At 41.7% G+C, this 56977-nt stretch carries 51 protein-coding genes, 17 tRNA genes and 1 rRNA gene (1 of these 69 only partly in view); 12 read left to right on the top strand and 57 right to left on the bottom strand.

Features of this window, described 5'->3' with window-relative positions; translation table 11 throughout:
• The 14 genes from ACP7A0_RS16135 to ACP7A0_RS16200 all read right to left on the bottom strand — a co-directional run.
• Positions 1–537, bottom strand: the 5' portion of a protein-coding gene (locus ACP7A0_RS16135; protein WP_106031618.1) for a response regulator. Its footprint begins 114 nt before the window's first position; the window shows 537 of its 651 coding nt (coding positions 1–537); the start codon lies at positions 535–537; the stop codon falls past the left edge of the window.
• The gene (locus ACP7A0_RS16140; protein ID WP_066031107.1) at positions 534–1679 is read right to left on the bottom strand and encodes a GAF domain-containing sensor histidine kinase; all 1146 of its coding nucleotides are present in this window, start codon (positions 1677–1679) and stop codon (positions 534–536) included. The genes ACP7A0_RS16135 and ACP7A0_RS16140 overlap by 4 nt, the downstream gene beginning before the upstream one ends.
• Before the next feature lie 151 nt (positions 1680–1830).
• On the bottom strand, positions 1831–3576 hold the full coding sequence (locus tag ACP7A0_RS16145; RefSeq protein WP_066031108.1) for a phospho-sugar mutase: 1746 nt from the start codon (positions 3574–3576) through the stop codon (positions 1831–1833).
• A 142-nt stretch (positions 3577–3718) separates the two neighbouring features.
• Complete coding sequence (glpD, locus tag ACP7A0_RS16150) at positions 3719–5380, bottom strand: glycerol-3-phosphate dehydrogenase (protein ID WP_375567156.1); 1662 nt, start codon at positions 5378–5380, stop codon at positions 3719–3721.
• 139 nt (positions 5381–5519) lie between these two features.
• Positions 5520–7016, bottom strand: coding sequence for a glycerol kinase GlpK (gene glpK, locus ACP7A0_RS16155; RefSeq protein WP_106036599.1), 1497 nt, complete (start codon positions 7014–7016; stop codon positions 5520–5522).
• A 15-nt stretch (positions 7017–7031) separates the two neighbouring features.
• Positions 7032–7847 (bottom strand): MIP/aquaporin family protein, encoded by an 816-nt coding sequence (locus ACP7A0_RS16160; protein ID WP_060595849.1) that lies wholly within the window; start codon positions 7845–7847, stop codon positions 7032–7034.
• A gap of 214 nt (positions 7848–8061) precedes the next feature.
• Positions 8062–8619, bottom strand: a complete 558-nt coding sequence (locus ACP7A0_RS16165) for a glycerol-3-phosphate responsive antiterminator (protein WP_034663739.1) — start codon at positions 8617–8619, stop codon at positions 8062–8064.
• 165 nt (positions 8620–8784) lie between these two features.
• Positions 8785–10125 carry an aspartate aminotransferase family protein gene (locus tag ACP7A0_RS16170; protein WP_066031110.1) on the bottom strand — a complete coding sequence of 447 codons (1341 nt, stop codon included), beginning with the start codon at positions 10123–10125 and terminating at the stop codon, positions 8785–8787.
• A 234-nt stretch (positions 10126–10359) separates the two neighbouring features.
• Positions 10360–11952: a PucR family transcriptional regulator gene (locus tag ACP7A0_RS16175; RefSeq protein WP_106041402.1), complete on the bottom strand. Its 1593-nt coding sequence runs from the start codon at positions 11950–11952 to the stop codon at positions 10360–10362.
• Positions 11953–11984: 32 nt separating this feature from the next.
• Positions 11985–12902, bottom strand: a complete 918-nt coding sequence (locus ACP7A0_RS16180) for an AEC family transporter (RefSeq protein WP_034663910.1) — start codon at positions 12900–12902, stop codon at positions 11985–11987.
• Between the two features lie 88 nt (positions 12903–12990).
• On the bottom strand, positions 12991–13407 hold the full coding sequence (locus ACP7A0_RS16185) for a VOC family protein (protein WP_066031112.1): 417 nt from the start codon (positions 13405–13407) through the stop codon (positions 12991–12993).
• Between the two features lie 197 nt (positions 13408–13604).
• A complete protein-coding gene (locus ACP7A0_RS16190; RefSeq protein ID WP_066031113.1) occupies positions 13605–15143 on the bottom strand; it encodes a bifunctional GNAT family N-acetyltransferase/carbon-nitrogen hydrolase family protein in 1539 nt (512 codons plus the stop codon).
• A 15-nt stretch (positions 15144–15158) separates the two neighbouring features.
• Positions 15159–15824, bottom strand: a complete 666-nt coding sequence (locus ACP7A0_RS16195) for an HAD family hydrolase (protein WP_003211898.1) — start codon at positions 15822–15824, stop codon at positions 15159–15161.
• Positions 15825–16134: 310 nt separating this feature from the next.
• Positions 16135–16485, bottom strand: coding sequence for a DUF5365 family protein (locus ACP7A0_RS16200; RefSeq protein ID WP_060595847.1), 351 nt, complete (start codon positions 16483–16485; stop codon positions 16135–16137).
• A gap of 109 nt (positions 16486–16594) precedes the next feature.
• On the opposite strand from ACP7A0_RS16200, the gene ACP7A0_RS16205 reads away from it, so the two are divergent.
• A complete protein-coding gene (locus ACP7A0_RS16205) occupies positions 16595–17503 on the top strand; it encodes an RluA family pseudouridine synthase (protein ID WP_060595846.1) in 909 nt (302 codons plus the stop codon).
• Between the two features lie 206 nt (positions 17504–17709).
• Here ACP7A0_RS16205 and ACP7A0_RS16210 read toward each other — a convergent pair whose 3' ends face one another.
• The 3 genes from ACP7A0_RS16210 to ACP7A0_RS16220 all read right to left on the bottom strand — a co-directional run bounded on the left by ACP7A0_RS16210 (position 17710) and on the right by ACP7A0_RS16220 (position 24693).
• The gene (locus ACP7A0_RS16210) at positions 17710–18276 is read right to left on the bottom strand and encodes a class D sortase (protein WP_106048757.1); all 567 of its coding nucleotides are present in this window, start codon (positions 18274–18276) and stop codon (positions 17710–17712) included.
• Positions 18277–18322: 46 nt separating this feature from the next.
• Positions 18323–21226, bottom strand: coding sequence for a 5'-nucleotidase C-terminal domain-containing protein (locus tag ACP7A0_RS16215; protein ID WP_426005763.1), 2904 nt, complete (start codon positions 21224–21226; stop codon positions 18323–18325).
• A gap of 86 nt (positions 21227–21312) precedes the next feature.
• A complete protein-coding gene (locus ACP7A0_RS16220; protein WP_426005765.1) occupies positions 21313–24693 on the bottom strand; it encodes a CheR family methyltransferase in 3381 nt (1126 codons plus the stop codon).
• Positions 24694–24836: 143 nt separating this feature from the next.
• On the opposite strand from ACP7A0_RS16220, the gene ACP7A0_RS16225 reads away from it, so the two are divergent.
• A complete protein-coding gene (locus ACP7A0_RS16225; protein ID WP_012009386.1) occupies positions 24837–25481 on the top strand; it encodes a spore coat protein in 645 nt (214 codons plus the stop codon).
• Positions 25482–25507: 26 nt separating this feature from the next.
• Here the strand turns inward: ACP7A0_RS16225 and ACP7A0_RS16230 are convergent, their stop codons facing one another.
• Positions 25508–26383, bottom strand: coding sequence for a hypothetical protein (locus ACP7A0_RS16230; protein WP_106031645.1), 876 nt, complete (start codon positions 26381–26383; stop codon positions 25508–25510).
• Between the two features lie 156 nt (positions 26384–26539).
• Entirely contained in the window at positions 26540–27046 is a 507-nt protein-coding gene (locus ACP7A0_RS16235) for a YhcN/YlaJ family sporulation lipoprotein (RefSeq protein ID WP_034663773.1), read from the bottom strand.
• A 152-nt stretch (positions 27047–27198) separates the two neighbouring features.
• Here ACP7A0_RS16235 and ACP7A0_RS16240 point away from each other — a divergent pair, with 152 nt between their 5' ends.
• Complete coding sequence (locus ACP7A0_RS16240) at positions 27199–27597, top strand: hypothetical protein (protein ID WP_034663775.1); 399 nt, start codon at positions 27199–27201, stop codon at positions 27595–27597.
• Positions 27598–27631: 34 nt separating this feature from the next.
• On the opposite strand, the gene ACP7A0_RS16245 is transcribed toward ACP7A0_RS16240, so the two are convergent.
• On the bottom strand, positions 27632–28012 hold the full coding sequence (locus tag ACP7A0_RS16245) for a hypothetical protein (protein WP_060595841.1): 381 nt from the start codon (positions 28010–28012) through the stop codon (positions 27632–27634).
• Between the two features lie 98 nt (positions 28013–28110).
• Here ACP7A0_RS16245 and ACP7A0_RS16250 point away from each other — a divergent pair, with 98 nt between their 5' ends.
• Complete coding sequence (locus ACP7A0_RS16250) at positions 28111–29202, top strand: diguanylate cyclase (RefSeq protein WP_034663781.1); 1092 nt, start codon at positions 28111–28113, stop codon at positions 29200–29202.
• Positions 29203–29413: 211 nt separating this feature from the next.
• Entirely contained in the window at positions 29414–29614 is a 201-nt protein-coding gene (gene cspB, locus ACP7A0_RS16255) for a cold shock-like protein CspB (RefSeq protein WP_003212277.1), read from the top strand.
• A gap of 111 nt (positions 29615–29725) precedes the next feature.
• Here the strand turns inward: cspB and ACP7A0_RS16260 are convergent, their stop codons facing one another.
• The 10 genes from ACP7A0_RS16260 to queG form a co-directional block, all read right to left on the bottom strand.
• Entirely contained in the window at positions 29726–30085 is a 360-nt protein-coding gene (locus ACP7A0_RS16260; RefSeq protein ID WP_426005769.1) for a hypothetical protein, read from the bottom strand.
• A 13-nt stretch (positions 30086–30098) separates the two neighbouring features.
• Positions 30099–30623, bottom strand: a complete 525-nt coding sequence (locus ACP7A0_RS16265; RefSeq protein ID WP_034663787.1) for a flavodoxin family protein — start codon at positions 30621–30623, stop codon at positions 30099–30101.
• Positions 30624–30640: 17 nt separating this feature from the next.
• Positions 30641–32260, bottom strand: a complete 1620-nt coding sequence (locus ACP7A0_RS16270) for a DHA2 family efflux MFS transporter permease subunit (RefSeq protein WP_034663790.1) — start codon at positions 32258–32260, stop codon at positions 30641–30643.
• Between the two features lie 39 nt (positions 32261–32299).
• Positions 32300–32932 (bottom strand): HlyD family efflux transporter periplasmic adaptor subunit, encoded by a 633-nt coding sequence (locus ACP7A0_RS16275; protein WP_034663794.1) that lies wholly within the window; start codon positions 32930–32932, stop codon positions 32300–32302.
• A gap of 363 nt (positions 32933–33295) precedes the next feature.
• The gene (yhbH, locus tag ACP7A0_RS16280; protein ID WP_060595839.1) at positions 33296–34459 is read right to left on the bottom strand and encodes a sporulation protein YhbH; all 1164 of its coding nucleotides are present in this window, start codon (positions 34457–34459) and stop codon (positions 33296–33298) included.
• Positions 34460–34598: 139 nt separating this feature from the next.
• Complete coding sequence (locus ACP7A0_RS16285) at positions 34599–36494, bottom strand: PrkA family serine protein kinase (protein WP_034663803.1); 1896 nt, start codon at positions 36492–36494, stop codon at positions 34599–34601.
• 377 nt (positions 36495–36871) lie between these two features.
• Positions 36872–37579, bottom strand: coding sequence for a YrpD family protein (locus tag ACP7A0_RS16290; protein WP_106031644.1), 708 nt, complete (start codon positions 37577–37579; stop codon positions 36872–36874).
• Between the two features lie 165 nt (positions 37580–37744).
• Positions 37745–38218 (bottom strand): tRNA (uridine(34)/cytosine(34)/5-carboxymethylaminomethyluridine(34)-2'-O)-methyltransferase TrmL, encoded by a 474-nt coding sequence (gene trmL, locus ACP7A0_RS16295; protein ID WP_034282301.1) that lies wholly within the window; start codon positions 38216–38218, stop codon positions 37745–37747.
• 43 nt (positions 38219–38261) lie between these two features.
• Positions 38262–39164: an amidase domain-containing protein gene (locus tag ACP7A0_RS16300; RefSeq protein ID WP_106031608.1), complete on the bottom strand. Its 903-nt coding sequence runs from the start codon at positions 39162–39164 to the stop codon at positions 38262–38264.
• 61 nt (positions 39165–39225) lie between these two features.
• Positions 39226–40374, bottom strand: coding sequence for a tRNA epoxyqueuosine(34) reductase QueG (gene queG / locus ACP7A0_RS16305; RefSeq protein WP_060596035.1), 1149 nt, complete (start codon positions 40372–40374; stop codon positions 39226–39228).
• An 83-nt stretch (positions 40375–40457) separates the two neighbouring features.
• Here queG and ACP7A0_RS16310 point away from each other — a divergent pair, with 83 nt between their 5' ends.
• Positions 40458–41054 (top strand): hypothetical protein, encoded by a 597-nt coding sequence (locus tag ACP7A0_RS16310; RefSeq protein ID WP_426005773.1) that lies wholly within the window; start codon positions 40458–40460, stop codon positions 41052–41054.
• A 98-nt stretch (positions 41055–41152) separates the two neighbouring features.
• Here ACP7A0_RS16310 and ACP7A0_RS16315 read toward each other — a convergent pair.
• From ACP7A0_RS16315 to ACP7A0_RS16345, 7 genes are all read right to left on the bottom strand, one after another.
• A tRNA-Gly gene (locus tag ACP7A0_RS16315) sits at positions 41153–41226 on the bottom strand.
• 127 nt (positions 41227–41353) lie between these two features.
• Positions 41354–42010 (bottom strand): hypothetical protein, encoded by a 657-nt coding sequence (locus ACP7A0_RS16320; RefSeq protein ID WP_375567135.1) that lies wholly within the window; start codon positions 42008–42010, stop codon positions 41354–41356.
• Positions 42011–42093: 83 nt separating this feature from the next.
• Positions 42094–42375, bottom strand: coding sequence for a hypothetical protein (locus ACP7A0_RS16325; protein ID WP_060595836.1), 282 nt, complete (start codon positions 42373–42375; stop codon positions 42094–42096).
• On the bottom strand, positions 42372–43277 hold the full coding sequence (locus ACP7A0_RS16330) for a PqqD family protein (RefSeq protein ID WP_060595835.1): 906 nt from the start codon (positions 43275–43277) through the stop codon (positions 42372–42374). Before ACP7A0_RS16330 ends, ACP7A0_RS16325 begins: the two co-directional genes overlap by 4 nt.
• A complete protein-coding gene (locus tag ACP7A0_RS16335; RefSeq protein WP_060595834.1) occupies positions 43261–44727 on the bottom strand; it encodes a hypothetical protein in 1467 nt (488 codons plus the stop codon). The genes ACP7A0_RS16330 and ACP7A0_RS16335 overlap by 17 nt, the downstream gene beginning before the upstream one ends.
• Entirely contained in the window at positions 44705–45451 is a 747-nt protein-coding gene (locus ACP7A0_RS16340; protein WP_034663820.1) for an ABC transporter ATP-binding protein, read from the bottom strand. Before ACP7A0_RS16340 ends, ACP7A0_RS16335 begins: the two co-directional genes overlap by 23 nt.
• A gap of 115 nt (positions 45452–45566) precedes the next feature.
• Positions 45567–45779: a hypothetical protein gene (locus ACP7A0_RS16345; RefSeq protein ID WP_003211695.1), complete on the bottom strand. Its 213-nt coding sequence runs from the start codon at positions 45777–45779 to the stop codon at positions 45567–45569.
• 858 nt (positions 45780–46637) lie between these two features.
• On the opposite strand from ACP7A0_RS16345, the gene ACP7A0_RS16350 reads away from it, so the two are divergent.
• Positions 46638–47933, top strand: coding sequence for a homocysteine synthase (locus ACP7A0_RS16350; protein WP_060595833.1), 1296 nt, complete (start codon positions 46638–46640; stop codon positions 47931–47933).
• A gap of 41 nt (positions 47934–47974) precedes the next feature.
• Here the strand turns inward: ACP7A0_RS16350 and lepB are convergent, their stop codons facing one another.
• Both lepB and ACP7A0_RS16360 read right to left on the bottom strand, forming a co-directional pair.
• On the bottom strand, positions 47975–48541 hold the full coding sequence (gene lepB / locus ACP7A0_RS16355) for a signal peptidase I (protein ID WP_060595832.1): 567 nt from the start codon (positions 48539–48541) through the stop codon (positions 47975–47977).
• A gap of 155 nt (positions 48542–48696) precedes the next feature.
• Positions 48697–50637, bottom strand: coding sequence for an LTA synthase family protein (locus ACP7A0_RS16360; protein ID WP_034663829.1), 1941 nt, complete (start codon positions 50635–50637; stop codon positions 48697–48699).
• A 535-nt stretch (positions 50638–51172) separates the two neighbouring features.
• On the opposite strand from ACP7A0_RS16360, the gene ACP7A0_RS16365 reads away from it, so the two are divergent.
• The 5 genes from ACP7A0_RS16365 to ACP7A0_RS16385 all read left to right on the top strand — a co-directional run bounded on the left by ACP7A0_RS16365 (position 51173) and on the right by ACP7A0_RS16385 (position 53952).
• Positions 51173–51976, top strand: coding sequence for a DUF2262 domain-containing protein (locus ACP7A0_RS16365; RefSeq protein ID WP_106031605.1), 804 nt, complete (start codon positions 51173–51175; stop codon positions 51974–51976).
• Positions 51977–51993: 17 nt separating this feature from the next.
• Positions 51994–52683 (top strand): DUF1963 domain-containing protein, encoded by a 690-nt coding sequence (locus ACP7A0_RS16370; RefSeq protein ID WP_106031604.1) that lies wholly within the window; start codon positions 51994–51996, stop codon positions 52681–52683.
• A gap of 65 nt (positions 52684–52748) precedes the next feature.
• On the top strand, positions 52749–53018 hold the full coding sequence (locus ACP7A0_RS16375) for a hypothetical protein (protein ID WP_034663836.1): 270 nt from the start codon (positions 52749–52751) through the stop codon (positions 53016–53018).
• Between the two features lie 128 nt (positions 53019–53146).
• Entirely contained in the window at positions 53147–53338 is a 192-nt protein-coding gene (locus tag ACP7A0_RS16380; RefSeq protein ID WP_106031603.1) for a hypothetical protein, read from the top strand.
• Between the two features lie 68 nt (positions 53339–53406).
• Positions 53407–53952 (top strand): histidine phosphatase family protein, encoded by a 546-nt coding sequence (locus ACP7A0_RS16385; RefSeq protein WP_106031602.1) that lies wholly within the window; start codon positions 53407–53409, stop codon positions 53950–53952.
• 34 nt (positions 53953–53986) lie between these two features.
• On the opposite strand, the gene ACP7A0_RS16390 is transcribed toward ACP7A0_RS16385, so the two are convergent.
• The 18 genes from ACP7A0_RS16390 to rrf all read right to left on the bottom strand — a co-directional run bounded on the left by ACP7A0_RS16390 (position 53987) and on the right by rrf (position 56798).
• A complete protein-coding gene (locus tag ACP7A0_RS16390; protein ID WP_106031601.1) occupies positions 53987–54691 on the bottom strand; it encodes a hypothetical protein in 705 nt (234 codons plus the stop codon).
• Positions 54692–55204: 513 nt separating this feature from the next.
• Positions 55205–55286, bottom strand: a tRNA-Leu gene (locus ACP7A0_RS16395).
• A 37-nt stretch (positions 55287–55323) separates the two neighbouring features.
• Positions 55324–55412 (bottom strand) — tRNA-Leu (locus tag ACP7A0_RS16400).
• Between the two features lie 14 nt (positions 55413–55426).
• Positions 55427–55497 (bottom strand) — tRNA-Cys (locus ACP7A0_RS16405).
• A 5-nt stretch (positions 55498–55502) separates the two neighbouring features.
• Positions 55503–55577 (bottom strand) — tRNA-Gly (locus ACP7A0_RS16410).
• Positions 55578–55584: 7 nt separating this feature from the next.
• Positions 55585–55656: transfer RNA gene (locus ACP7A0_RS16415), tRNA-Gln, on the bottom strand.
• Positions 55657–55665: 9 nt separating this feature from the next.
• Positions 55666–55741 (bottom strand) — tRNA-His (locus ACP7A0_RS16420).
• A gap of 30 nt (positions 55742–55771) precedes the next feature.
• Positions 55772–55845 (bottom strand) — tRNA-Trp (locus tag ACP7A0_RS16425).
• Positions 55846–55858: 13 nt separating this feature from the next.
• Positions 55859–55943, bottom strand: a tRNA-Tyr gene (locus tag ACP7A0_RS16430).
• Positions 55944–55958: 15 nt separating this feature from the next.
• A tRNA-Thr gene (locus ACP7A0_RS16435) sits at positions 55959–56031 on the bottom strand.
• A 6-nt stretch (positions 56032–56037) separates the two neighbouring features.
• A tRNA-Phe gene (locus ACP7A0_RS16440) sits at positions 56038–56113 on the bottom strand.
• Positions 56114–56131: 18 nt separating this feature from the next.
• Positions 56132–56208: transfer RNA gene (locus ACP7A0_RS16445), tRNA-Asp, on the bottom strand.
• A gap of 4 nt (positions 56209–56212) precedes the next feature.
• Positions 56213–56289, bottom strand: a tRNA-Met gene (locus ACP7A0_RS16450).
• A 15-nt stretch (positions 56290–56304) separates the two neighbouring features.
• A tRNA-Val gene (locus ACP7A0_RS16455) sits at positions 56305–56380 on the bottom strand.
• 31 nt (positions 56381–56411) lie between these two features.
• Positions 56412–56486, bottom strand: a tRNA-Glu gene (locus ACP7A0_RS16460).
• Positions 56487–56503: 17 nt separating this feature from the next.
• Positions 56504–56594: transfer RNA gene (locus ACP7A0_RS16465), tRNA-Ser, on the bottom strand.
• 4 nt (positions 56595–56598) lie between these two features.
• A tRNA-Asn gene (locus ACP7A0_RS16470) sits at positions 56599–56673 on the bottom strand.
• A gap of 9 nt (positions 56674–56682) precedes the next feature.
• Positions 56683–56798: ribosomal RNA gene (gene rrf / locus ACP7A0_RS16475) — 5S ribosomal RNA — on the bottom strand.
• Positions 56799–56977: the final 179 nt, after the last annotated feature.

Raw genomic sequence — 56977 nt, forward strand, 5'->3', positions numbered from 1 at the left:
CTTTTCAGAAATAAACAGTGATGAGGCAATTTCTTTATTGCTTTTCCCCTTTGCAATTTCGAATAAGACATCTCGCTCTCTATTGGTCAGCTCTTTCATTAACTTCCATTTTTGCTCTTTTGGCTCAGTCAAATGCTGCACAAGAAAGTTGGTGATATGAGCATCTAATTGATAGGTGCCCTTTTGTACGTCAATCATTGTCGTAAGGAGCTTTTCTGGCGCTACATCCTTGAGCTGATAGGCTTTTGCCCCTGCTTGAATAGCGGGAATAACATAATCTTTATCCGCATAGCTTGTCAGAATCACAATGCGGGTATCGGGCATTTCCAGCATCATTTGTTTCGTGGCTTCAATACCATTCATCACAGGCATCGATAGATCCATTAGAACGATGTCAGGCCGCGTTTGTCTGACAACTTCTAATGCTTCTTCTCCATTAGAAGCCTCACCAACGATTTCGACGTCAGGCTGTGTCTGCAAGAAAAACACAAGCCCTTTTCTCACAATATGATGATCATCTGCAATCACGACTCTCATGACGACCCCTTCCTTTCTTGAGAAAATGGCACCTTCACTTGAATGGTGGTTCCTTTACCGAGCTCAGACTCTATACAAAATGTTCCACCAGCTCTTTTGATACGGTCAGACATGCCTTTCAGACCAAGTGAAGGGAGGCTCATTTGCTCGTCATACTGAAACCCTTTTCCGCGGTCGATAATTTTCATCTCAAACGTGTCTTTTGATTGTTCAAGCTGGACCTTGACTTCCTCTACTCCCGCATGTTTTTGACAATTATTCAGCGCTTCTTGGCATACCCGAAACAACGTTTCATGCTGCGAATGATCCATCTCCATACAGCCTAATAACGATAATGTACAGCGTAATCCTAAAAGCTTTGCATACTCTTGAATTCCTGTAGTGAATCCTTTTTCAAGTCCTCTTGGCCTTAGCTGCCAAATGAGTGACCGCATTTCAACCAGTGCATCTTGTGACAAATGCTGAATAAAATCAATCATTTCCCCTAGATTCTGATCATTAGTCATTTGACGGGCAGCTTTAGCAGTCAGACTGACTGAAAATAGCATCTGGTTGACGGAATCATGTAAGTCCTGTGCAAGCCGGTTTCTTTCTTCCAAAAGAGCATGTTGATGTTCGTTTTGCACAAGCTTCATCCGTTGAATGGCGGTACCAATTTGAAGCGCAATGCTTTCAAGCAAGTTCAATTCTTCTTGCGTAAATGTGACTTTTCCTTTTGCCGCCACATTCAATAATCCGAACGTACGCTTACATGCTTTGAGGGGAACCGTCGCATGATGCGTAATTCCTTCAGTATCCCCAAGCTGCTTTTTCATCGCCGTTTCGATGCGTTTACAATTCATAATGTTTGTGGCAGATTGAAGTGAACCTTTTGTGTATCGATTGATGCAATAGCAATCGTTTTGGCACATGAGCTGTTTTTGATGCTTTGCCAGCGCTTCGGGTAAGGAGACCTCTGCCATCAATTCGTACGAACCGTCTTTTTCTATAAAATAAATCCATGCTGAATGAAAGCCTGTGACATCCATCAGCATATGGAGCACTTCATGAAGCGTATCTTTCATTTCCGTGCCTTCATTTAGCTTTTCAGCAATTTCTTTTAACGTTTTTAATGTTTCAACCTTCTCTTGATATTCTCCCATACTGTTTACCCCCGGCATTTGCTGCCTTCTCTTTTCATTACGCTCATTATATCATGAGCATTCTGCCGGTTCTTTCGCTAAAAGGATGATTTTTTCTCATCCTTTTGACTGAGAAAAAGCCATCATGCATTCACACGATGGCCTTGTTTGTTTATTTAGCTGTTTCTTCCACAATCTCATAAACGACTTTCATCACTTCTTCTGACAGATGCTTCAGCTTTTCTTCGCTATCTGTTAAAGATGTACCTTTGACTGCAATATAAAATTTCACTTTAGGCTCAGTGCCGGAAGGTCTTAAGCAGAACCACGAGCCATCCTCAAGGAAATATTTCAGCACGTTTGAAGCTGGCAGGTGAATGGTTTCTTCTTTCTTTTCGGCAACGAGGTGTCTTTGACTTGATTGGTAATCCTCGATGACAGTGATGCGCTGACCCGCGATAGCAGCTGGTGGATTTGTTCTAAAGGTATGAAGGATCGCTGAAATTTGCTCTGCTCCTTCTTTTCCTTTTAAGGTTAACGACTTTAACCCTTCCCGGTAAAATCCAAACTCCTTGAACATATCGACAAGCGCGTCGTACAAGGACTTGCCTTGTTTTTTATAGAAAGCAGCGACTTCGACAGCTAACAGCGCCGCTTGCACCGCATCTTTATCTCGGGCAAAGTCACCGATCAAATAGCCATAGCTTTCTTCGTACCCGAATTGAAACGTGTATTCTCCGCTCTCTTCGAATTGCTTGATTTTTTCTCCAATAAATTTAAAACCAGTAAGCGTGTCAATCGTATGGGCACCAAATGCTGAAGCAACAGCACGCCCAAGCTCACTTGTGACAATCGTTTTCATCACAACGGGACGAGGCGGCAGCTGACCAAGCTTTTGTTTTTCAGACAATAAATAATGGAGCAGCAGGGCTCCTGTTTGGTTGCCTGTTAAGACGGTAAACTCTCCATCATGATCTCTGACCGCAATGCCTAACCTATCCGCATCTGGGTCTGTTGCAATGAGGATATCAGCATTCTGCTTTTCGCCAAGCTTGATGGCATACTCAAATGCTGCATGCTCCTCTGGATTTGGCGATGTCACTGTTGAAAATTGCGGATCTGGTTTTTCCTGTTCAGGCACAACGGTCACATGCTGATAGCCTAAAGCCTGAAGCCCTTTTCGGACAGGCTGGTTGGCCGTACCATGAAGCGGGGTAAAAACGACTTTGACATCGACCTCACCTGCCAGCTCAGGGTGGACACTGATGGTTTTTAATTTTTCAATATACGCATGATCGATTTCTTCTCCGATCATCTTGATCAGCCCTTGTTGTTTTAACGTTTCTTCTGAATCAACTGAAATCGACAGTTCATTTTCTATTGCATCTACTTCTTGAATGACTTGATCTGCTTGAAGTGGAGGCAGCTGTCCGCCGTCTTCTCCATATACTTTATAGCCATTATATTCTGGTGGATTATGACTTGCTGTTACGACAATCCCAGCAAATGCATTCAGCTCTCGAACAGCAAAGGAGAGCTCCGGTGTTGGACGCAGTTCGTCAAATACGTATGTTTGAATGCCCTGTGAAGCAAGAGTTTTGGCTGCTTCCATCGCAAATTCAGGCGATTTATGGCGTGAATCATATGCAATGGCGACGCCTCTTCTTTTTGCATCCTCTCCATGTTTCGCAATATACGCAGCAAGGCCTGCAGATGCTTTACGAACCGTGTACACATTCATTCGGTTCGTGCCGGCACCAATCTCTCCGCGCATTCCTCCAGTGCCGAACTCAAGGTTTTTGTAGAAACAGTCTTCAAGTGCTAATTGATCATCTTGATGTGCCTCCAGCCATTCCCTTAGCTCAGTATCCAGGTGCTTCTCATTGATCCATCGCTCATAATTCGTCTTCCAACTCATGGTCGTCCTCCCAGCTCTTATCATCAATAAAATACATCTACTGTTATTTTATATGGAATCATCCTTTATGTCATGCTATATCATTGGCAGATGAAGAAAATGCTGAACAAATAAAAAAGCCGATACATGATCGGCTTTTCTTTTATTCAGCATCAAGTGGTACAACTGCTTCATGGAATAGTTGATCTAATTCTGTTTGATGTTTCTGTTTTGCTGCTTCATCCCAGCCAAAACGCTCTGCCATATAGTCAACGACAGGCTGTGCATATTTTTTCGCCCAGTTGATATTAAATAATAGGCTTCCTGTTCTTCTTAAGAAGAAATCAACAGGGGTAACAGCTAATTCTTCTTCGATTGCATAGACAAGCTCTGCCAGTACATACGCTGGAATGTTTCGTTTGTCTGCTTCACCTTGAAGCTGCTCTACACGCTTGAAGAGACTGCTGACGTTTGAGCCATATTTTTCAGCGAGTTTTTGAGCAATCGGTTCTGTTAAACCAACAGATACTCCTTCTGCTGTTTTCGCTTGGACAAAGGATGCCATATTTTTAGACCCGCCTACATGACCGCCTGAAATTGGCATATGCTTTGTTTTACATGGCCCGAAGTCTTTGCCCGTTTCTTCTTTCAGTCCATCACGTACGAGATTCACAATGTGCTCAGCCATTTTGCGGTAGCCTGTTAATTTACCGCCAGCAATGGTAATTAAGCCTGAAGATGATGTCCATACTTCATCCTTACGAGAAATTTCTGAAGGGTCTTTGCCCTCTTCATGAATGAGTGGACGAAGACCAGCCCAGTTAGATTCAACATCTTTTTCTGTAATATTGAGATCAGGGAACATGTATTGAATCGCTTTGATGACATAATCACGATCTGCTTTTGTCATACGCGGATGTTCCAGCTGCTTTTTGTACACTGTATCTGTTGTTCCAACGTACGTTTTGCCTTCTCTTGGAATCGCAAAGACCATACGTTTATCAGGTGTGTCAAAGTAGATCGCTTGTTTTAATGGGAAGACTGATTGGTCGAATACTAAGTGAATACCTTTTGTATGCTGTAAGTGCTTCCCTTCTTTTGAGTGATCCTTGTCTCTTAGCTGATCGACCCATGGACCTGTCGCATTGACGATTTTCTTCGCATACACATCGTAGGTTTTCTGCGTCATGACATCTTCAATGACAACACCGACAACTTTGCCTGTATCATAAATAAATTCTTTTACTTTCGCATAGTTGACCGCTTCTGCCCCGAATTTCACAGCTTCTTTCATGACTTCGATTGTCAGGCGTGCATCATCTGTACGGTATTCAACATAGTAGCCGCCGCCTTTTAAGCCGTCCTTTTTCACAAGCGGTTCTTTTGCAAGTGTTTCCTTCGCACTTAGCATGCTTCTGCGTTCGCTATGCTTTACACCAGCTAAAAAGTCATACACTCTAAGCCCAATGGATGTTGAAAACTTACCGAATGTCCCGCCTTTATGCATCGGAAGAAGCATCCATTCTGGTCTTGTCACATGAGGACCGTTTTCGTATACAATGGCACGCTCTTTACCGACCTCTGCGACCATCTTCACTTCGAATTGTTTTAAATAACGAAGTCCACCGTGCACTAGTTTCGTTGAGCGGCTAGACGTACCTGCTGCGAAATCCTGCATTTCTGCAAGGCCAACGCGCATCCCGCGTGAAGCCGCATCAAGTGCTGTACCAGCGCCTGTAATACCCCCGCCAATGATAAACACATCATATGGTTTTTTTGTCATTTCCTGCAGCATTTGTTCCCTTTCTAAGCTAGAAAAAGTCATCTCTTGTTCCTCCCATGTTGTACGGTAAAGAAAAAGAGACCGCAAACACCCAAAGCGTATTTCTACACTTCGGTGCCTGCGGTCTCTCCAGTTCTCCAACCGTTCTATTAACTTACTTGAAGTATACCATACTTTTGGTTTATTTGAAAGCTTGAGCTGCTTTTACAGCCTTTTTCCACCCGCTGTATAACGAGTCACGGCTGTCCTCTTCCATCTTAGGGTCAAAGCGCTTGTCAAGGTTCCATTGTTTTGCAATGTCTGAACGGTCGTTCCAGAAGCCAACTGCTATTCCCGCAAGATAGGCCGCACCGAGTGCCGTCGTTTCATTAATTTCTGGACGCTCTACAGGCACATCCAACAGATCACTTTGGAAGCCCATTAAGAAATCATTCTTCACAGCTCCGCCATCAACGCGCAATGTTTTTAATGAAATGTTTGAATCCTTTTCCATCGCATCTAACACATCTTTCGTTTGATAAGCAAGTGATTCTAACGTTGCTCGGACAAAGTGCTCTTTAGAAGTACCGCGTGTTAACCCGAAAACAGCGCCTCTGACATCACTATCCCAGTATGGTGTGCCTAGACCAACGAATGCCGGAACGACATATACGCCCTCTGTTGACTCAACGCGCTCTGCATATGTTTCGCTGTCTTTCGAGTCTTTAAACATTCTCAGTCCGTCACGCAGCCACTGAATCGCTGAGCCAGCAACGAAAATACTTCCTTCTAAAGCATATTCAACTTTGCCGTCAATGCCCCATGCAATCGTCGTTAATAAACCATGATCCGACTTAATGGCTTTTTCCCCTGTATTCATCAACATGAAACATCCTGTACCATATGTGTTCTTCGCCATTCCTTCTTCAAAGCAAGCCTGACCGAATAAAGCAGCCTGCTGATCTCCCGCCGCTCCTGCAATCGGAATATTTCTGCCGAAGAAGTGATAGTCTGTTGTTTCACCATAAATGTGTGAAGATGGTTTCACCTCCGGAAGCATAGATGCAGGTACGCCAAGGATATCAAGTAATTCTTCATCCCATTTCAGATCGTAAATGTTGAACATTAACGTTCTTGACGCATTGGAATAATCTGTGACGTGTGATTTACCGCCTGTCATCTTCCAAATAAGCCAAGTATCGATTGTGCCAAACAGTAAGTCGCCATTTTCTGCTTTCTCACGGGCACCTTCTACATTGTCTAAAATCCATTTGACCTTTGTACCTGAGAAATAAGCATCGATGAGAAGACCTGTTTTATTTCTAAACGTTTCATTGTGTCCTTGCGCTTTTAAATCTTCACAAATGCCAGACGTTTGTCTTGACTGCCAAACAATTGCATTGTAAATAGGTGCGCCTGTATGTTTATCCCAAACAACAGCTGTCTCACGCTGGTTCGTAATTCCGATACCAGCGATTTGGTCTGCTTCAATTCCTGATTCAATTAAAGCTGTTGAAATGACCGATAGAACAGAGCTCCAAATTTCATTTGCATTGTGTTCTACCCAGCCTGGGTTCGGAAAATATTGATTAAATTCCTTCTGAGCTGTATGTGCAATTTTGCCTTCTTGATCAAATAAGATTGCTCTTGAGCTTGTGGTCCCTTGATCTAATGCAAGAATATATTTTTCTTTTGTCATGATGTTTTCCTCCCCTTACATACTTTCATTTACAGCATTTGTTTGGTTTTTCGTAGAGACATAGAGTCCTAACAATACCACAACTAAAATAACGCTTACAATCCAAAAGGCTGGAGTGACGTTCGCTTTAAAGGCTGCATTGTAGAAAACACCGCCAAATGCGCCGCCTAAAATTGGACCAATAACTGGCACCCAAGCATATTTCCAATTCGATGGGCCTTTCCCTGGAATCGGCAGGATCGCATGTGCAATTCTCGGACCTAAATCACGTGCAGGGTTAATTGCATAACCAGTTGTTCCACCTAAAGAAAGACCAATTGCAACAATTAAGAAACCAACAATCAGCGGATTGACTCCGTCTGCAAATTTATTTGCACCAATCGCTAAGATTCCTAGAACCAATACAAATGTACCGATGACTTCACTAAGTACGTTTGCAAAAGTATGCGGAATCGCAGGACCAGTTGAGAATACACCTAGCTTTGCACCTGGATCATCAGTTGCTTTCCAGTGCGGTAAGTAATGTAAAAAGACGATAATAGCCCCTATTAATGCGCCAAGCATTTGACCAATAATATACATTGGAACATCAGCCCAAGGAAAACTTCCTTCTAGCGCAAGCCCAATTGTTAGTGCGGGATTTAAATGCGCTCCACTGATTCCACCCGTTGCATAAGCTGCAATGGCCACTGCAAATCCCCATCCGAAAGCGATTACAATCCATCCGGATTGATATGCGAGCGATTTCTTTAAATTAACTGCCGCACACACACCGCCTCCAAAAATGATGAGCAGCATTGTACCTACGACTTCTCCCCAAAATGGTGTCATGAAAAATTCCTCCTCTGGTTCAGTTGCCATCCCCTATGAATGTGTAGAAAAGATAAAGAAAAAGATCCACAACAAACATACTTTACATCAGGGTCATTTGTCACCTAGTAAAGCGCTGTTGTGGATCTCCGTTTCTCCATCACATGATATTAACTTAGTGCAATAGTATCAGAGGATGAAAACGTTGTCAATAAATATTCACATTTTATCTTTTTCACTTTTGGAACGCTTTCCAAAGGGTGGTATTCGAGGTCGTCACAGCTGTAGCCCCTGCTTCAAGCGCTCTTTCTACATCTTCTTTTGTACGGATAAATCCGCCTGCAAATATTGGGATCCCAGCTCGCTCGCGCACTTCTGTAATTAAATCTGGTACGACTCCCGGCAACACTTCAATAAAATCTGGACGATGTTTCCCGACGAACTCCATGCTTTTTTCCATGGCACTCGTATCAAGTAAAAACATTCGCTGAATGGCATATACCTTTTTTTGCTTAGCTTTTACTATGACAGAAGACCTAGTAGAAATAATTCCTGCAGGCTTCATTTCCTGACAAATAAATTCCGTTCCATACTCATCATGTTTAATCCCGTGAATGAGATCGACATGGACAAACATTTTTTTGTGATGAGCATTTGCCTCATTCATGATGCCCTTTAGCCGGCCTAAGTGAACATCAAGTAAGACACCATATGTAAATGGACTTTTTAAAAATTCCTCAAATTGCTTCATATTGCGAACAGCAGGTAGAATAGGTTGATCATGAAAACTCATATGCCGTCTCCTTCAAAAGTGTATTGGATCAGTCTTCTCCTAACAGTAATAGAAACTCTTCTATTTTTCAATACACCTAGTATGTCCAATACCGATTTCACCTCACATCATCAATGCTGGAAAGCATGCTTTTATTCCATAGAAAAAAGCAGAGAAGTCTCTCTGCTATAGCTGTGCCATGCTTTCTTTTAAGGTATTGATGATAAATGAGGCGTCATCATCTGTGATATTAAGCGGCGGTGCAAGCTGGGCAACGTTATTATAGCCGGCAACTGTATCACCATTTTTCCCGATGATCAGCCCGCGTTTTTTACATTCTGCGATCAATTGACCGACAACATGTAGCTCAGCTGGTTTTTTGGACTGCTGATCCTGAACAAGCTCAATGCCAAACAGCAAGCCTTTTCCTCTGACATCTCCGACAAATGGGTGCTCTTTTAACTCTTGCAAACGTTCAAGCATATCTCGCCCCAGCGCATCTGACCGTTCCACTAATTGCTCGTTTTCCATAATCTCTAGGTTGGCAAGTGCCACCGCACAGGAAGCAGGGTGACCGCCAAATGTATTCACATGGCGCAGCCGGTCATACGTATCTTCCCCTGCATAAGCTTCATAGATTTCTCGTTTCACGCACGTTGCAGAAAGCGGTAAATAGCCGCTTGTAATCCCTTTTGCCATGGTGATAATATCCGGTTTTACTTCCTCATGCATAAAACCAAACCGCTTCCCTGTCCGGCCAAAGCCGCAGATGACTTCATCTACGATAAGAAGCGCCCCATGAGCTTCACAGATGTCTTTGACCTTCTTCAAATACCCTTTTGGCGGCATTAAGATACCTCCGCCCGTAATGATCGGCTCCATAATGACCCCAGCAATGGTCTCGCTTAGTTCCCACGTCATAGCCTGATCAATCGCCGCAGCACTCGCCAAATTCTCTTGGTCCTCAGGATGACGATACACATCAGGAGGTGCAACGTGGATAAAGCCCTGACCTAATGGTTCATATTTATATTTACGCTGCGCTTGACCGGTTGCGGCAAGAGCAGCTGCTGTATTGCCGTGATACGACCGGTACCGGGAGATGAACTTTGTCCTTGTACTCTCTCCTTTTTGCGCATGATATTGTTTGACAATTTTAAATGCGGCTTCATTGGCTTCAGAACCGCTGTTAGAAAAGAAGATGACATAGTCCCCGCCAAGCCACTCATTTAGCTTTTCAGCCAGCTGAATCGCCGGCACGTGGCTTTGTGTAAGCGGATAGTAAGGCATTGTCTTTAATTGCTTATACGCCGCTTCTGCAAGCTCTTTGCGGCCATATCCGGCATTTACACACCAAAGACCTGACATCCCGTCTAAATAGCGATTTCCATGAATATCTGTCACCCATGCGCCTTCTGCCTCGTGAATAACCATACTTTCATTTTCCTTGTTTGTCCCTTTCATATGATGCCAGATCAACTGATCATCTTTCGCCTGAAGATTTTGCGCCTGCTCATGTATTTTCATCTTCCCGCCCCCATGTATCCGTTTTCATCATTAAAGAAGCTTAGACCAGTTCAAGCAGCACATTGCCTCTCCATTCATTATATGGATGAAACGTGAGGCATATGAAACTGGAACTTGACAGTTTCTTTCATTATAAAAAAGGGGGCAGGCCGATTACATTAGACAGATCGTCAACTGATTGAACACCATCATAAGACACTTTTCTTGATGCCTTGGCAAATTGAACACACTCCGCTAACGTCGATTTCCTTGCAGGAATTCATAAGCAAGAATTGCAAATTCAAGTGCCTGGCGTTTCGGCGCTTGCATCATATCCTCACCAAGTAAGGCATGCAGTTTATCCAGTCTATGATAAAGGGTTTGCCTAACAATATAGAGCTGGCTTGCGGTTTCTTTTTTAGAACCGTTTGTCTGTAAAAAGATATTCAGCGTTTGATAGAGTCTCCCGCTATTTTGATTATCGTATAAAATCACGGGCTCTAAATACTCTTTCACCATGCATTCAAGCAGACCGCTTTCCTTCATCATAGGCATGAGACGAAGCATATGTAGATCTTGGTAAAATGGACTTTCCACCCGCTGAGGCATCACTTTTTTTAAATGCAGCACTTCTTTGGCTGCTTGAAAGCTTTTTCTCATGTGCTGAAACTGTTCACAATATTGACCGATACCAAAATTGATCTCGGCCCCTCGGGGCTGCTCCCGGTCATACAATTGTTTGATGTCGTTTGCAGCCTTTTCTGCACGCTCTTTCCAGTCCTCTTTCTTTCTCGTGTTTAATAAAATAAACAAGGTTTGTCCTTGATGCTCATATGCAATCAGATAGAAACCCGCACGCTGAAAAATGGAGCGGCAAGATACAAGAAAGTAAAGATTCCCTGCGATTTCTTCGATTTGATGATGCTTTTGAAAGAGCAAAACTACGCAGCCAGTTGGCTTTTTCAACCCTTCTGTTTCTTCAAGGTGCTCTATGATCTCTCGTTCTGTATGCTCTTCTTGGAACCATTTTTGCAGCCATTCATTCTCTTTTGTTTTCTTCAGCTCTTCTGTATAAAGCTCTCTTAATGTTTGCTGGGCAAGAGCATTCGCTCCTTTATCCATCACGAGCAGTTCAAATTCAGAGAGCGTGTCCGCTTGATGAATGAGCACAAGATCTGCAAATGTTTGTTTGAGTGCAAGCACTTGTTTTTGCGTCACTTCGTATCCTTTTGGCACGGAAGCAAACTGTAAATAATTCATAACCAGTTCTTCGGTTGGTTTGGAAGAATCACATAAAATAATCGGCTCGCCCTGAACAGGGAGGAGTAAAAGAATCCCCCTTACGTGCTGATACACTTGATCCAAAATATCCATCTGCGGATGCGGGGTCAGTAAAAGCTCATTCAGCTTTGATGATAGTGCTTCTAAATCTGCCATCATTTGATACTGACGCTCGATCATCATCGTATGAAGATGCTGCGTGATGTTGACGAACTTCACTTCTTTTGTAAACAGAATAAGCGGAAAATCTCTTTCTTCTGCATAGGTCAGCAATTCTTCCGGCACATCGAATCTTAGCGGAACAAATTCAATACACAAGCCGGCTGCCCCTGAATCAATCAGCTGCCGTAAAAACGCTTGAAACACATCCAGTTGATCATGGAAGCCTGCGGCTGTCGTTAATATAAGCTCGCCTCCATTTAACAAATCCTCTACATCAGGCACTTCTAACACATGGATCCATTTGACCTGCCGAAACAATCCTTTTTCCCCTGCTAACACTTTTGCATGCGCAAAATGCTTCGTTTTCAACACGTCACTCACTTGGAAATGAACATCTACATTCATTCATATGTCCCCCTTTGTTTGCCGCCTATCCCCTATCCCAGAGGGTGCATGGATAAAATCCATAATAAAACTGGTAATGTCACGATACTTAAGATTGTACTGAGAAATGTCGTGCTTGAGACAAACTCAGGCTTCGTTCGAAATTGTACAGCCATCAGCGTGGTATTTGCTGCTGTCGGCATGGCTGCCACTAAGATCATAATTTGTTTCACCATATCATCTACCGGTAAAATAACCGTAAAGCCAAATGCGATGAGTGGGGAGATAAACAGCTTCAGCAATACAGCATAAGAAATATTTCGATAATCCACTTGCTTAAAAGAGATCACGGCAAGCTGCATACCTAAAATAAGCATAATCGTCGGTATGGCAGCATTCCCTACAAGCTGAATACCCGTCATCAGCTCTTTAGGTAATGAAAGGTCAATCAGCTGAAATAATAGACCGATGAGCGCCCCGTAAGCAACCGGCATACGAAGCACTTTTTTCAGCACGACCTTTCCATCTCCCGCATCCTCTCCGCCCTTTGCTGCATAATACATGCCGATTGTACTCATGACAAGCTGCTGCAGCACCATCAACACGATCGCAATATCCAAACCTGCTGCTCCGAAGACAAGCAGCACAACGGGCGTGCCGTAGTTTCCATTGTTCATAAAGGCTGACGACAGAATCATGGCACAATACGTTTCATTCGAATAACCATAAATACGAGATAATATAAAGACACATAAAATAAGTGCAAGACAAAGCCCGACAACAAAAATGGATAAATACACATAGTCCATCGACACTTTGTTTTGATAAAAGGTTTCAAACGCAAGAAATGGTGACATTAAATATAAAGACATTGATGAGAGCGTATGTATGTCAAAACCAATCGCCTTCTGCCCGATATACCCAATCAGAAATATGCCGAACACTGGCAGTAAGACAAGTAAAAACTCCATGCTGCACCTACTTTTCTCTAGTTGAATTCCAGATTCCTTCTGCTTCCTCATTATCATACCACTGATAAACAATAAAAAAGAAGCACCCTTATGAAAGGCCGCTTCTTTCCTCATCCATATAAAACACTTCCCACAAATGACCATCAAGATCCTGAAAGCTCCATCCATACATGAACTCATGATCCTGCTTCTCCTTAAACGGTGAACCGCCTGCTGCCATTGCCTGCTCGACAAGCTCATCGACCTCTTCTCGTGAATTGACACGAATAGAGATAATCACCTCTGATGCCTCTTTTGCGTCCACTAATTGTTTCTCTGAGATGGATTGAAAATGCCTAAGAGATAACAGCATGACGGTGATCGTGTCATCAATGACCAAACAGGCCGCCTGATCATTCGTGAACTGCTGCTCAAAGTCAAAACCCAGCTGCTCAAAAAAAGCGATAGATTCCTTCACGTGCTTTACCGGCAAATTGATATACAGATGTTTAGATTGTCGCCCCATATTCCTCTCCTTTTTGAACACATGATCTCCTTTCAGTATATTCTGCTTTTGCTCCAGCATCCCTTTGTCAATCGAAAAAATCTTATCCAATCAGATGTCCCTTTTTTAGCAGTGAAAGCGATCGCTCATGGCGCCACATTGTCTCTTTAAAAAATGTCATCAAAAAGAAGCGCCTCAACAATAGGCGCTTCCTTTCATTATTTTTTATATTCAATATGGTACACGTCTCTTCTTCGGTCTTTCAGCTGACGTACGGTCCCGTCTTGCCTTTGTCTTCTTAAAATTTCTAAATCGACATCACCAACGACAACCATCTCAATGTTTGGATTACACTCTCCTACAATCCCATCTCTTGCAAATTCAAAGTCTGATGGGGCAAATATAGCCGATTGTGCATATTGAACATCCATATTTTCGGTTTGCGGAAGGTTGCCAACTGTTCCCGAGATGACGGTATAAATCTGATTTTCAACCGCTCTCGCCTGTGCACAGTAACGTACTCTTAAATAGCCTTGGCGGTCTTCTGTACAGAACGGAGTGAAAATAATTTTCGCTCCTTTGTCAGCCGCGATCCGTGCAAGCTCAGGAAATTCAATATCGTAGCAAATTTGGATCGCAATTTTGCCGCAGTCTGTATCAAATACCCGGACCTGGTCACCAGCTGAAATCCCCCACCATTTTCTTTCATTCGGCGTGATGTGAAGTTTATATTGCTTTTCAATCGTTCCATCACGTCTAAATAAATAGGCGATATTGTAGATTTTCCCTTCCTCTTCTACAAAGTGGGACCCGCCGATGATATTAATGTTATATTTCACAGAAAGGTCTGTGAACAAATTAATGTAGTCCTCGGTATATTCCGTAATCCGCTGTACGGCAAGACTTGGTGAACGCTCTTCTAAATAAGACATGAGCTGCGTCGTAAAAATTTCTGGGAATACGGCAAAGTCAGCTGATGCATCTGATGCGACATCCACATAATACTCCACCTGATTCATAAATTCCTCAAAGGAATGAATTTGTTTCATCGCATATTGAATCACACAAATTCGAACGGGGAACGCCGATTTATAATATCTTTTCGATTGCGGGCGATAGTCGACATTGTTCCATTCCATTAACGTCGCATATGTGCTGGATGCTTTATCATCCGGCAGGTAATTCGGATTGATCCGCATGAGACTAAATTCATTTAACAGCTGAAAAGATAAAACGGGATCATAGATTTGGTGAAGCATCACCTGCTCCACATACTGGCGAGGCGTCATTTCCTCTTGGTATTTATGATAATTCGGAATGCGTCCGCCAATGATGATGCTTTTTAAATTTAATCTTCTCGCTAAGTCTTTTCTTGCTTCATACAAACGATGCCCAATTTTCATGCGGCGGTACTCAGGACCCACCATGACTTCGATTCCGTACATATTCATCCCATCAGGATTATGGTTTGTGATGTACCCATCATCTGTAATGTCCTGCCACGTGTGGCGATCATCGTATTCATCAAAGTTAATTAATAAACTTGAACAAGAGCCAATGATTTCTCCCTCGAATTCAGCACAAAACTGTCCTTCTGGGAAATGCTCAAGGTGGCTTTCAAGATGCTCTCGTTTCCAAGGGTCCATGCCTGGAAAGCATACCTCTTGCAAGGCAATGATTCGGTCAATATCCTCTTCACGGATATTACGGATCACCATTCTTTTTTCAAACCGCGTTAAGTCTAGTTTTTCTGCCATGATGTTTTTGCCCCCTTACTGATCCTCTTTTTCAAGCTGATGGAATAGCTGGAGCAATTCGATTTCAGCCATGGATTCTAATCTGACATCATATTCTTCAAATTGCAGCGTGCTCGTCACTTTGTTTGGGACGATGACACATTTCATACCTGCCCGTTTGGCAGCTACTGATCCATTCACAGAATCCTCAAATGCCACGCAATCTTTTGGCTCTACCCCTAAGCAGCGTGCGGTTTGCAAATAGAGCTCTGGATTTGGTTTGACTTCTTCCACATCATCTGACGTGCGGATACATTCAAAGTAGTCGAAAAGACCAATCTGCTTTAGGTGATCTGACACCCATTTATAGTCTGAGCTGGAAGCAAGTCCAATCTTGATCCCGAGCTCCTTTGCTGCTTCTAAATAAGCTTCTACGCCAGGTCTTGCTGATTCGTCCTTCATTCTTTTTTGAAAACGAGAACGCCGATCTGCTGTGAGTGTCTCATGATCCAGCGTCTTTCCTAGCTGCTTTTCCAAATATTCAAATGGCTTAAAGCCTGCCTGCGTGCCAATGACCTTGCCCCATACGGAAAGAGGCAGATCTGACTCATGCTCCGCAAACATTTCTTGTAAAACCTCATATTCATGTGTTTCTGTATCTAAAATTAATCCGTCAAAATCAAATATAATCGCCTTTACCAACGAGGCCACTCCTTTTTTTTACAAAAGTCTTAAACATATACTCCATGCTATCATATCGTGAATAAAATTGACTTTCAAAGATGAATGTCTGCTAAAATGATTATGTATAAAAGGAGCCTGCACCGTTTTGTCAGGCTCCTACCCGTGTTCTGTTCATTCTGTAAGAGATCCAAGCGCTCCGATTCGTGGAGAAATAGGCAATGTTGAAAAAGAGCGGGTTTGGTATTACAGATCTTAAAGGTTTCTCCGTTCCCTTAAAAATAGTATGTGCGAGGGCCTTGTAAGTTAACAAGGAAGTTCACACCATCTTTTACGCATTTTGAAGGTGACGGCTGACAAAATCATCTAGATCAAACGGAAAAGAAAAGCCGCAGGCATTGACCTGCTCACGGTTCCGCTCGAATAGCTCACGATCACGTTTGGTGATATGACGTTTCGGTTTTACAATTATGGTATGTAATAGCTGAAGTCCCGATAAAATACGAAAAGCATCATCCATCGTCCCGTTATATACGCCATCAATAAAGGTAAGGGAGCGGTCTTTTTGACGCATATCCCGCTGCTGTCCATTGACAGCATGAGAAAGAAGATCTTCAACTTCCTTTGATATTTCTTCAATTGCCTGCTCTTGCAGGTCTGTAGCAGCTTTCATTAATCTCACGTGACATCTACCTCTCTGTCGTTATTTCTCCATTCAGAATAGCACAGAAAAAAAGGCGTTCGCCAAGGTAAGTGTTTCCTATATATACCCATAGAGAGGAACGGATATCATGATCATAAAAGGGCACACGCTCTCACTCAAAGTAGACGAGCAGTATCATCACACATCACTCAGTCATTTTTTAAAGACAGCCGTATCTGCATCAAAACCGATTATTCATTTTTGGATGGAGCATCAAAAAGTCCGTTTAAATCAAAAGCCTGCCCATCACGCGGCTAAAGTCAGTAAAGGCGATCAGATCATCATTGATTTATTTGAAACAGAAGAAAGTGATGTGGCACCAGAATACGGTGAATTAGAGGTGCTCTTCGAGGACGAGCATTTATTAATTGTGCAAAAACCTGCCGGACGGCCAACTCATCCGAATGAACAAGGACAAACGGGCACACTGGCTAACCTTGTGGCCTTCCATTTTCAAGCAAATGGAGAAGAAAAGAGGGTGAGACATATCCACAGGCTGGATCAAGACACAAGCGGCACCGTCATTTTTGCAAAGCATAGATTAGCCCATGCGGCTCTTGATCAAATGCTTTCTAAAAAAACAATCAGCCGAACATACATCGCCATCGCAGAGGGGCTTTTCAAAAAAAAGAAAGGCACCATTGATGCAGCGATCGGCCGTGACAAACACCATGCAGTCAGACGAAGAATCTCCCCTACTGGACAAAAAGCTGTGACTCATTTTCAGGTCATGGACATGAATAAACGTCTGCAAATGACAGCCGTTAAACTGCAATTAGAGACGGGTAGAACGCATCAAATTCGTGTCCACCTTAGCAGTCTCGGGCATCCACTAGCTGGGGACACTTTATATGACGGAGTTCGTGATTACATCAACAGGTGTGCTCTTCACGCCAAGCAAGTTGACATGAAACACCCCTTTACAGGTGAGCATCTGATCATCGAAGCACCTCTACCACCTGATATGGACCAGCTCATGAATAAAATCATCCATTAAAATAAAGAGCCTGCATTTGATTAGCAGGATCTCAGATTGTTGACAAAGGGCTAAAATAATCTTATTTTAGCCCTTTCTTCTTTTCAGCGTGATAGAAAACCTTTGCAGTTCTAGGAAGGACGAGCACCGGAACGTAGATCTGACAACGAATGCAAGGGTTTGTCTACACGCTGGGAGCCTGCATATGATCAGCAGGCTCTTTTTCTTTAGACAGACGCTCTTTTTGCATAAATAATGTACCGCTCTGGTGCATTGCCGACGAAATGAAAAGGATAGCATGTGGTTAATATCAGCTCTTCCTTTTCATTCTGCAACGTAATAATGGATGTATCATACTGATCGACAATTTTCGTATGCGTGATTTCATACACAAACTCACCATACGGCACAGTGATTTTCAGCTGATCTCCAATATCCAGTTCACCTGTCCGGCGAAACACCGTGTCACGGTGGCCAGATAGGACGATTTGTCCATTCTGATCAGGATAATAACTGCCTTTGTAGTGTCCTACTCCCTTTGCAAGGTCATCCGCATCCGTCCCTTCGACAATGGGAAGGTCTGCTTTTAATTTTGGAATCGTCAGGATGCCAGAAGCTTTCCCCACTTCTGGAGCAAACTGCTTTTTGGACATCCCTTGATCGTCCGCCACAGCCTTCTTCGCTTCGTCTAATGATTGGGCTGTTTGAAGATGAGTAGAGGCGATTTGCCAAATCCCCCAGCCGAGCAGAACAATCCCGGCTGTCATCACAGTCAGTGCAAGCCACTTTTTCATGCTTAAACTCCTTTGCCTGTTACATTTCTCTTAGATGATACGCTCTTTAGCTTGCTGCTTTTTCTTCTTGTTTTGCTATTTGAATTCGCCCCTCTTTTTGATACACAATGGAAGCTCCCTCAAAGCTTTTGACAAAAGCGACAGTGGCTTCTAAGTCTTCTGGGCCTGTTTCAGGGTTTTTCCCAAGTCTGCCTATTGGTGCATATTTACTGCCAGTTGCAGTTGCCATGAAGTTATTCACAGTGAGTGTATACGTTTGATCGAAAGCTACGGCTGAACCATCTGGCAGCTTCAAGTCGACTACTTTATATGTTACCGGATCATAGGAATATGAAAAGCCTGAAATGCTATAATCTGGTCCAAATTGTGGAGAAATTTGAGCTTCTATGATCTCAACTAAGTCTTTTCCCTTGATCTCCAGTTTGACTAAAACGTTGCCGAATGGCTGAATATTAAAGAGATCTCCCCACGTTATCGGCCCTTTTTCAAGGTTTTGCCTAATGCCCCCTCCATTCATCATGGCAAAGTCACTTTTCATTGAATATCTCATACCATCTGCAATCAAATTACCGAGCGGCGTGTCTCCATCATTTGAATAGCCGCCTTCCATTTTGACCCCAGCTTCTCCAACAACCTCACTAATAATCGGCTCCACTTCTTTCCCGTAATGAGCCAAGATGTCTGCTGCTTCCTTGTCCTTTTCTATACCAGCTTGATCTACATACTGGATATTTGCACTCTTTTTGACGATATCCTTCGTTTTGCGGTCAAGTGTCACATTGACTTCGCCAATCGCCTTCCCATATTCAAAGGCTTGCACAATTAATTTCCCATTGACCTCTCCATTGACCACTTCGTGATTATGCCCTGCAAAGATGACGTCAATTTCATCATCACCTTCTTTGGCAAGCTTTGCACTCTCTCCAGTGATCGTATCGCCATTTTGAGAGGCTGTCATATGAGCTAAAACTGCAATGGCTTTAACCCCTTTTTGTTTTAGTTCCTTCGTGGCTTCATTCACGGCTTTGACTTCATCTGTAAACTGAATGTCTTTAATCCCTTCTGGCATGACCATTCCTGCGGCTGACTTGGTCACAACACCGATAAATGCGACTGGGATTCCTTCGACATCGATGATTTCATAAGCCGGTAAAAGTGGCTTACCTGTATCCTTGTATTCACAGTTCGCACAAACGAGCGGGAAGTTCTGTCCGTCATACCCCTTTGTGCCTTTAGGATGTTCTCCGCCATTTAAGATACGCAATAGCTCGTCGACCCCTTCATCGAATTCATGGTTGCCGACCGTGCCCACATCAAAGCCAATGTTCTCCATGAGTTCAACGGTTGGTTCATCTTGCAGTAGAGAAGATATAGGAGAGCTCCCACCAATCATATCTCCAGCATGGACCGTAATCGTATTTTTGTGTGCTGCTTGTTTTTGCTTCATATAGGCCGCGACATAATCCATTCGTCCGTACATGCCTTTACTGCCATCACCTTTGAGATCCAGCTCGTATTCTTGATCAATTTTACCGTGTAAATCATTCATACTTAAAATCGTTAATGGTACTTCGCTTGCATCCTTTGCCGGCTGATAGCCAGCCTGCTCTGCTTCTTCTTTGGAAGCAAAAAAGATCCGTTTATCCACATTGATTTCTTTCCATTTGTCAGGGGACACGTAGGTTTTCACAGCTGAGTCACCAACATAGCGTGTCAGTCCTTTTTTCTGTTCTCGTGCTCTAAATTCAAACGGCTGTTCCATCAGAGGATCCGCTTCGTTCCATATGCCCAGTCCTTTTTCTTTTGCTTCTTTTACTGCTTTTTGAAACGTATGATAGTCCTTTTCATCTCCAACTGGCCAGATGAAATAAGTAGGGGCATATCCTTTTTTTACAAGCTCTAGATTTGTATTTAGCCCTTTTTTGGTCTTCACTTGAGCTAAAAGACGTCCATAGCTGTCCTTCGCTTCAGGACCAATCTTTAATGTGACTTGGTCACCGCTTGAAAGAAGTGTTTTTAAATAGTCAGTCGCCTGCTGTCCAAAACGCAATTGGTTTTGGTCTAATTCATTTTTTGGCTTATGATACGTTTCCGGCGTGTCCATATTCACAAAACGCACCTTTGTTGTACCAAGAACAGGCTTCTTTAGATGAATCGTATCTCCATCCACCACACGGTCAACTGTTGCTTTGTATTCCTTCTTCATCTTTGGCGGCTTTGGCTGGCGTTTCAGCAGTTTGATATCATCCTTATGTCTTGGAAGCACCTGCAGCGTATCATACCTGCTTAACACCCCTGTAAACTCGTACCATTTCCCTGTCTTTACTTTATCAATAGCATTTGTATCGACCATCACTCTCAGGATGGTGCTGTGGTATTTTTTATCAATGATCACCACATTGTATCCACCGCCAGCCGGCTGCGCTGGTTTTGCCTCAACATAGCCTTTAATCTTCACTAGTCTTCCTTCATGTTTACCGGCTTGATCCGTTTCTAGTTGTTTAACGGACACTCGCTTCGCCTTTGGCAAAGTTTGATTCACAGCATCTATCTTCAGTCGGCCTTGATCTGGCACAATTTCAATCATTCCTTTATAAGACGTGATCTTACCAGTCACTGTCACCTTCATGCCTGCTTTTAGTTCCGGGAAGTGATTGGGCTGCGCTGAATAAATATTGATTCCAGCTGATTTGTCTTGAATGTATGTGGACAATTTCCCATTGCCTACAGCGGATTGATCTGCTGTCACAATTCCGCTCACCGTCACGGTCTCTCCTATTAGCTGACGGGCTTTTTTGATCTGCACGATCTTTTTTTGCTTCCACACCATTTCCTTCTTTTCAGATGCACTGACCTCGCCTCCTGTGATCATGCCAGGCAGTAAGGATTGCAGACTAAAGATCATCAAAACCAAACAACAAATCATTCGAATAGATAGCATTCGTTTCATTAGACCTCTCCCCTTTGCGCTTCATCTCTCATAGTGTACAAAGTAAATATTGATGTTGAATGGATTTCATGTAAAACTTGTCTTTTTTAACTCATCGGAAAGGTAATAATCACACGTGTTCCCTCAAAGCTTTTACTTTCAAAACGAATGGTGCCGCCATGGCTTTCAATGATTTTAATGGTCATCATTAAACCAAGGCCTGTCCCCTTTTCTTTTGTAGTATAAAAAGGTTCACCGAGCTTCCCTATTTCGTCCTCTGGTATTCCCTTTCCTTGGTCTTCAAATATCAACATCATTTGATGATCTTTCATGAGAGAGGTCACCTTGATGACACCTGTCACACCATCCATCGCTTCAATTCCGTTTTTAAGGATGTTCAGGAAGACTTGTTTTAATTCATTCGGAATGCCTTGAATGTTAGGGAGAGATGGAGACAGATTTTTCTGAATGGACACGCCTTTTAAGACCGCCTGGGATTCAACAACCATGATCACTTCTTCGAGCAGAAGATTGACATGTACCGGTTCAAATTTCACCGATTTGCTTCTAGAAAGAACGAGGAATTCATTAATAATTGACTCGAGCCGATTAAACTCTGACATCATCACATCTGCATAATCTTTCTGATACTTCTTACTTTGAATCATCAGCTGTAAAAATCCTTTTAACGATGTCAGCGGGTTCCGTATCTCATGAGCGATACCTGCTGCAAGCTGCCCTACTGCCGACAGCATCTCTGATTTCATCAGCATCTTCTCTGACTGCTTTTGATTGGTGATATCCTCTGAAATCCGCATCACGGTTGACTGCATTTTGTCAGGATCATCGATTCGATGTAAAGAGACTCTCTCCCATCGTTCGCACCCAGATAAATCTTGAAAGTACAGCTCACCTGTCCAGCTGCCCTCTTTTAAACAAACCTTCCATTGCTTCTCTAAATCATCACATTGACATAGCGAATGGTAGACAGAAAAAATATCTTTGCCGATCAGGTCATATTCATGCTGCTGGACGAACTGACAGAAACGCTGATTCACGCATTGGATGACCCCTTCCTCCGTTGCAACAACAATATGAATGTGGCTGTTATCAAGCGCCGTCACCGCTAGATGAAGCGACTGTTTGATTTTCGTTACTTCGGTCATTTTAATCCAAGTCATCACCGCTCCTTCATGCTCTTGATCAAAGATAGGTGTGATGTGAACGGTGAATTGCTCTCCTTCGTTCGTTTCAATTTCACGTTCGATCGCGCGCCTATCCGAAATGACGGATTGGATATCATGATAGAGCGTTTCCTGCGTAAGCTTTTTAGCCATCGACTGAAAGGATTGCTGATGCCTGGTTTTCGCTGAAGTAAATAAAGAGGCAGCTGTAGGAGTGTAATAGCGAATATTCATGTCCCTGTCCACAAACAACGTCGCAAGCTCCGGCTTGACAGAGGGTCTGTACAGTTTTTCTCTTGTCACCCTTAAGTTGTTTATGATATTAATAAAATGCTCGTGTTTTTTCTCAAACTCCTCTAATTGCGTGTGTTTCGCTTTTAATTGAGCCCTTGCCTCCTGCTCCTTTTGTTTGACTTCATTGAGTTCATTTTCTAAATCGACAATACGCTGTTGATAGACTGAATTCTGATCTGACATTCCTTTGCCCCTGCCGTTATTTTGATTTTTTCCTCTCTCATTCATTCGAATGAGAATGACGTAAACTCCCTTAAAACGGCGGTCAAAACTTTTCACGGTAAAATCTGCATACTGCTTGCTACCTTTTTCCGAAATGAGAACATGTTGAAACACAACCTCTGTCTCGTCTGTCCACACCTTTTGAAAGGTTTGACTCAACATCTCTTTCATATAATCAGGTGTTACATATTCACATGCTTGATCTGACACTTCTGTATGGTCTAAAAAAGAATACGCACCATTTGATAATGCCAGGATTTCGTCACTATCGTTGATAATCATACATGCATCATAATCCTCGCTTACTTCTTGCATATATTGTGCGGCTCGCGCTTTCAACTCGATATCACGAGCATTTAGTGCCCAAGGGACATGTGGTTTAGAAACGTTTGAATGGGTGTAAATGTTCCATTTTTCATTGAACAAATGAAACAAACGAGGGATATTGGGTACAGTTTCATTTGGCCCTAATATCAACATCCCTTGATCTTTTAAAGCATATTGGAATCGGGACAATACTCGTTTTTGCACTTCAGGCTGGAAGTACATCAGAACATTTCGGCAGCTGATAAAATCGAGGTGGATAAAAGGTGAATCGATCAATAAATTGTGAGGTGCAAAGACAATATGTTTTCTAAGCGACTGCTTCACAATAAAAGCGTCACCTTTCCTTTCGAAATATCGCGCCCGCCATTTTTCCGGCATCCTTGCCATAGACTCTACTGAGTAAAGACCTTTACTAGCTGTTTGAATGGCTTTCCGGTTGATATCTGTTGCAAATACTTGAAGTTCGATGGTCACTTGTCTTCGCTTCATTTCTTCTAAAAATAAGATCGTAAAAGAATAGGCCTCCTCTCCTGTCGAACATCCCGCAATCCAAATACGGCATCTAGATTTCCCGTTTTTCACCGCATTTTCAATGATCGACGGAATGATCTGATGTTCACATACACGAAAAGCCTCCATATCCCTAAAAAAAGACGTCATACCGCTTAAAAGCTGCGCGTGCAGGCGATCAAGCTCATCTGGTTCTCTTTCTAATAAGCAGTCGTACTCTGATAATAATGAAATCCGTTTTTTTGCAATCCTCATTCGTTTTTGAATGACAGATAGCAGCCTTTTCTTTTGATAGGTTGAAAAGGCAATGCCTTTATACATTTCAAGACGTTCAATAATTCTCAGTAAAACAGGATCTGCCTCATCGACATGCGGGACGTTGATGATATTGGCGATATATGCCGCAAGGGTTGAAGGATCTTTGAATGTTTGTTGATACAAGGTGTCAAAACCGCTTTCTACCTCACTGCACGATAAAGCTGTACCGCCTTGCTCAACCAACTGAAGCAAGCCACTTCCCACACAATGACCTTTTTGAAAGAAAATCGCAAAAGCCTCTTCCTTTTGAACGCTGGCAAGAGACTGAAAAAGCAAGTCCACAGAGCAAGCCATGCACGCCGGCAGCTGCTCTGATAGGTGCAGCCGCTGATCTTCTGTTAACGTCACAACCGCATGCTGTGGACAAAAATAAATCGTCTTCTTCATGACTTTCTCACCATGTTTAATCGTTTTTGCCCGGTAGCCAATCGGTAAAACAAGTGCTTCCAAATCAGTTATACAATCGTCCGTCACATGATTTTGCACAACAATAAAAGAGGCATTTAATTCATGTGGAAATGATTGAAAAAAAGCCTCAAGATGATGCTGTTCAAACGGCGAAACACCGATGCCAATCACTGGTGCCTGCACATGTTCGTCTTCTATCAAACGATTAATGATTTTGTCCTGCATCTGGTACCCCCATGTTCATTCGTCTGATACTTTTTTTCGACAAAAAGGAAGAAAACCCTCTAATTGTAAATAATGTTTTTGCATGAAAGAAGGAAAACATCCTCACATTAAAACAGATTGTATAAACAGAAGGAGGAATCTCAATGCAAAACGATCAGCAACCAATGTTTCAAGGAAGCGCTCCCCAGCCCGAGCTCAATCATGGCGGACATGAGTTATTCGATTTACATGAAATTTTAGCCGGCACGATTAATATTTTGGATCAGTATATGATCCTGCGGCAGTTTATTCAGGATCCTGCATTATCCGACATCTTGGATCGACAATACCAATTCGTTTTATCTCAGTACAATGTCACTGTAGATTGTTTTTCTACTGGACAAAAGCCTAGTGAAGAAACCGCTACTTATATGATGAAAGAGCACACACAAGTGACGTACGGGATCAAGCCTTCTCAGCCGAAGAAGCCGAATCAGTCATTACAGGATGTAAAAGACTTGGGCATCACAGGGCATATGCTCAGCCTGGTCAAATCACATGCTGGATTACTTTCCATGTCTGCATTAGAAGTAACAAATCCAGTTGTCAGACGTGTGCTTGCTGCGCAAATCCCGAACTTTATTGAAATGGCGTATGAAATTTTCTTGTATCAAAACAAGCATGGCTACTATCAAGTTCCCCAGCTTTCCAGACAAGACATGACAGCCATGACGTCAGCTTTCGCGCCGCTTCAGGGGCAGGTTCAAATGCCGCCAAGCAAAGCCAATCAGCAAAAGCCCCTTCATTAAAAAAACGGCTGACCCCTTTTCTCTGGTCAGCCGTTTTTTCTTTGATACATCTTGTTAAACTGATCTTCAAAATCTGCGAGCCGCTCCCCTGTCGCCTGTTCAAAGCCTTTAGCAAATTGACCTGTTTTCGCCGTTTCCTGCATGATCTCATGTATGATGTCTCGTCCGTAAAGCTGCACCAGCTCATAGACCATATAGTAGCTTTGCAAATAGACATCTGTCTCATACGTCATCCGGGCGTCCTGCCAATCTTGATCGGAATGAAGAGATTGAAAGGGAATGACGTCGAACCGTTCAGACGTGGCATTTAACACGTCATAGGCCGTCCATTCTGCTGTTCCTTCATGGAACCAAAGCGGAAAGATCACTGGAGACACTTCATAAGAATGAGCTTTTTCATAGAAAACAAAGTGAGCATATTCATGAATAAATAACGTGTTGAAAAAGTATAAAGGCAGTGTCTCTTTCTTCAATAATGCTTCCCGTTTATCTGGATATAATCCAATCATTTGATCATGATCGGAGTAAAAACCCGTAATATGCTTGATTCCGGCAAATTGCTCGATCGTCTCTTTATCATCAAAATAAATAATGTCTAAAGGTTTGTCAGTTTCAAACTGAAACACTGACGCTGTCCTCTTCTTTGCCTGATCCATGGCCTCGATTGTCAGGTCAACAAAAGCGTCCTCTTCCTCTGCATAGTATATTCTAATATGTTCATAAACTTGCTTATTGAGTCCCTCCGTTAATATGGTTTTAGGAGAAGACTGCTGCTCTAAATATTGTCCTGTCAGCTGAAACGCAACATAAATCAAGTACGCGGTGAAAGCATAAAAAATGAGACCTGCTGCAATCATTCCGCCTACAAGCTTTTTATGAATCAATGACGGCTTGGCTTTCATTTGCTCCCCACCTGAATTCATCCTGCAGCCTCTTTCTCTTTCTATGAAGAAACAAAGATCAACAAGAGGTGATATATTTTTTACTTTATGCAGTCAGGTGTGCAAGGTGCGGTTCCAAACAAAAAAGCCGCATATGACATACGGCTTTTGTCGTAGCTATTTTGATTCAGGGAAGACACGCCGAACCGTTTCAGTAAATTCATCGAAAAATCCTGAAATTGGCTCTCCGCTTCTAATACGTTTTCCGTATCCTTCCATACGATCGATAAAGTCTGGATTCGCAGATACATACACGTTGTCGATTTGTTGATCCGTTGATTTGACTTTGTCTGAAATTTTCTTTTTCAGATCGTCCGTCACATTACCGCTTTTATCGCCTTCAAGCATAACGGCAACAAATGCATTTTTTCCTGTGACAAGCACGTTCGCTGTTTTCACTTCAGACATGTTGGCTACAAGCTCTGACGCTTTATCTGCCACTTTGACCTTCTGAGGTGTTTGAACATTTGGTTCGTCCTGTCTCATATTGTCATTCTTATATGTGACATTTTCATACTGTCGTTTCATTGTTCCTCTTCGCTCATCGCCCTGGTTGTTCATGCCACATCCAGTGGTGATCAATGTTGGAACGAGTAGTAAAGATAGCATCCATTTCTTATTCATCAATTATTCCCTCCTTTTGCTCATAGGTTTTTCATCCAGCCGGCTTTTTATGCACACATTTCTATTTCATAAAATGAATTCATAATTCAGCCTGCTTTGGTCATCCTAAACATGATGAAGAAGTATCATCATGATCAAATGGAGGGATTCGTTTGTTTAAGAAAAGAAAAGGCATGAGCACTGGCGCAATGATTGCAGTATCAACAGCCATCATTGCATTATTTTCTCCGGTTTTACGAAGAAGGCTGAAAAGCATGACGCAAATGAATATGTCTTCAATGATGAAAGGAAAAAGCCATCAGCACCATGACTCATCTCGTCACGAGTCACACGCACAGAATGAATCAAAGGGAACTGCGGAAATCGGACAAATGATGAAGCAGGCATTCACTGCTGTACAGCCAAATCATACGAATCAGCACCAATCGACATCAAGAAACCATCAGCCAAGAGAGTCTTATGCACAGTCTCTCCATATTGATGAAAGTGTCATGAATGTGATGGATGATGAATCAATCCAGCAAGTAATCAATGACATCGAGCACAAATAAGAAAACAGGAGCCTTCATAAATAGAGGCTCCTGTTTATTCTCCTGAAAAATGTTCTTTCACCATCACAGAGAAGAAAGGTAAAAAGGTGATTTCAACTGTTGTGATAAAATCGTCATAAGCTTCTACTATGATTAAGAGCTCTTTCTCGTTTGGCCTGTCCTTTTTTATCTCTACATGCTGCACGGTTTTAAAATCATATATGCCTAAAACAGATGCCTCTTTTTTTCGAACAGCCTTTAACGTAAATTCTTGACTTCCAAGGTACATCGTGACAACGAAGCGCTCGTCTTGATTTTCAAATCGAAATGTCAGGTTTTGATATTCAATAGGCATACCTCTCTCGAACCTTTCATCAGGCTCCGTTTCAAAAAAAGAAAGCCAGTCCGTTTCATCTGGGAAGCGTTTTCCTCGCATGTGTTTCGATCCCCTCATAAGTGAAATTTTTATTAATTATCCTTTTTCCCCTTTTCTTTTGCAACAAATTTTAGTAATTTTAAAAAGGTGATTTTATTTTGCTAAGAGACCTCTTTATTAATTTAACAATTCTTGTCACTTTCCATTATTTATTTATGCTTGTGTTTAAAGAGAATTTTCTGAAGAAAGAAGATACCCTGCTCAGACAGCTATGCAAAGGCATTCTTTCTGGATTACTCGGTGTCCTTTTAATGTTCTTCTCTATCAAAGCAGGTCCAGCCATCATCGATTTAAGACATATCCCCCTTATTTTAACGGCCTTTTATGGAGGCATCGTCCAAACCATCATTGCAGCCTGTGTTGTGATCATTGGCCGATTATTAATTGATGCCAACGTTGGTTCTTTCATCAATATTTTTTCCATGATGATCATTGCAACAGCCTCTTTTTTAATTGCTGAGCGCCATATGAATCAAGTTGCGAAAATGCTTTTGTCCATTACGATCAGCAATGTGATTGCAACTTTTTTGTTTATTACGATTGCACATGAGACCTCTATTGAAGTCCATTCTGCCTATTGGATGTTCTCATATGTTGCAGGACTGTTTAACTTTTACGTCATTGAGCATCAAACAAAAGCATATCAGCTGTTAAATTTGTATAAATTCCAAGCTCATTATGACTTTTTAACAGGTGTTTTAAATAAACGGAAGTTCGATGAGGTCTTAAGTGATGCTTTTTCTATGAAATTTAAGCAGCCTATCCATCAAATGTCCCTTATTTACTTAGACATCGATTACTTCAAATCCATCAATGACCAATATGGACATCATGAGGGAGATATGGTTTTAAAAGAAATCGGAAAAAGGTTGATGAAAAACACAAGAAGCTCTGATTATATTGGCCGGATCGGCGGTGAGGAATTTGCTGTCCTTCTACCAAATTGTACAGTTGAAAAAACATGGCAGATTGCAGAACGCTTACGGAGAAAAATAGCAGATCAGCCGATATATTTACAAAATGGCATGTCCATTCATATCACAGTATCACTTGGGTGTGCTTATTACCCCGGAACAAGTGCAGACATCAAACAATTACCGATTATGGCTGATCAGGAGCTCTATAAAGCGAAGCAGTCTGGCCGAAATCAAGTGAGCTTCTCAGAGAGAAAAAGAGGCCAATTAATATAGGCTTTTTCCTCAATTTGTTAGCGCTAATTATTTTTAAAAAAGTTTTCGTATAACAGTTGTTTTTTCCCGCAAACACTGGTAAAGTAAAGGTAATTATTTTTGTTCGTATCATCTTTAAGAAGAAAGTTTTGAAAGAGTTTTCGTCTTTGAAGTTTGTGTAAGAGCAAGAATAGTGAATTTAAGCGTTAAGATCGCTTTAGGAGGAAATTTCATGTTAGAAGGTAAAGTAAAATGGTTCAACTCTGAAAAAGGTTTCGGATTCATCGAAGTAGAAGGTCAAGACGATGTATTCGTTCACTTCTCTGCTATCCAAGGCGAAGGCTTCAAAACTTTAGAAGAAGGTCAAGCAGTTTCTTTCGAAATCGTTGAAGGTAACCGTGGACCACAAGCTGCTAACGTTAACAAAGCGTAATTTAAGAGCATCTGCTCTTTAGCACTTTATAGAGTGAAGGAAAACCGTCCGGCTTCTGCCGGCGGTTTTTTTGTGCCATAAAAAAAGAGAACCTGCGAGAGGTTCTCTTTTTTATTTGTCCTTCTGCTTTAGCTTCTGTAAAGCAGAACGATACATATCATCATTCATTTTTGTCTCTGGTTCTTCTTCTTTGACAGGTGGTTCTGGCTGCTTAAACTTTTGAAGCGCCTGTCTATAAAAATCATCGCCAGACACTCGTTCATCCGTTTGAGAAGGCTTTGACGCTTCCTCTTCTTCTTCAGGCTCTACAGGTCTCGCCGCAACTTCTGACTCGCTGTGCGGCACGTCAGGCTGATTGGGCATATCTTCTTTGATCTCTTTCTTCTCGACCGAAGCGTGTCTGACATTGAACGCTACTAATCCGATAATGACTAGAACAGCAGCTACTAACGCTACAATAATCGTCGCCAAAAGAACCCTCTCCTTATCGCTTAAATGACGCAGTGACTGATGCTACACGTCTTCCTAATGCTTTGCCGAGTTCAATGCCTTCTGTAGAAATCACTTCATCAGAATCAATCGGACATGTCACACCTGCTCCATAGTAAGAGCCGTATAAAGCATTCTCTGGCACATTTCCAGGAAGGCCAACGACAAGCATCCCTTGATGGAACATTGGTGTAATCAAATTATGCATCGTCATTTCTAAACCGCCGTGCGTTGTAGCAGTTGTACAGAAAACGGCACCGACTTTATCGATCAGTTTTCCCTCTGCCCATAGGTAGCCAAGACGGTCAATCCATGTCTTTAACCCAGAACTAATGGTACCAAAGTGACCAGGGCAGCCCCAAATGATCGCATCCATTTGATCCAGCTTGCGAATATCCGCATCTTTCACGTGATCGACGAATACTTCAGCTTGCTCTGTTTCACCTGCGCCTGCTGCAATTGCTTCTGCCAGTGCTTTTGTATGGTCACCTTCACTATCGTATACGACATAAATTTTCATGTACGGTCCCTCCACACTTATCTTGCATCTTGGTTTGCTTCCTTAGGTGCTGGAAGCAGTGTCATTTCTTGTTTTTTATGCTGCTGATCTTTTCGCTTTTTATCCTTACGTACATCACGCAGGAACAAGCTGAGAATGACACCAGCGGCACAGAATAACGTTACCCACATGTAAGCATCATTGATGCCCATTACGTTTGAATCGACCTGTGCTTTCGTAAAGAGCTGGGTGGATACATATTTTTGAGCAGCTTCAGCTGTCATGCCCATATGATGCATCACATTCGACACAGCCGCCTGGAATGAATTCATAAAGAACGGGTCCGCTGTATTTGTTTGATCCGCCATATTGGAATAATGGAATGTTGTCCGATTCGTATAAATCGTTGTGATCAAACTCGTACCGATCGAACCGCTAATTTGTCTTAATGTATTAGACATCGCTGTACCATGGCTGTTTAAGTGCTGTGGTAATTGGTTCATCCCAGCTGTCATCACCGGCATCATAAGGAGTGACATACCGAATGCACGAACTGCATACATGAGCACAATGTGACTATACGATGTATCAATGGTCAGCCTTGTAAACTCGAATGTGGTGACAACGGTAATGAGCATCCCCACAATCGCAAGCGGACGAGGTCCAAATTTATCAAACAAAATCCCTGAAATCGGGGACATAATCAGCATCGCAAGTGCCCCTGGAAGCATTAATAGCCCGGATTGCAATGCCGTAAACCCAACGAGGTTCTGCAGATAAATCGGAAGTAAGAACATCCCAGTGTATAAGGCAACTGTAATAATAATATTAATGACACTTGATAATGAGAAGATGCTGTATTTAAACACGCGGAAATCAAGCATCGGATTATCAGCTTTCAGCTGTTGGAAAATAAAGAGAATGATCGCAATCGCACCAACAATAATCGTCGATAAGACGATCGGATCTGTCCAGCCATCACTTCCCGCTTCACTCACTCCGTATAGAAGCGAAGCAAAACCAACGATGGAAAGAATCGCACCAAGGCTGTCCAGCTTGATTTTTTTAGGCTCTACAATATTTCTAAACATAAAGAAAGCCGCGATAATGACAATCGCTCCGATTGGTACAAGTCCATAAAACATAATACGCCAAGAATAATGTTCAATAATATAACCAGATAATGTTGGTCCTACCGCAGGAGCAAACATCATCGCAAGACCGAAAATCCCCATTCCTTTCCCTCTGTTTTCCGGAGGGAAAATAAAAAGGATTGTTGTCATCACGAGCGGCTGCAGGATACCGCCGCCGATTGCCTGAATCAAACGACCGATGAGCATCGTTGAAAAGTTCGGCGCAATCCCGCAAATAAAGGTCCCTAGTGTAAACGAGATCATGGCGACTAGAAATAAGCTGCGCTGTCCAAAGCGTGTGATTAAAAACGCAGATAACGGAATCAGCACACCGTTGACAAGCATATAACCTGTTGTAAGCCACTGAATCGTCGTTGCACTCACATTAAATTCAGTCATTAAATGGGGCATGGCTACGTTCAGAAGCGTTTGGTTCAAAATCGCTACGAACAAGCCGGCCATTAAAATGATCAGTAAAGACAAGGAGCCTGCTCCCTGTTTTGTTGCTGCAGGTTGATTTGCCATCTCAGACAACCTCCTTTCATTTTTTGATATCAAACATCATTAAGATGAAATTTTGACAGAAGCATTCATACCAGGAAGTACTTTGTCTGATGGATTTTTAATTGAAATTTTCACTGCTACTTTTTGTGTGACTTTTGTATAGTTACCACTTGAATTTGTTGCTGGCAGCATATTGAATGTTGAGTTTGTCGCATAACCAATTTGTTCAACTGTTCCTTCAAATGTTGTATCAGGATCACCATCTACCACGATGTCGACTTTGTCGCCTTTTTCAATACTTTTAATATCTGTTTCTTTGATATTCGCTGTGATGTAAAGCTTGCTTAAATCAATGGTTTCACCAAGAACTGTACCAGGCTGCACTTGTTGATTGTTTTGTACTTCTTTTTTGACTAATGTGCCATCAGCCACTGATTTAATGTTTGTTTTTGTTTCTCCTTCAACTTTTGCAACTGTGCTGTCTTTTTGCACTTCGTCACCTTCATTGATATCCCAGCCTTTGATTTGTCCAGCTGCTGGTGCTGTGATTTGATACATGTCACCTGTCACTTTCGCCTCGTCAGTTTTGACAAAATTTGTGCTTTCGTAGTAGTAATAAGCACCTCCGGCAATAATGGCAAGAATCACAATAAGGCCAATAATGTTCGTTAGCAATAAACGCCCTCTGTTCATGTTTTGTTTCTCCTTTCATGTATAAAAATATAGTGTCATCTGCTTTAGCAAACTTAGAATGCCCATCATCTGACAGAATATGAAACAAGCTCATAAAGCTGTTATTTCTCCTTCATCTACTCCGCCTGAAAAATGGTGTGCAGCCCATTTATACTTATTGTTCACTCATGAGCAAAGAGTAGAAAAAGAAGAAAAGACGATCGGCATCTTTTTTGAAAAACTTATATTTAACAAGATTAAATATTAATAAATGAAAATTGAAATGTCAAAGAGAAAGTTTTACTTTTTTTCTGGTGATCCCTTCCTTCTCCATACAAAAAACCCTTCAGCCCTTATGCTGAAAGGTTTTTTCAAATGTGCTATTTACGAAAGAACTTCTTCCTGCTGAAAAAATTTTTTTAGTGCGAGAAAAACATCTGATTTTTGCTTCAAAATATAATGCTTAAATTTCTCATCCTGTATATGCTTATATGCTGACATTAATGTAGAATGCCGGTTGTATTGATTCACTTCACCATAACAGAATAAATTGGCTTTTTTCATAATTTCAGAAACAAGCTTCACGCACCGTGCATTGTCTGAGGTCAAATTGTCTCCATCAGAAAAATGAAAAGGATAAATATTATATTGCGACGGCGGGTATCGTTCGTCTATGAGCTCTAGTGCCTTTCGATAGACAGAAGAGCAAATGGTCCCTCCGCTCTCGCCCCGCGAGAAGAAATGCTCTTCATCTACAACCTTCGCCTCCGTATGGTGGGCAATAAATTCAATATCGACCGTCTCATACTTTGTCCGTAAGAAACGTGTCATCCAAAAGAAAAAACTTCTCGCCATATATTTTTCCCAAAGCCCCATACTTCCGCTCGTATCCATCATCGCCAAAACGACGGCTTTCGACTCTGGTTTGGTCACTTCATTCCACGTCTTATATTTGATATCCTCTGGGTAGATTGGATAAAAGGAAGGACTGCCTGTCATCGCATTTCGTTTAAATGCCGACAGCATCGTTCGTTTTTTATGGATATTGCCTGTTAACCCGGTTTTGCGAATATCGTTAAACTCAATTTGCTCGACAATGATGTCGTCAAGCTCCTTTTGTTTAAGGTTTGGCAGCTTTAGCTCCCGAAACAGCGCTTCCTCAAGATCGATTAATGAGACCTCTGCTTCGTAATAATCCTCACCAGCCTGATCTCCAGCGCCCTGCCCCTTTCCTTGCCCTTGCTTACTGTCTGATCCATCGCGCGCGACAATATCTCCAACCTCGCTGTCTCCATCGCCTTGACCCACATGCTTATTTTTGTCGTAATTATACCGAATTTTATATTCATCTAACGAACGAATCGGAATTTTGACAACATCTTTTCCATTAGACATGATGATGCTTTCTTCTGTGACAAGATCCGGCAAATTATTTTTAATCGCTTCTTTGACTTTTTTCTGATGACGCTGCTGGTCGTCATAGCCTTTTCGATGGAGGGACCAGTCTTCCTGAGATACAATAAACTGACTTTTTTCTTGCCGGGACATCCATCCCCCTCCTCACCTGTTTGCACAATTCTTCTAACTACCGATTCCTTTATCCTATGCTGCTCGTCACCCAAGTTGACGATCATTTCTAAAAAAGACATTACCGGTGCAGGTGCGCCAATAATGCCTCCTTCATTTATTAACGATTGAGAAGACTGCCTACATATTTTAAAAGTTCATTTGCACTTGTTGAATTATAGCCATGTTCATCAATCAATCTAGCCACTACTTCATTGACCTTCTTCAGCTGCTGTTCATCCGGTGTCTTCGTTGACGTCGTAATTTTCACCACATCTTTTAGATCAGCAAACAGCTTCTTCTGAATCGCCTCTCGCAATCTCTCATGAGAATTATAATCAAAGCGTTTGCCCTTTCTCGCATAAGCCGAAATACGAATCAGAATTTCTTCTCTGAATGCCTTTTTGGCATTTTCAGAAATACCGATCTGCTCCTCAATTGAACGCATAAGCTTTTCATCAGGATTCATTTCTTCACCAGTTAACGGATCACGCAGCTTGTTTTTATTACAGTACGCCTCGACATTATCTAAGTAATTATCCATCAATGTTTTCGCAGACTCCTCATAGGAATACACAAATGCCTTTTGAACTTCCTTCTTCGCAATATCGTCGTACTCTTTTCGCGCAACAGAAATAAAATTCAAATAGCGCTCCCGGTCCTCGCTGGAGATAGACGGATGCTGATCGAGTCCTTCTTTTAACGAACGAAGGACATCCAGCGCATTGATCGATTCCATATTCTTTCGAATAATAGTGGAGGAAATTCGGTTAATCACATACCGCGGATCAATTCCGCTCATCCCTTCATCATGAAATTCCTTTTTCATCTCATCAATATCAGCAGATTGGAAGCCTTCGACACTCTCTCCATCATACAGACGCATTTTTTTCACCAAATCAATATCAGAACGCTTCGGCTCTTTGAGTCTTGTCAAAATGGAGAACATCGCTGCCACCTTCAGCGTATGCGGGGCAATATGCACATCAGAAACATCACTTTCTGAAATCATTTTATGATAAATGCGTTCCTCCTCTGTCACCTTCAAGTTATAAGGAATCGGCATCACAATAATTCTTGAGTGCAAGGCCTCGTTCTTTTTATTTGAAATAAACGACCGGTACTCGGTTTCATTCGTATGAGCGACAATCAATTCATCTGCACTAATCAAGGCAAAACGGCCTGCTTTAAAATTTCCTTCCTGCGTTAATGACAGAAGGTGCCATAGAAATTTCTCATCACACTTTAACATCTCCTGAAACTCCATCATCCCTCGGTTTGCTTTATTGAGTTCTCCATCAAAGCGGTAGGCCCTTGGATCTGACTCTGATCCAAATTCAGCAATGGTTGAAAAATCGATGCTTCCTGTTAAATCAGCAATGTCCTGAGATTTCGGATCAGATGGACTAAAGGTACCAATACCAGTTCGTTTATCCTCTGAGAAAAAGATCCGTTCAACCCTTACATCCTCAATTCGTCCGCCATATTCCTCTTCTAGCCTCATCATATTCAGAGGGGACAAATTCCCCTGCACACGAATGCCATATTCTCTATAGAAATCCTCCCGCAGATTTTGCGGAATAAGATGAAGCGGGTCTTCATGCATCGGGCAGCCTTTGATCGCATAGACTGCGCCATGATCTGTCAGTGAATATTCTTCTAGTCCTCTTTTCAGCCTAGTAACAAGCGTAGATTTCCCGCCGCTTACTGGTCCCATCAATAACAAAATACGCTTCCTCACATCGAGCCGCTTGGCAGCAGGGTGAAAATATTCCTCTACTAATCTTTCCAATGATTCCTCTAACCCAAAAAGTTCCTGATCAAAAAATTTGTACGTTCTGACCCCATTCTCCTCTTCAATCCCGCTGTCTTTAATCATATGATAAACGCGAGAATGAGCAGATTGAGCGACAAGTGGATTTTCCTTTATAATGTCTAAATAATCGCTGAATGTGCCTTCCCATTTGAGACGCTGCTCTTCTTCTCTGTGCTGTTCGATTTTCTTTAAAATATCCATATGAACCTCCTCTTTCAAGATTGAAGCAAGTAATCAGATACTGTTTTACAATCTATGCGGAGGCGTCCTATTACATGCTTTCGTTCTTCAAAATGACGAATTGGCAAACTGAATTGACAACCATCCGCAAGACCCTTCATAATAAAGGAAAAACAGGAGAAAAATGATCTCCTTCTCTTGCTTTTCAAGGCGAACTTCACACCATATGAAACAGGCAGCGATAGAAACAAAGGGATAAGGGGGAAGCTTATATGAGAACGGTCATTATGATGGGCGTCATCATTACGTTTTTAGTATCCATTTTCACAGCTGGCTACGAAGGCAAGCCTGGTAAATGAAAAAAAGGATGTTCCATTAGCGGAACATCCTTTTTTCATTTAATTCGTTGTTTTTAGCACCTGCATATTCACTGTATTCCCTGATACATGAATGGACGTAAAGTCTTGCGTATCAATCACAGGTGTGACGGCACGACTGTCTAATGTGATGTCAGTAAAACGAGTAGAGAAGTTTGCCCGAATATCTTTCCGGTAGATATCGTCAGTCACTGCTACTGTCGACAGTAATTTCCACTTAGTCACAGAGCCAATGTTTGAGTTTTGAATTTCTGTGATGATACGCCCGGTATAACCAACATTATTTGTCCCCCAGAACGTCGCTCTTGTATGTCCATTCAAGTTTTTATAAATGGTCATTTGCACAGTACTTCCAGGCTTAAATCCATTTGTATACGTAAAATCATTTTTTCCTTCGATATATGTCTCTTGATTATTTGTTCCTACTTTCATCGTAGGTTTCCACACATTATAGGTTGGACTGTATTGAAGACCGATGTCTGCTTCTTTTAAACCTGTGAATCCAGAATAAATATAAGCTGTCCCATTTGACACACTCATTGCGGGAGGGAGTTGAATCTTTGTGACCAATATTGATCCATTGCTATTGATATAAGTACGCCCGCCGATACCTTTCGATAATTGCGCTGCTTCTATTTCCTGCGTCTGAGAGAGACCTGGGATACTGACTGGAATCGTCCCCATTAAAATAGCAGAGCTAATGGCACTAGTGATCAGTAGCTTTTTCATCTCATTTAATGGATTCATTATTTTTTGAAAACGCGATTACAATCTATCATACTACCTATTTTTTTACATGTGAAAAAAGTATAAAAAAAGTCGTATTTTCCTTCTTTATATTTCTTATCTCATATAAAAAAAGCCAAGATAGGTATCCCGGCTTTCATTATGACCTTAAATCAGATCTCGGTATTGCTGCTGGCGAAGTGCCTCATACACAAGAATTGCTGCCGTATTCGATAGATTCAGAGAACGAACATGCTCTGTCATCGGTAAACGAAGGCAGCGGTCCATATTCTGTTCGATCAAATCTTTCGGCAATCCACTTGTCTCTCTGCCAAAAACGAAGAAGTAGTCTTCATCTAACTGAGAGTAATCAAATGTCGTATGCGGCTTTTGGCCAAATTTTGTGATATAGAAGAATTGTCCCTTCGGATGAGCCTCAAACAATTCATCAAGCGAGTCATGATAGACCACATTGGCATATTTCCAATAATCGAGTCCTGCACGCTTCAGCATTTTGTCATCTGTCGAAAAACCAAGCGGACGAATCAGATGAAGAGTTGTATTTGTTGCTGCACATGTACGCGCAATATTTCCAGTATTAGCTGGAATCTCTGGTTGATATAAAACGACATGAAGTCCCAAAAAAGTTCACCTCTAATTTTCTTTTCCGCTCAACATTATACCATTAACTATCCTTCGCGGCATCGTCCAAAATGTGAAAAAACGTATAACGAATAGCAGGTGTATAGGCGGTCGAATCCTCATACGACCAATAACGCATACGGCTGTCATATGTCTGTGCATTCACAAGAGGCATTCCGCCTTTATCATGATCGACGACAATGGTTGTATGATTATACCTGCCATCTCCCTCAAAATCGTAGCAAATGACATCACCAATTTGAAGCTCCTGCGCTTCTTTGAGTTTCTTTGCTCTTAAACCCGCTTTTGAATTCGCTAAATAATTTTTCATCGAATGAGCCACCGTCCAGCTATAGCTCCACGTATGAGGACGCACCCACCAGCCAGATCCGCGGTTCGGATACCCTCTCGTTGGTGCATTCCCTGCTTTCAAGCATTGTGAAATAAAATTTGTGCAGTTATCTTCAAAATTTTTATAGGCGGGATTTCGTTTATTCCAGTACGTCTCCGCATATTGCACAGCTGCCCGCCGGTCATAGTGAAAGGCTCTCCCAAACTGTTCTTCGGTGTGAAAGCGCTCATCCACCTGCTCTTCCATTTGCCGTTTTTCTAGCATCATCCGATCTTTGACAAGCATGTCGTTGTAAAGGAACGCTTCTCTTTTTTCTACCTGCTCCTCTAAATAAAAAGAGTCGTCTGCATCCTTGCATACATAAGTGAGATGAGCGAGATACTGCACATGCTGAGCCCCGTCATCCTGAATCGATGAATCAAGAAGTTTTGCTTTGGCTTTCGCCTTGACAATCTCCACCTGTCTTCTAGCAAAAAGCTCTTTTTTCCGTTCAACTGCTTCCACATCAGACATGAGCTGCGGCTGTTTAATTGCACTCCCATTTAATAAATAACCAAGCCTGTCTTCTAATGTTTGCTCTAATAATTGTTTCACACAGACACCACCAAACTTTTTTTAAAATCTCTGTTTGGTTCATTCTATGTTCATAGGGATGTTATTTAGTATTTAAAGGTGTCTGTAAAAACTCAATCCCTTTGACAATTTCTTGTTTCGCTTCCTCATCACTTTCCCGCTCAAGAGCTTTTTCCAACTCTGGGAGCAGCTGCTCGTCGCCAATTTTCCCTATTGCCCAAGCAGCCGTGCCTCGAATAACAGGCCGTGGATCCTTGTGCATCAAATCAATCAACACTGGTAAGGCAGATGTATCTTTAAAGTGAGCAAGTGCCAAAATCGCATTTCGCTGAATCGGCTTTTTCCCCCGCCATGAACCTGAAACATGACCGTATTTTTCCTTAAACTCACGATTACTGATCGTAAGAAGCGGCTTTAAGAGCGGCTTCGCAATTTCAGGGTCCGGCTCCATTTCAGGATGCAAATGAAAGTCTTTTCCTTTATTGATCGGGCAGACGATTTGGCACGTATCACACCCATACAATCGATTTCCTATTTTCGAACGAAATTCGTCAGGCAAAAATCCTTTTGTCTGCGTTAAAAATGAAATACATCGTTGAGAATTCAGCTGTCCTGGATTCACAAGTGCACCAGTTGGGCACGAATCTACACATTTATTGCACGTTCCGCACTGGTCTTCAATTTTTTCATCCGGTTCAAATGGGACATTTGTGATCATTTCAGCCAAATACACATAAGATCCAAACTCCGGCGTGATAATCATACAGTTCTTTGCACTAAAACCTATGCCAGCGCGTTCCGCTACTGCACGATCAGACAGTTCCCCTGTATCCACCATTGATTTTGTCCGTATATCGATATGTTTGCTTCGCAAGAATTCCTCGAGCATATCGAGCTTTTTTTTCAGCACAACATGATAGTCCGTTCCCCAAGAAGCCCGGCAAAAGATCCCTCTTCTTGCATCCTTTGTACTTCGAGGAGCATCTTTCATTTTGGAAGGATACGCGAGCGCTATCGCAACAATTGATTTGGCCTTCGGAAGCAGCAAAGAAGGGTTTGTTCGTTTTTCGATGTCAGGCTCTTCAAAGCCTGACAAATACCCTAACGATTCATGTAAGATGAGGCGGTCCTTTAATGAATCAAATGTATCAGCACTTGCAAATCGGATTTTATCGACACCAATTTCTTTCGCATATTGAATCAATTCTTCTTTTAATTCTCCAACATGAATCACCTTGCAAACCTCCTTTCTTTGTTTCTTCTGTTGTTTTCAGTATAATACGAGTGTATCATGACCGATTGGAGTGAGTCACTGTGAAGATACATATGGAAATTTCTCATCCTGACAACCCGTCTATCCATGTTGGACAGATTGAATATTCGCATATTGAAGTTGATACATCCCCTCAAATGTTAAAAGGCCGACTACGCCTGTTTCAAGAATCTTTATTCTTTGAATACGAAGATAAAGTCTTAGAAGAAGTATCAGCAATCAAAGAATGGACGGATCTTTTAAAAGACGTTCCTTTCCTGCCAATTCTTGCTGATATCCAAAAGGAACAATTTATTGACTCGACCAATTCCGTACAGGATTTGTCGATATTTTTCTCTTTAAAATATTTCTTGCCCATCCTGACATTCGATGCTGATCGCATAGAAGAGCCGCTTTCACTAGCAAAACATGAGACTGGCCACATTGAATGGCAGGACGACGCGGGACTTAAGGGATTATTTTCTCATGCAAGTAAAGCACAAATTTCTCAAGACACAAAAAACATTCTGCAAATCATCCTCTTTCCGCCATCTATTTCCCGGGAAAAGAGTGAAGCTCTAATCCAATCCTTGACGAAGATGTTTGTACAAATACATGGTGGAGAAAGTAAATATGAACTTATTGAAAAAGCACTGTAGCTTGACAGTGCTTTTTCACATTATACTGACATAATAAAAAACGCAACACTTCGTTTATCTATGAAACGAAATACTGCGTTATAAACAAAATTATGTATTGGAGCGGGTGATGAGAATCGAACTCACGACATCAGCTTGGAAGGCTGAGGTTTTACCACTAAACTACACCCGCATCAATTTTTAAAAAGCAACGTCATCGCGTTGACTTTTATTATGTTACAACTTTCTTAACAATTCGTCAAGAGAATATGAAGATTTTTCGTCAAAAAACTTCATATTCTCCGTATATATTACGATAGTTATTTATCTAGCTGGATATAAAATAAGTATGCTTGTGACTTATTCTTCAGCGCTTGCTTTGGATTCTTCTCAATCACTTCAAGCATAGGTGAATTCCCGTCTTTCCCCATTGCCGCTGTATACGCAATCAATGCCTTCCCTCCAGAAGAGACTTTGACAGTTTCAGATTGTGCAGAAAAAACATAGTCACTTACTTTGAACGGGAAGCTTGATGTCGCTTTCGTCATCCCATCATTCTTTTTATCTGACCAAATACTAAATTGTGATTCATATGTATCTTTCTCATGCTTTAATTGCAAGAGCACATTCATCGTTTGGTCGCTTCCATCCTGATGTAAAGTAAAGGTTGCAGATGATGCTTCCTGATTAGCTAATCGACCATTTTTGTAATGACTCCCGATAAACGTAATACTCTTATCCTTCTTCGTTAATCCTTTTATTGTCAAAGCCACCATTTCATTAGTGGTTGATGCTTCTAGTAAGTTCTTTTCTTTTTTTGTTAGTTTCATTTGTTCGATGATTACTTGCTTCTTAGTAGCAGACTCCGTGTTTATTGTAGATACCATCTTCTCGGTTGTCGTGGTTTCTTCGGCCTTCTCGCCGCATCCTGCTAATAGAAAAACAGTGAATATAAGAACACTCCATTTTTTTAACATTGAGATCCCCTTTAATGTTGTTTTTCATTTTCTATTATACTAAAATTTGGTTGATTATACAAAAAAAGATTAGGAGGATTCTCCTAATCTTTTGCTTTTTTCTGCTTCATTGCTGATAAGAAAGCCACAATGAGAAAACTCGCGGCAAAAATCACAATCATATAAATAAAAAAGTTTGGCTTGATCTGAAAAGTAAATGCGGATGAACCTTCCATCTCAAAAGCGAGACTGTTAAATAATAAGGCATCATTCGTTTTTGATTGAAATAAATGATAGAACAATACACCAATTGTCAGCATCGGAAAGCCTAAAAATCCTAGAAAGCCACCAACAATAGCGCCTTGTTTCATCGCCTGTACGTTCATGATCGTTGTCCTCCCATTCCCCCAAGCAATAGCTGCTTCATAATGGATTTACCATCCCCCATAAATGGAAGAAGATAGAGTAATTGAATAAAATACGTGATTGAAAAAATAAAGAAACCTGTCGAAATTGGATTTTCTTTCAGAAATAATACGGTCACAATGATCCCTGCTGCCCCGATCACACCCGGGACAAGCGGCCCAAGCAGAGTAATCCATACTTGCTTTTTCTGAAACGGATCTAATACAGGTCTCACAAATTTCACAGACATCATATCACTCGCAAAAAAGCCTTGAGGACCATCCCGTCCCGCAAATTTCCGATGCGCATAGCCGTGTGCTGCCTCATGTAAGGCGGTCCCGGTAATTAATCCAAAATAAATAATAGTAAAATAAATCGCAATGGCTGCAATCGACTGATCAGGAATGAATAAAAAAGCGATCCCTGCCATGACCATAAAAAGCATCCAGAAAAAGATGATTTTACGCGTCACCATGAGCAAAGCCGTCCCCAAAATGTGCAGGAACGAGTGACCAGTGCAATCAAATCGTTCCTTCATTTTCACTTGATACTGTTTGAAAAATTGACAACAGGCTGTCACAATCCGATATGGTGATTGATAATGAATAGACAGCAAGTGATGCTGATTTAACCCCATTATCAGTTGATAAAAGTCACGAGAAATCACAGATTCATCGACCTGAAACAAATCGGCGAGCTCTGCGGTAATACTTGCTTCTGTCCTTTTGCCATCTACTTTCGTTAACATATGATAGGCACTTTCATTAATCGGGAGTGTGCTTCCATACTGCGTATCAGTGAGATGCCTCTTTTGTAAGGTCACATACGGCGCGAGTGCCGGTACCCGCTCAATCTTTAGCTTATTGTTAAGAAGTTGAATCATGTGAATACCTCCATGAAAAACCTTTGTATATGGCAAAGATGAGCAGACCTTCAAATGCAGCTACAAGCAGCCACTGAAGTGTTTGACTCGACTCCCCTATGACATAGTTTCCAATAAAAACAATCGGAATCATGAGTAAAATAAGTGCTCCAAATGAAAAAATACCTGTGTAGGGATTGTTTCGGTCAAGCGGAAGTAAAATACCTACCACATAAAAAAGCGCAGTGGCATTGCATAAAACAGCAGCCCCAATCAATACGTTCCAAATCTGATCAGGAAGCGTCAGCGTTGTCAGCATGAATAACGCAATTTGCAGTATACCAACAAGCAAAAGCCCGATAAACTTATACAGAGCCACTTCCCACGATCTTAGACCAAATGTTTTGTACATCCCCAGCATTCGTTTATCATTGCCAAATGAATTGAAGGCGGTTAATCCAGCAAGAGCGCAGAGAACAAAAAACGCTTCTTCTTCAAAGCGGAATCCAAACTGATAACGGACGAATAAGATCACAATGAGGAGAATGAGAAAGTTTAAAATGTTTTCTTCATTTCGCACCTGTGATTTCATTTCCTTTACAATAAGTGACCATTTTTTTGAAGAAGAGAACGGCAGTTTGTTTAAAAAGGTTAACGCTTTTTTCTCTGCCATAATTGGCATCATCGCAAGAGAAAGAAATGCGCCGCCCGCCGATAAAAGGATGAACAGGATCAAGATTGCATAATTTACCCCTTCAGGAGACATTCCTTGAGCCGCTAAGAAAAACGGTGCTGTAAAATACATCAAATGATAATCAAACTGTATATATGATTGCTGAATTTGACTGATATCAAAATGCGTCATTCCATACGCCACAACCAGTGCTAATAAAACAAAGATCGCTGCAAATTTTTGCAACGGTAATTTTAATTTCAGAACGACCAAATAGGTAATATTATAAATGAGTTGCAGAAGCATTAAGACAAAAAGCGATTGCAAAATCACCATTAAAAAGAACGTAAAGATAAAGAAAATACCTATTCCCTGGGCAATAAAGTTAGGTAAAAGCAGGATACCGATAAAAAATAACACAAGTCCTGCCACCACTGTCACCATCGGAATAAAGTATCCAAGGCTTTTCTGAAAGGTAGAAAGCGGGAACCAGCTGAGCTGCATAGAAAAACGGTCTTGCTCAGGCGTTCTGACCTTGATCAAAATGAATAACAAGCTTGTAAATATGGATGCATTGATCGCCATTGACACAACGAGTAATCCAAGTGAACGTTCATCTCCATTTAAGAAAGCCTTCATAAAGACACCCGTAAAACTGTATCCGATGATGGCGCCCATTGTGACGGCAAACAAAAAGAATAAGATCACAATGATCCGCTTCGTCTGAGTATCAAAGAGCTTATACATCTCCTGCTGCCACATTTTAAGCATCATTCTAGAAATGATTAATGATTTCATCAAAATGTGCACCCCTATCACTTAACATTGAAGCTTTCAGAAACACCTGTTCCAATGTGCTTGATTGATACTTCTCCTTTAAGGCTGAGACCGTTCCTTCATCCATTTTATTTCCCTTAGAAATAATGGCGATTTTGTGGCACAGCTCTTCCGCTGAAAGCATATCATGCGTTGAAAGCAAGATCGCACCATGGTGCTCGGCATAACGCTTCATCAGTTTCTTTGTGTTTATAACCGCTTCAATATCAAGTCCTCTAAAGGGCTCATCCATGATCACCAATTGACTATCAAGCATAAAGGCGGCAATCAGCTGTGTCTTTTTTTTCATACCATGTGAATAGGTTTCGATCGGTCTTGATAAAGCCGAGTCCATATCAAACAGTTCAATTAGTTGATTTCTTCTATGAATTGTTTTACATTCATACATAGAAGAAACAAAATCTAAATATTCAGCACCAGTCAAAGCTTCAGGGAGTAGCAGATCATCTGGAACATAGGCTACTTGTTTTTTAAAGGATGGTTCGTCATTTGTGACGTCCTGCAAGAGAATCGTTCCTTCTGTATGCTTAATGATGCCGAGTATACAGTTAATCATCGTTGTTTTACCGGAACCATTCGGTCCAGCAACAGCAACGATTTGATGAGGGTCGATCTGTAGATGAAAATCATTGACAGCAGTCACGTTATTTTTATACGTCTTAGTTAAATTCTCGATCGTAAACATATAACCTCCAAGTGTCTGCATATTCTTTAAAAACAGATCAGGCTAAACCGCCCGCCACAGACGGTTTAGCCCTGGTGTCATTTCATAGAAGTAAAAAGATGAATCCTAAGTATAGCTACTTACATTCAATTTGGACTTTTAAGCCACTTTCCCACTGAACGGCTCCTGTAAAGCTACCCTTGCCGTTTGCTAAACACCAAACTGCTGCTCCTAGAACAACTGTTGCTCCCAATCCAAGAAGGACAGCAACAAATACTAAGAACCAAGCTTGGTCCATAATAGCAGGTTCCATAGTGGAATAGTCAACTTGCGGCGCTGCATAAGTCATACTTTTCACCTCCCAGCTTATGATGATCGTATCATAGGCGTCACTCTCCAAACATCAACAGAAGATCCCATTTTTGACCGAACATACTTTTGGGTAAAATGTGACTTTTTATTCAATTATTCAATTTTAAGTGTATAACCCCTCTCTTATTAACTAGGTTTTTTCACTCCATAAGAACCACCAAACCCATATAATGGCAATTAAACCCTCTTTTTTCTTCTTTTTTTGAAATAGGCCATTTTTATCATCTCCTTTATATATTCTTTCTTTTTTGTGAGATAGAAAGAATTCCCCCGATATATCAGATATAAAAGTCCTGATTATATGTCGTTATAACTCCATTTATGAAATATTTACTGATAATTCCGACAAAAAAGTGAGCATATTTTCCTTCTTCTCTTGTCACTTAAAATATGTATATACAAGAGAGATCATTGGGAAAAAAGCCCTTGCCTTCTTGAGTAACATCCAACATATGACACGCTCCTTTCTATGAAAAAGCAACCTACAGCATAGGCTTTCCCCATGATTCCACCAGCTGGCATTCTTTGTGCTTCAAATTAGATTAATCGCTTATAGAATTCATCTAAAACGATGGCGAGCATGATCTTTTCAAACAACACTTGAATGATTTGCTGCTTTCTAAAAAAACTGATCCGCACTCTCTAAGGAAACAATCTCTCTTTTCACCAACATATACACCCTTCCAATTGAAATAAAAAAGTTCATCAACTTTATTGATTATTTTTTCAGATTTATCTAAAAAATGATTGACCAGGCATGAAACAAGATTTATAGTCTTATTAAATATTTCTTATCAAAGTAGTTGGTTTTATCTAACAAAAGGAGGATACACACATGTCAGAAGAACGTCCATTCCGTTTAGAAACAAAAGCCATTCACGCAGGTCAGGAGCTTGATTCAGCAACCTATTCAAGAGCCGTGCCTATTTACCAAACAAGCTCTTTCGGTTTTAGAGATAGTGAGCATGCGGCGAATTTATTTGGACTGCAGGAACCCGGAAATATTTATTCTCGCATTATGAACCCTACAAATGACGTCTTTGAAAAACGGATCGCTGAGCTTGAGGGCGGCATTGGTGCACTTGCTGTCTCTTCTGGACAAGCAGCGACAACTTATTCTATTTTAAACATTGCAGGAGCTGGTGACGAAATTGTATCCTCCAGCAGCCTTTATGGAGGCACGTACAATTTATTTGCCCATACACTCAAAAAGCTCGGCATTACAGTGAAATTTGTTGATTCATCCAACTTGGAAGAACTCGAAGCAGCGATTACAGACAAAACGAAGGCAGTGTATGCAGAAAGCATTGGGAATCCTAAAGGCGACATTCTACATATTGAAGCCGTCTCAGCCATTGCACACAAGCACCATATTCCGCTTATTGTGGACAATACGCTCGCAAGCCCCTATTTATTAAGACCGATCGAGTTTGGTGCAGACATTGTCGTCCATTCCGCTACGAAATTCATTGGCGGTCATGGTACATCAATCGGCGGTGTCATTGTCGATAGCGGCCAGTTTCCTTGGGCTGACAGTGATAAGTTCAAAGGGCTGACTGAACCAGATCCAAGTTACCACGGCCTGACGTATACCGAAGCAATTGGAGAAGCCGCTTATATCACAAAAGCACGTGTGCAGCTCTTACGGGATTTAGGAGCAGCCTTGTCACCTTTCAACTCATTTTTACTTCTGCAAGGCCTAGAAACTTTGCATTTGCGTCTCGAGCGTCATAGTGAAAATGCGTTAAAAACAGCGCAATTTTTACAAGATCACCCTCTTGTAGATTGGGTAAGCTACCCAGGTCTTGAAAGCCATGAATCTTATGAGCTTGCTCAAACCTATTTGCCAAAAGGACAAGGCGCCATTCTCACATTCGGTATTAAAGGTGGGCGAGCTGCTGGTAAAAAGCTCATTGATTCCGTTAAGCTTTTCTCACACCTCGCAAATGTCGGCGATTCTAAATCACTGATCATTCATCCTGCCAGCACAACACATCAACAATTAAGTGAAGCAGAACAAAAAGCGACAGGCGTCACACCAGAACTCATTCGTTTATCTGTTGGAACAGAAGCGATTGAAGACATCCTTGCAGATCTTGAACAGGCGATCACAAAAAGCCATGCTGAATGAAATAGAAAAAGCACACCTCTGTGTGCTTTTTTTATGAGTCATTAATCATTGAGAAGTCGAATGTCTTGGAAAGGGTAAAACACAAATGAAGTGGTTCCTTGAATATCACTCTTTGTAAAAAGACCTAAGCCATTGCGGCTGTCCATTGAGTTTTGACGATTGTCACCCATGACAAAATACTTTCCTTTTGGAACAGTAAGAGGACCAAAATCAGGTGTCAGCAAGGTCCCATCTGCGGCTGCTTTCTTTTTGTTTGACGCTAAGTAAGGCTCCGCCACTTTTTGTCCATTGACATATAGCTGGTCATTTTTCATTTCAATTTTATCACCGGGTAAACCAATTAATCGTTTTACATAATGAGTGCTGCGATCTTCCCCATCAAGAACAATGATCTGTCCCCGTTTGTAATCGCCGAAGTAATCAACCGTTTTATTCACAAAAACCCGCTCTGTATTATGCAATGTTGGATCCATAGAGGTCCCTTTTACAATATACGGTGCGAATAAAAAGTTACGAATGATAAAAACAGCGATGAATGCGATTAAGATCGCTTTGAGCCAGCCCCATACTTCTGATTTCTTTTTTTGTGTTTTTGTATTTGTTGTCATAAGCTCCTCCTGAAATCCCCTAGGACGAAATGAGTTCCGCCAGCTGCACGCCAGCATCACGCTTGTATCACCCTAAATATAAACATATTTTGCCAACAAATCAAGCGGTGAGAGAGAAAAAGGCAAGCACCCTTCTGTGCTTGCCCAAAACTCAGTTACTTAGCAGAAGAATCCTCTTCTTTTTCTTTTGATTTACCATAGAAATAATCAGATGGATTCACTGGTTTAAAGTCAGACAGCTTATGGAATCGAAGAAGATCCCTATAAAGCACTTTATCTGAAAGGCTTAACTGATTATCGACACGGGCTTTAATCGCCTCTGTCTTTTTATTTTGTTTCACAACTTTACCTGTTTTTGTATCGTAGACAGTGTTATCTACGAGTGTATATTTTGGTGTCACATAGTTTCCGTTACGGAATGCAACAGTTTGATCATGCTTCTTAGAGAATAGATCTGTTCCAAAATTCACATACTCATTTGAATCAATACCTTGTAAGTGAAGAAGCGTAGGCATCACGTCTACTTCACCACCATACGTATGGTTCACGCCGCCCTGTTTGCCAGGAATACGAATCATGAGTGGTACACGCTGGTTTTGTGCGTTTTGATAAGGTGTAATTTCTTTCCCTTGAATTTCGCTCATTGCACGGTTATGGTTTTCAGAAATACCGTTGTGATCACCATATAATAAAATGACCGAGTCTTTATACATACCTGATTTTTTCAAGTCTTTAAAGAATTGCTCTAATGACTCATCTAGATATCTTGCTGTTTGGAAGTAGTTATCTACTGTTTTGTCACCAGTTGTTGCCTTAGCAATTGTCGCATCTTTTTCATCTAAATTAAATGGATAGTGATTAGTCAATGTCATTAAATGTGCATAAAATGGCTTTTTCATTGATTCTAGCATCGGGATTGATTCTTTGAAGAATGGTTTATCCTTCAGACCCATATTCACAAGATTTTCTTCATCCATGTTGTAATATGAAGCATCGAAGAATTGATCATATCCCATATGCTTATAAATCGTGTCACGGTTCCAGAAAGATTTATAGTCCCCGTGAAGCACTGCGCTCGTATAGCCTGCTTTTTGATCTAGGATGGCAGGGAGTGATTGGTAAGTATTTTCACCTTTTGTCACAAACGCTGCTCCCTCTGGCAAGCCGAACATACTATTATCCATCATTAGCTCAGCATCAGCTGTCTTTCCTTGACCTGTCTGATGGAAGAAGTTGTCGAAATACGTAAAATCCTCTTTACCATGAGCTAGTTTGTTTAAAAACGGCGTCACTTCTTCTCCATTTAGTTTGTAGTCAATTAAGAAAGACTGGAAGCTTTCTAAATGGATTTTAATGATGTTTTTCCCTTTTGCTTTACCAAAATACTCTGCGTTTGGCTTCGCATAGTGAGAAGCCGTATAGTTTACAACATCCGTTAAATCTTCACTGCTCGCATTTGCTACCTGTGTTGCATTTTGTGCTGATTGTACTCCGTCATAAATCGTATAATTATAAACACCTAAGTATTTGACAACATACTTGTGATCAAATGTTCTTGTTAATAATTCTGGACGGTCCTTTTCAGCTAAATGAAGGTTTACAAAAAACAGTCCTACACCTGCAGCCACAATCAGCAGTGCAAATGTCTTTTTCATTTGGAATTTCTTCACTTCTGGTCTCCAAATCACAATCGCAATCAAGATAATGATATCAAGGAAATACAAAAGGTCATGCGGCTTAATACTAGATAATACGCCGCCAGTCATGCCTCCTCCAAGATTGCCTGCTTGCTTCATTGTGGAGAAAGTCAAAAAGTCATCAAAGAAACGGTAGTACGCTACATTCGCATATAAAAGTGCGGTCATAATAAAGTCAATAACAATTAAAACAATGGCAGATTTACGACCCTTCAAAAAGAGAGCCAGTCCCAAAAACACAATGGCTGAACTAAATGGATTTAATAAGAGAAGCCCCTCTTGAAAAGAACCTTTCACTCCTAAATTAAAGTCCATTTTGTAGGCAGCGTACGATTTCGCCCAAAATAAAAGGACAGCCAATACAAAAAAGCTATATTTGTTCGCAAATATTTTTTTCATAAAACCTCTTCTTTCTTAGTTATCGTTCTGATTTAAATGAAATCATAAAAAATTTACATTGATTTTGCAAATGTAAATCTTCTTCACCAAGCATTCCGATGCTCTGTTTCCGCCGGATATATGTGCTCCTTTAATATAACGTATGAGAAGCTTCAAAGGTTTCAAAAAAAATACGAGTAAATAAAAGGAAAAATATCCATTTACACTTCATTTACACACACTTCATGTTTTAGTGGATGAAGAAGGGTTTGTAAATCACTCAGTACTACTTTACTTTTTTCATCTATTCGTGTCAAAGTAATTATAAAGAAAAGGAAGAATCACCTAGGCCTTTCGACTCTTTCACCTAAATTTATACAAAATTCGATACATAATCCATTTGTTTTTTATTGTGACTCACCCTCCAGCAATCCATGTATTTTCTCTCCCTCTGTCAATCTAAAAAAGTTTTAAGCAAAAAAAAGCTTGATTTCTCCTCCTGATGTGCGGTGTGATAAAGATATAGATTTTCAAAAAGCAGGCTGGAGGACATCACATGAAGAATAACAAACAAATAAGCGCATTTAAAGAAAGATTTTCAGAAGAAATAGATCACATCATTGCTGTCACAGGACCTTCAGGAGTAGGCGCAGGAAAAACCGGACAGGAATCTCTTTGGACCGCTTCTATTCCACTGATTGCATGGAAGGAAAAAGACCTCATCACAACCGAAAACATAAGGCTCTGCTGGTTAACAGATGAAGAGGGCTTGCGGGAAAAGCAGGCACAATTACATAAAGAATCAATCGTGACACTTCAGGTCCGAAAAGGTGAAGGTGAGTTCATGCTTGTATCACTCATCGATACAGATACACAGGATCAAGAGCTTCAAGAGATACGAGAAGAAGCTCAAAAACCTGTCTTTTACCATGATGACATGCTGGGCACCTTTGAATTAGTGAAAGGACTAGACTTATTTGAAACAACGATCCAATGGAGCAATCAAGATTGCCTGCTCTACTTCAACCTCGAAGAAGATGAAAAAGTAAACGACTCTCTTCGAACCGCTAGACAACTCATGGAAGAGCAGACCACATGGAACTCTTCCATTAAATCATTTGCAGCAAATCAACTGATTGAACTAGCTAAAGACTGGCAGGCACAAGATGACTCCGCTGAAAAACAAGAAGAGCTCACACTGGATCAATTTATGAGCCGCATCTCACTCGAAAGCCTTCATGCTTACCCAGATGGAGAGTTTGAAGTGTACTGTCATGACGGTGATTTATTTTGGGGACATGTCATCATTGTCTCAGGCAATATCAATGGCACGTTTCAAGATGCCCACATTGCTGGCTAAAGATTGAGGGATAAGTAATGGAGATAAAGGCTTTTCACGAATTAGAACAACTAGGAAAAACACCCATCGTGGCTAAGATTGGCGGTTTTCGTCCTGATCCAGCAGCACACAGCTGGTTTGCCGGTCATTTCTTCATCCACCCCGATCAAGGCTGGCCAGCAGATCAAGATGGTGTCATGATTCCGATCTTACAAATTTATTTACCTGAAGTGCCAGGAGGAATGAACGGATTCAATGAATGTAAGATGATTCAAATCTTTCTTAATCAGAAAGCACTTCCGATTGATATCACCAAAAACGGCGAAGGCTGGAAGCTTATTGAATACGCAACTATGGAAGGATTCGAAGTAGTTGAGACTCCAGAAGAAGTGAGAGGACTCAAACCCTTTCAAATTCAATGGAATGAAAGTGAGCAAAAGGACTTCCCTTGCTGGGAAAAAGCGTGGTCATATGTTGATTTATCAGAAGTAAATGAAAGTGAGGAAGCGACAGAACACTTCTTTAAGCAATACACAAATTATTCATTCACAAAAATCGATGGATATGGCGCATATATTCAATCCCCACCCCGTCATCAACCAGGAGAATTCATGCTGCAAATCGCCCCAGAAGAAAAACCTCGGTTTATGATTGGTGATAACGGCACGATGTATTTCTATTACGACAAAGACAAAAAAGAATGGTTGATGCACTGGGATTGTTTTTAAAGGTTTATTGAATGAAACCTTTCCTTCTTCTAAGCGTAGGAAATAATATGGGGGGAGGAAGCAAAATGGGATTCATTTTCGATATCTTTTCACTTGCTGTGTATATCCCTTTTCTACAGGTAGATGAAGAGGATATCTCTAGAAATGCAGCGCATCTCAAAAAATTCAGCTGGTTTCACACGTTATTAAATGATCCAACTTTCAGGAATCTCATCATTTATCATCCAGATGTCAGACAAGTCATTGGCAGATGTAACACGGATAAACTCCATCACAAGCGATATAACTTAAAATGCGAACGTAAAGTGCTGAAAGCATTACGTCGTGCTATGTAAATGTACAAAAAGAGCTGCACTTTCCTGTGGCTCTTTTCATCGTTCTCTAAGAAAACATTTGACGCCTGGACAACTCTCCCCGTATATTATGTATAAATCCATCTTTTTCATAGAAAAGGGGGCTTTACATGCGCTTGTTTAAGTACTGGAGAAAAAAGCAGCCTAAACAGCAGGTCACTTCAGAAAAGCAAGAAGGCAGCATCCCAATCAACTTCTCCACACTTCCCTTTGGCACAGACACCGTAGACGATTTTTTGTTCAACTTAGACCTAACCTCGAAGCTAACAGATCCCTATAAAGAAACAGATCCGAACAAATGAACCTAGACCTTCATGAATCCTCATCCAATCCTGGATGATTTTTTTATACTCGATGAGAGGTGTGCCCCATGAAAACATATTATATCGTCAGACATTGCCAAGCAAATGGACAATCCGAGGATGCGTCTTTAACGCCTCAAGGCATCGCACAATCTCACGAACTAGCACAGTTCTTTTCCGGTATCCACCTCAATCAGATCATCTCAAGTCCTTATAAACGAGCGATCCAAACCACTGAGCCCCTTGCTCATGTGAAACAGCTCGAGGTACAAATTGATCAGCGTCTTTCTGAACGTGTGTTAAGCAGCAAACCAATGGACGATTGGTATGAGAAACTAAAGCTCAGTTTTTCGGACTTACATATGACCTGTGAAGGCGGAGAATCGAGCCAAGAAGCGATGAACCGTATTGTAGAGGCACTCTATGAACAAATAAAATTAGGAAAAGATCATACCTTATTCGCCACACATGGCAATATTATGAGCCTGCTTCTAAAACACGCCGATCCCACGATTGGATTCAAGGAGTGGGATCAGCTAAGCAATCCAGATGTCTATGTTCTGCAATATTTTAGACCAGATCATGTAGAAATAGAGCGAATATGGCATAAGTAAAAAAACGGCAGAATGAATTCTGCCGTTTCCTCATCTATTGATGATAATAAAATGCCTCTACCCACTCATAGGGCTTCTTACGCTCCGCACACCATTTCATAAAGCCTCTTGTCTCCGTCTGCTGAAATTCCTTCCAATCCGATAAAAGCTGGTTATAGTAGACCGAATGTTTTTCAACATTGGTACGAATCCTCTTATCTTCAATCAGTGTCATGACATCTTCAATGCCCTGAATTCGCTCTTCATCTTTCTCATAGGTGCTTAAATAAAGATCTTCATGTATATGATGAAACGAATACCATAAGGCCGATAGATAGGTTTCACAAATTTGAACTATCACACGCTGCTCCTTGCTGCCTCCAAGCTCTAGTGCCTTCAATAAGTAAGGCAGCCCTTCTCCCTGATGCACGAACAAGCCTTGCCAGCGATATGGTCTCACATCCATTGGATCAACATTCTCCCACTCTTGCAGAACGGGCTGAATCACCTCATTTACCAATGGAAACACAAGCAAATGATGACCATCCTCAAACCGTTCAATCCACTCAAACAGCCAAGCAACAAATACACGCTTTGCTTCAACCTCGTTCTCCTTCATCTCCGCAATAAAGGACTGAAGAACTTTAAGCGCATCTTTACGCAGACCCTGCTCTTTTCTCTCACAGTACTGTCTAAAAAGCGGATAATCTCGTGATCCCTCGTCTTCAATGATGGTCTGTAATATCGTCTTCGTTTGCAAGATAACAACTCCGCCCCTCTAAATTCATTCTATTTATCTCCTATAGCCAATTGTAACGTCCACATGAAACAGTACAAAGATGAGAAGCTCTTATTTATTGAAACAAAACTAGATTCCTTAACGTTGATTCACCCAATCTATATAACGCTTTTGAATCACTTTTTTGATTTTATCGTAGTTCTCCCAACGATCTTCAACATAATACACGCTTTCAGCTGCTGAGAATGTCTCCCCGTAGTCATCTAAACACAAGCCATGTTCAAAATCGAGATAATCCTAGGCGAATTCATTTCCTTCAGCATTTAGCATATTCTATTGGTCCTTCTTATTTCAAGGGAGGCAGCTACACGATCTGCTTGATAAGAGTGGTATAACGCCTAACTGCTGTTGCAAAATTTTCTAATAAGTTTATATTTTCATCTAAATAACTCGTTTTAACCACAAAAAAACGTTTCACCATTGTGGTGAAACGTTAGGTTGACGGTAAAAACCGATCATGAAACTTTTAATAGATACCGGTGGCCGGGGTCGAACCGGCACTCCGTGAGGAACACGATTTTGAGTCGTGCGCGTCTGCCAATTCCGCCACACCGGCATGATCATTAAAGAGCGCAACTTATGATAAAAAATAATGGTGCCGAGGGCCGGACTTGAACCGGCACGGTAGTCACCTACCGCAGGATTTTAAGTCCTGTGTGTCTGCCAATTCCACCACCCCGGCAGTCTTTTCAAAAAAGGCGACACCCGGATTTGAACCGGGGATAAAGGTTTTGCAGACCTCTGCCTTACCACTTGGCTATGCCGCCATTATTGGAGCGGAAGACGGGATTCGAACCCGCGACCCCCACCTTGGCAAGGTGGTGTTCTACCACTGAACTACTTCCGCAAATCAACTGGGCTAGCTGGATTCGAACCAACGCATGACGGAGTCAAAGTCCGTTGCCTTACCGCTTGGCTATAGCCCAATAATAAAATGGGGCGATTGATGGGAATCGAACCCACGAGTGCCAGAGCCACAATCTGGTGCGTTAACCACTTCGCCACAACCGCCATAGATGTTATGAATCATATTAAGAAAATTGGCAGGGGCAGTAGGAATCGAACCCACACCGGAGGTTTTGGAGACCTCTGTTCTACCTTTAAACTATGCCCCTATGAAAACAAAAATGGTGGAGGGGGGCGGATTCGAACCGCCGAACCCGGAGGGAGCGGATTTACAGTCCGCCGCGTTTAGCCACTTCGCTACCCCTCCACATTTGAAAAACAGTGCCGGCAAGAGGACTTGAACCCCCAACCTACTGATTACAAGTCAGTTGCTCTACCAATTGAGCTACACCGGCAAATAGTGGTGGCTCGGGACGGAATCGAACCGCCGACACACGGATTTTCAGTCCGTTGCTCTACCAACTGAGCTACCGAGCCAAGTATTCTTTTTAAAAATGGCGGTCCGGACGGGACTCGAACCCGCGACCTCCTGCGTGACAGGCAGGCATTCTAACCAACTGAACTACCGGACCATTTTGGTTGCGGGGGCAGGATTTGAACCTGCGACCTTCGGGTTATGAGCCCGACGAGCTACCGAACTGCTCCACCCCGCGACGATATAAAAGATATGGTGGAGGATGACGGGCTCGAACCGCCGACCCTCTGCTTGTAAGGCAGATGCTCTCCCAGCTGAGCTAATCCTCCGAATAAAAATACTGGTGTATATTCTATAAAATGGTGACCCGTACGGGATTCGAACCCGTGTTACCGCCGTGAAAGGGCGGTGTCTTAACCGCTTGACCAACGGGCCCTTTATTATGTAAATTGTGGCGGAGAGCAAGGGATTCGAACCCTTGAGACGGGGTTACCGCCTACACGATTTCCAATCGTGCTCCTTCGGCCACTCGGACAGCTCTCCAAATTGGCTCCGCAGGTAGGATTCGAACCTACGACCGATCGGTTAACAGCCGATAGCTCTACCACTGAGCTACTGCGGAATGAAGAAAGCCTGGCGATGTCCTACTCTCACAGGGGGAGACCCCCAACTACAATCGGCGCTGAAGAGCTTAACTTCCGTGTTCGGCATGGGAACGGGTGTGACCTCTTCGCCATCATCACCAGACAATTTAGTGACAAAAGATATTATACTATGTATTGAAAATAAATCAAGAGATATTTTAAAAATGTTCTCTCAAAACTAGATAACAATGTTCATGCTTCACATTAGAATATAGGTTAAGTCCTCGATCTATTAGTATCTGTCAGCTCCACGTGTCACCACGCTTCCACCTCAGACCTATC

The sequence above is a fragment of the Bacillus sp. DWP3-1 genome, from assembly GCF_049896565.1.
Taxonomy (GTDB): domain Bacteria; phylum Bacillota; class Bacilli; order Bacillales; family Bacillaceae; genus Bacillus.

What these genes read in the sequence shown, in the direction of transcription:
- glpD (WP_375567156.1), bottom strand. Translation starts at nt 5,380, where the DNA reads ATGACTTTTTCTAGCTTAGAAAGGGAACAAATGCTGCAGGAAATGACA.
- ACP7A0_RS16230 (WP_106031645.1), bottom strand. Translation starts at nt 26,383, where the DNA reads ATGAAAGCCAAGCCGTCATTGATTCATAAAAAGCTTGTAGGCGGAATG.
- ACP7A0_RS16375 (WP_034663836.1), top strand. Translation starts at nt 52,749, where the DNA reads ATGGGATTCATTTTCGATATCTTTTCACTTGCTGTGTATATCCCTTTT.
- glpK (WP_106036599.1), bottom strand. Translation starts at nt 7,016, where the DNA reads ATGACAAAAGAAAAATATATTCTTGCATTAGATCAAGGGACCACAAGC.
- ACP7A0_RS16275 (WP_034663794.1), bottom strand. Translation starts at nt 32,932, where the DNA reads ATGAACAGAGGGCGTTTATTGCTAACGAACATTATTGGCCTTATTGTG.
- ACP7A0_RS16325 (WP_060595836.1), bottom strand. Translation starts at nt 42,375, where the DNA reads ATGAACGTACAGGCGATGAAACAAGGCGCTATTGTTGGTGGCTTTCTA.
- ACP7A0_RS16385 (WP_106031602.1), top strand. Translation starts at nt 53,407, where the DNA reads ATGAAAACATATTATATCGTCAGACATTGCCAAGCAAATGGACAATCC.
- ACP7A0_RS16205 (WP_060595846.1), top strand. Translation starts at nt 16,595, where the DNA reads ATGATCATAAAAGGGCACACGCTCTCACTCAAAGTAGACGAGCAGTAT.
- ACP7A0_RS16235 (WP_034663773.1), bottom strand. Translation starts at nt 27,046, where the DNA reads ATGAATAAGAAATGGATGCTATCTTTACTACTCGTTCCAACATTGATC.
- ACP7A0_RS16320 (WP_375567135.1), bottom strand. Translation starts at nt 42,010, where the DNA reads ATGTTAAAAAAATGGAGTGTTCTTATATTCACTGTTTTTCTATTAGCA.
- yhbH (WP_060595839.1), bottom strand. Translation starts at nt 34,459, where the DNA reads ATGTCCCGGCAAGAAAAAAGTCAGTTTATTGTATCTCAGGAAGACTGG.
- ACP7A0_RS16265 (WP_034663787.1), bottom strand. Translation starts at nt 30,623, where the DNA reads ATGAAAATTTATGTCGTATACGATAGTGAAGGTGACCATACAAAAGCA.
- ACP7A0_RS16175 (WP_106041402.1), bottom strand. Translation starts at nt 11,952, where the DNA reads ATGAATGTAGATGTTCATTTCCAAGTGAGTGACGTGTTGAAAACGAAG.
- ACP7A0_RS16225 (WP_012009386.1), top strand. Translation starts at nt 24,837, where the DNA reads ATGCAAAACGATCAGCAACCAATGTTTCAAGGAAGCGCTCCCCAGCCC.
- ACP7A0_RS16285 (WP_034663803.1), bottom strand. Translation starts at nt 36,494, where the DNA reads ATGGATATTTTAAAGAAAATCGAACAGCACAGAGAAGAAGAGCAGCGT.
- ACP7A0_RS16190 (WP_066031113.1), bottom strand. Translation starts at nt 15,143, where the DNA reads ATGGCAGAAAAACTAGACTTAACGCGGTTTGAAAAAAGAATGGTGATC.
- ACP7A0_RS16180 (WP_034663910.1), bottom strand. Translation starts at nt 12,902, where the DNA reads ATGGAGTTTTTACTTGTCTTACTGCCAGTGTTCGGCATATTTCTGATT.
- ACP7A0_RS16210 (WP_106048757.1), bottom strand. Translation starts at nt 18,276, where the DNA reads ATGAAAAAGTGGCTTGCACTGACTGTGATGACAGCCGGGATTGTTCTG.
- cspB (WP_003212277.1), top strand. Translation starts at nt 29,414, where the DNA reads ATGTTAGAAGGTAAAGTAAAATGGTTCAACTCTGAAAAAGGTTTCGGA.
- ACP7A0_RS16360 (WP_034663829.1), bottom strand. Translation starts at nt 50,637, where the DNA reads ATGAAAAAAATATTTGCGAACAAATATAGCTTTTTTGTATTGGCTGTC.
- ACP7A0_RS16370 (WP_106031604.1), top strand. Translation starts at nt 51,994, where the DNA reads ATGGAGATAAAGGCTTTTCACGAATTAGAACAACTAGGAAAAACACCC.
- ACP7A0_RS16160 (WP_060595849.1), bottom strand. Translation starts at nt 7,847, where the DNA reads ATGACACCATTTTGGGGAGAAGTCGTAGGTACAATGCTGCTCATCATT.
- ACP7A0_RS16335 (WP_060595834.1), bottom strand. Translation starts at nt 44,727, where the DNA reads ATGAAATCATTAATCATTTCTAGAATGATGCTTAAAATGTGGCAGCAG.
- ACP7A0_RS16245 (WP_060595841.1), bottom strand. Translation starts at nt 28,012, where the DNA reads ATGCGAGGAAAACGCTTCCCAGATGAAACGGACTGGCTTTCTTTTTTT.
- ACP7A0_RS16380 (WP_106031603.1), top strand. Translation starts at nt 53,147, where the DNA reads ATGCGCTTGTTTAAGTACTGGAGAAAAAAGCAGCCTAAACAGCAGGTC.
- ACP7A0_RS16140 (WP_066031107.1), bottom strand. Translation starts at nt 1,679, where the DNA reads ATGGGAGAATATCAAGAGAAGGTTGAAACATTAAAAACGTTAAAAGAA.
- ACP7A0_RS16170 (WP_066031110.1), bottom strand. Translation starts at nt 10,125, where the DNA reads ATGAAAATACATGAGCAGGCGCAAAATCTTCAGGCGAAAGATGATCAG.
- ACP7A0_RS16185 (WP_066031112.1), bottom strand. Translation starts at nt 13,407, where the DNA reads ATGGGGCGACAATCTAAACATCTGTATATCAATTTGCCGGTAAAGCAC.
- ACP7A0_RS16365 (WP_106031605.1), top strand. Translation starts at nt 51,173, where the DNA reads ATGAAGAATAACAAACAAATAAGCGCATTTAAAGAAAGATTTTCAGAA.
- ACP7A0_RS16215 (WP_426005763.1), bottom strand. Translation starts at nt 21,226, where the DNA reads ATGAAACGAATGCTATCTATTCGAATGATTTGTTGTTTGGTTTTGATG.
- ACP7A0_RS16350 (WP_060595833.1), top strand. Translation starts at nt 46,638, where the DNA reads ATGTCAGAAGAACGTCCATTCCGTTTAGAAACAAAAGCCATTCACGCA.
- ACP7A0_RS16330 (WP_060595835.1), bottom strand. Translation starts at nt 43,277, where the DNA reads ATGATTCAACTTCTTAACAATAAGCTAAAGATTGAGCGGGTACCGGCA.
- ACP7A0_RS16220 (WP_426005765.1), bottom strand. Translation starts at nt 24,693, where the DNA reads ATGCAGGACAAAATCATTAATCGTTTGATAGAAGACGAACATGTGCAG.
- ACP7A0_RS16165 (WP_034663739.1), bottom strand. Translation starts at nt 8,619, where the DNA reads ATGAGTTTTCATGATCAACCTATTCTACCTGCTGTTCGCAATATGAAG.
- ACP7A0_RS16345 (WP_003211695.1), bottom strand. Translation starts at nt 45,779, where the DNA reads ATGACTTATGCAGCGCCGCAAGTTGACTATTCCACTATGGAACCTGCT.
- ACP7A0_RS16290 (WP_106031644.1), bottom strand. Translation starts at nt 37,579, where the DNA reads ATGAAAAAGCTACTGATCACTAGTGCCATTAGCTCTGCTATTTTAATG.
- ACP7A0_RS16270 (WP_034663790.1), bottom strand. Translation starts at nt 32,260, where the DNA reads ATGGCAAATCAACCTGCAGCAACAAAACAGGGAGCAGGCTCCTTGTCT.
- lepB (WP_060595832.1), bottom strand. Translation starts at nt 48,541, where the DNA reads ATGACAACAAATACAAAAACACAAAAAAAGAAATCAGAAGTATGGGGC.
- ACP7A0_RS16340 (WP_034663820.1), bottom strand. Translation starts at nt 45,451, where the DNA reads ATGTTTACGATCGAGAATTTAACTAAGACGTATAAAAATAACGTGACT.
- ACP7A0_RS16145 (WP_066031108.1), bottom strand. Translation starts at nt 3,576, where the DNA reads ATGAGTTGGAAGACGAATTATGAGCGATGGATCAATGAGAAGCACCTG.